This is a genomic window from Bradyrhizobium sp. SZCCHNPS1003 (genome assembly GCF_032381555.1).
Lineage (GTDB): Bacteria > Pseudomonadota > Alphaproteobacteria > Rhizobiales > Xanthobacteraceae > Bradyrhizobium.
This window is the reverse complement of record NZ_JAUHIU010000014.1, coordinates 170,915-228,585: the sequence shown is the minus strand read 5'-3', so window position 1 is coordinate 228,585 and position 57,671 is coordinate 170,915. Positions and strand designations below refer to the sequence as shown.

48 protein-coding genes and 1 pseudogene are annotated in these 57,671 nt (G+C 66.4%); 19 read left to right on the top strand and 30 right to left on the bottom strand.

Translation table 11 applies throughout. From position 1 onward, the window contains the following. Positions 1–230: 230 nt before the first annotated feature. The gene (locus tag QX126_RS23630; protein ID WP_315735045.1) at positions 231–515 is read right to left on the bottom strand and encodes a hypothetical protein; all 285 of its coding nucleotides are present in this window, start codon (positions 513–515) and stop codon (positions 231–233) included. A 146-nt stretch (positions 516–661) separates the two neighbouring features. After that, positions 662–1,153: pseudogene (locus QX126_RS23625) on the bottom strand (creatininase family protein); the annotation flags it as partial. A 518-nt stretch (positions 1,154–1,671) separates the two neighbouring features. On the opposite strand from QX126_RS23625, the gene QX126_RS23620 reads away from it, so the two are divergent. After that, positions 1,672–3,732, top strand: a complete 2,061-nt coding sequence (locus tag QX126_RS23620; protein ID WP_315783978.1) for a carbohydrate porin — start codon at positions 1,672–1,674, stop codon at positions 3,730–3,732. A gap of 176 nt (positions 3,733–3,908) precedes the next feature. Here QX126_RS23620 and QX126_RS23615 read toward each other — a convergent pair whose 3' ends face one another. Continuing rightward, on the bottom strand, positions 3,909–4,184 hold the full coding sequence (locus QX126_RS23615; protein WP_315783977.1) for a hypothetical protein: 276 nt from the start codon (positions 4,182–4,184) through the stop codon (positions 3,909–3,911). Between the two features lie 229 nt (positions 4,185–4,413). Next, complete coding sequence (locus tag QX126_RS23610; RefSeq protein WP_315783975.1) at positions 4,414–5,244, bottom strand: creatininase family protein; 831 nt, start codon at positions 5,242–5,244, stop codon at positions 4,414–4,416. Between the two features lie 99 nt (positions 5,245–5,343). On the opposite strand from QX126_RS23610, the gene QX126_RS23605 reads away from it, so the two are divergent. The 7 genes from QX126_RS23605 (at position 5,344) to QX126_RS23575 (ending at position 11,916) form a co-directional block, all read left to right on the top strand. Then, positions 5,344–6,363 (top strand): ABC transporter substrate-binding protein, encoded by a 1,020-nt coding sequence (locus tag QX126_RS23605; protein WP_409999118.1) that lies wholly within the window; start codon positions 5,344–5,346, stop codon positions 6,361–6,363. Positions 6,364–6,388: 25 nt separating this feature from the next. Next, entirely contained in the window at positions 6,389–7,183 is a 795-nt protein-coding gene (locus tag QX126_RS23600) for an ABC transporter ATP-binding protein (protein WP_315783973.1), read from the top strand. Positions 7,184–7,266: 83 nt separating this feature from the next. After that, positions 7,267–7,995, top strand: coding sequence for an ABC transporter permease (locus tag QX126_RS23595; protein WP_409997693.1), 729 nt, complete (start codon positions 7,267–7,269; stop codon positions 7,993–7,995). Then, positions 7,995–8,978, top strand: a complete 984-nt coding sequence (locus QX126_RS23590; protein ID WP_315783971.1) for a 2-hydroxyacid dehydrogenase — start codon at positions 7,995–7,997, stop codon at positions 8,976–8,978. The genes QX126_RS23595 and QX126_RS23590 overlap by 1 nt, the downstream gene beginning before the upstream one ends. Positions 8,979–9,070: 92 nt before the next feature. Continuing rightward, the gene (locus tag QX126_RS23585) at positions 9,071–9,667 is read left to right on the top strand and encodes an AprI/Inh family metalloprotease inhibitor (RefSeq protein WP_315774075.1); all 597 of its coding nucleotides are present in this window, start codon (positions 9,071–9,073) and stop codon (positions 9,665–9,667) included. 159 nt (positions 9,668–9,826) lie between these two features. Then, positions 9,827–11,479 (top strand): PAS-domain containing protein, encoded by a 1,653-nt coding sequence (locus QX126_RS23580; protein WP_315783969.1) that lies wholly within the window; start codon positions 9,827–9,829, stop codon positions 11,477–11,479. A gap of 107 nt (positions 11,480–11,586) precedes the next feature. Next, positions 11,587–11,916: a hypothetical protein gene (locus QX126_RS23575; RefSeq protein WP_315753882.1), complete on the top strand. Its 330-nt coding sequence runs from the start codon at positions 11,587–11,589 to the stop codon at positions 11,914–11,916. 3 nt (positions 11,917–11,919) lie between these two features. Here the strand turns inward: QX126_RS23575 and QX126_RS23570 are convergent, their stop codons facing one another. Continuing rightward, positions 11,920–13,326: a PLP-dependent aminotransferase family protein gene (locus QX126_RS23570; RefSeq protein ID WP_315783967.1), complete on the bottom strand. Its 1,407-nt coding sequence runs from the start codon at positions 13,324–13,326 to the stop codon at positions 11,920–11,922. A 155-nt stretch (positions 13,327–13,481) separates the two neighbouring features. On the opposite strand from QX126_RS23570, the gene QX126_RS23565 reads away from it, so the two are divergent. Beyond that, positions 13,482–14,342: a DMT family transporter gene (locus QX126_RS23565; RefSeq protein WP_315783965.1), complete on the top strand. Its 861-nt coding sequence runs from the start codon at positions 13,482–13,484 to the stop codon at positions 14,340–14,342. Between the two features lie 11 nt (positions 14,343–14,353). On the opposite strand, the gene QX126_RS23560 is transcribed toward QX126_RS23565, so the two are convergent. The 4 genes from QX126_RS23560 to QX126_RS23545 form a co-directional block, all read right to left on the bottom strand. Beyond that, positions 14,354–15,067, bottom strand: a complete 714-nt coding sequence (locus QX126_RS23560) for a hypothetical protein (protein ID WP_315783963.1) — start codon at positions 15,065–15,067, stop codon at positions 14,354–14,356. 149 nt (positions 15,068–15,216) lie between these two features. Beyond that, on the bottom strand, positions 15,217–15,930 hold the full coding sequence (radC, locus tag QX126_RS23555; protein WP_315775855.1) for a RadC family protein: 714 nt from the start codon (positions 15,928–15,930) through the stop codon (positions 15,217–15,219). A gap of 70 nt (positions 15,931–16,000) precedes the next feature. Beyond that, positions 16,001–16,168, bottom strand: a complete 168-nt coding sequence (locus tag QX126_RS23550) for a hypothetical protein (protein WP_315783961.1) — start codon at positions 16,166–16,168, stop codon at positions 16,001–16,003. Between the two features lie 36 nt (positions 16,169–16,204). After that, a complete protein-coding gene (locus QX126_RS23545) occupies positions 16,205–17,755 on the bottom strand; it encodes an alpha/beta fold hydrolase (RefSeq protein ID WP_315783959.1) in 1,551 nt (516 codons plus the stop codon). 146 nt (positions 17,756–17,901) lie between these two features. Here QX126_RS23545 and mddA point away from each other — a divergent pair, with 146 nt between their 5' ends. Both mddA and QX126_RS23535 read left to right on the top strand, forming a co-directional pair. Continuing rightward, positions 17,902–18,681: a methanethiol S-methyltransferase gene (gene mddA / locus QX126_RS23540; RefSeq protein ID WP_315783957.1), complete on the top strand. Its 780-nt coding sequence runs from the start codon at positions 17,902–17,904 to the stop codon at positions 18,679–18,681. A 185-nt stretch (positions 18,682–18,866) separates the two neighbouring features. Further along, on the top strand, positions 18,867–20,057 hold the full coding sequence (locus QX126_RS23535; RefSeq protein WP_315783955.1) for an MFS transporter: 1,191 nt from the start codon (positions 18,867–18,869) through the stop codon (positions 20,055–20,057). Here QX126_RS23535 and QX126_RS23530 read toward each other — a convergent pair whose 3' ends face one another. The 3 genes from QX126_RS23530 to QX126_RS23520 form a co-directional block, all read right to left on the bottom strand. Next, entirely contained in the window at positions 20,058–20,861 is an 804-nt protein-coding gene (locus tag QX126_RS23530) for an intradiol ring-cleavage dioxygenase (RefSeq protein WP_315783993.1), read from the bottom strand. A 97-nt stretch (positions 20,862–20,958) separates the two neighbouring features. Further along, complete coding sequence (gene map, locus QX126_RS23525) at positions 20,959–21,783, bottom strand: type I methionyl aminopeptidase (protein WP_315773590.1); 825 nt, start codon at positions 21,781–21,783, stop codon at positions 20,959–20,961. Positions 21,784–21,880: 97 nt separating this feature from the next. Beyond that, the gene (locus QX126_RS23520; protein ID WP_315735015.1) at positions 21,881–23,200 is read right to left on the bottom strand and encodes a mechanosensitive ion channel family protein; all 1,320 of its coding nucleotides are present in this window, start codon (positions 23,198–23,200) and stop codon (positions 21,881–21,883) included. Between the two features lie 209 nt (positions 23,201–23,409). Between QX126_RS23520 and QX126_RS23515 the strand changes: the two genes are divergently transcribed. After that, entirely contained in the window at positions 23,410–25,203 is a 1,794-nt protein-coding gene (locus tag QX126_RS23515) for a potassium/proton antiporter (protein ID WP_315783953.1), read from the top strand. 3 nt (positions 25,204–25,206) lie between these two features. Here QX126_RS23515 and QX126_RS23510 read toward each other — a convergent pair whose 3' ends face one another. Next, entirely contained in the window at positions 25,207–25,725 is a 519-nt protein-coding gene (locus QX126_RS23510; RefSeq protein WP_315783951.1) for a hypothetical protein, read from the bottom strand. Positions 25,726–25,900: 175 nt separating this feature from the next. After that, positions 25,901–26,842, bottom strand: a complete 942-nt coding sequence (gene mepA, locus QX126_RS23505; RefSeq protein ID WP_315783949.1) for a penicillin-insensitive murein endopeptidase — start codon at positions 26,840–26,842, stop codon at positions 25,901–25,903. Between the two features lie 393 nt (positions 26,843–27,235). On the opposite strand from mepA, the gene QX126_RS23500 reads away from it, so the two are divergent. Further along, positions 27,236–29,443 carry a putative bifunctional diguanylate cyclase/phosphodiesterase gene (locus QX126_RS23500; RefSeq protein WP_315783947.1) on the top strand — a complete coding sequence of 736 codons (2,208 nt, stop codon included), beginning with the start codon at positions 27,236–27,238 and terminating at the stop codon, positions 29,441–29,443. Here QX126_RS23500 and ftrA read toward each other — a convergent pair. Then, positions 29,417–30,448, bottom strand: coding sequence for a transcriptional regulator FtrA (gene ftrA / locus QX126_RS23495; RefSeq protein ID WP_315735007.1), 1,032 nt, complete (start codon positions 30,446–30,448; stop codon positions 29,417–29,419). The two genes, QX126_RS23500 and ftrA, sit on opposite strands and share 27 nt — an antisense overlap. Before the next feature lie 97 nt (positions 30,449–30,545). On the opposite strand from ftrA, the gene QX126_RS23490 reads away from it, so the two are divergent. After that, a complete protein-coding gene (locus tag QX126_RS23490) occupies positions 30,546–30,944 on the top strand; it encodes a rhodanese-like domain-containing protein (RefSeq protein WP_315775626.1) in 399 nt (132 codons plus the stop codon). Between the two features lie 18 nt (positions 30,945–30,962). On the opposite strand, the gene QX126_RS23485 is transcribed toward QX126_RS23490, so the two are convergent. Continuing rightward, the gene (locus tag QX126_RS23485) at positions 30,963–32,930 is read right to left on the bottom strand and encodes a methyl-accepting chemotaxis protein (RefSeq protein WP_315783945.1); all 1,968 of its coding nucleotides are present in this window, start codon (positions 32,928–32,930) and stop codon (positions 30,963–30,965) included. A gap of 152 nt (positions 32,931–33,082) precedes the next feature. Next, a complete protein-coding gene (lepA, locus tag QX126_RS23480; RefSeq protein WP_315775624.1) occupies positions 33,083–34,894 on the bottom strand; it encodes a translation elongation factor 4 in 1,812 nt (603 codons plus the stop codon). A gap of 116 nt (positions 34,895–35,010) precedes the next feature. Here lepA and QX126_RS23475 point away from each other — a divergent pair, with 116 nt between their 5' ends. Beyond that, a complete protein-coding gene (locus QX126_RS23475) occupies positions 35,011–36,615 on the top strand; it encodes a glycosyltransferase family 39 protein (protein ID WP_315783943.1) in 1,605 nt (534 codons plus the stop codon). A gap of 47 nt (positions 36,616–36,662) precedes the next feature. Here the strand turns inward: QX126_RS23475 and QX126_RS33590 are convergent, their stop codons facing one another. The 6 genes from QX126_RS33590 to QX126_RS23450 all read right to left on the bottom strand — a co-directional run bounded on the left by QX126_RS33590 (position 36,663) and on the right by QX126_RS23450 (position 41,400). Continuing rightward, positions 36,663–37,196: a putative immunity protein gene (locus QX126_RS33590; RefSeq protein ID WP_409997688.1), complete on the bottom strand. Its 534-nt coding sequence runs from the start codon at positions 37,194–37,196 to the stop codon at positions 36,663–36,665. 87 nt (positions 37,197–37,283) lie between these two features. Beyond that, the gene (locus tag QX126_RS23470; RefSeq protein WP_315734997.1) at positions 37,284–37,613 is read right to left on the bottom strand and encodes an HPr family phosphocarrier protein; all 330 of its coding nucleotides are present in this window, start codon (positions 37,611–37,613) and stop codon (positions 37,284–37,286) included. Continuing rightward, positions 37,610–38,011, bottom strand: coding sequence for a PTS sugar transporter subunit IIA (locus QX126_RS23465; protein ID WP_315734995.1), 402 nt, complete (start codon positions 38,009–38,011; stop codon positions 37,610–37,612). The genes QX126_RS23470 and QX126_RS23465 overlap by 4 nt, the downstream gene beginning before the upstream one ends. 195 nt (positions 38,012–38,206) lie before the next feature. After that, the gene (locus QX126_RS23460) at positions 38,207–38,668 is read right to left on the bottom strand and encodes an HPr kinase/phosphatase C-terminal domain-containing protein (protein WP_315783941.1); all 462 of its coding nucleotides are present in this window, start codon (positions 38,666–38,668) and stop codon (positions 38,207–38,209) included. Then, positions 38,665–40,470 (bottom strand): sensor histidine kinase, encoded by a 1,806-nt coding sequence (locus QX126_RS23455; RefSeq protein WP_315734990.1) that lies wholly within the window; start codon positions 40,468–40,470, stop codon positions 38,665–38,667. Before QX126_RS23455 ends, QX126_RS23460 begins: the two co-directional genes overlap by 4 nt. A gap of 228 nt (positions 40,471–40,698) precedes the next feature. After that, the gene (locus QX126_RS23450) at positions 40,699–41,400 is read right to left on the bottom strand and encodes a response regulator transcription factor (protein ID WP_006611449.1); all 702 of its coding nucleotides are present in this window, start codon (positions 41,398–41,400) and stop codon (positions 40,699–40,701) included. Positions 41,401–41,614: 214 nt separating this feature from the next. Between QX126_RS23450 and QX126_RS23445 the strand changes: the two genes are divergently transcribed. Further along, positions 41,615–42,340 (top strand): HugZ family protein, encoded by a 726-nt coding sequence (locus tag QX126_RS23445; RefSeq protein WP_315735716.1) that lies wholly within the window; start codon positions 41,615–41,617, stop codon positions 42,338–42,340. A 608-nt stretch (positions 42,341–42,948) separates the two neighbouring features. Next, positions 42,949–44,562 (top strand): phosphoenolpyruvate carboxykinase, encoded by a 1,614-nt coding sequence (locus tag QX126_RS23440; protein WP_315734988.1) that lies wholly within the window; start codon positions 42,949–42,951, stop codon positions 44,560–44,562. 160 nt (positions 44,563–44,722) lie between these two features. Here QX126_RS23440 and QX126_RS23435 read toward each other — a convergent pair whose 3' ends face one another. Together QX126_RS23435 and QX126_RS23430 are read right to left on the bottom strand one after the other, a co-directional pair. Continuing rightward, a complete protein-coding gene (locus tag QX126_RS23435) occupies positions 44,723–45,541 on the bottom strand; it encodes a thioesterase family protein (RefSeq protein ID WP_315783939.1) in 819 nt (272 codons plus the stop codon). A 106-nt stretch (positions 45,542–45,647) separates the two neighbouring features. Further along, positions 45,648–48,155 carry a glycogen/starch/alpha-glucan phosphorylase gene (locus tag QX126_RS23430; RefSeq protein WP_315783937.1) on the bottom strand — a complete coding sequence of 836 codons (2,508 nt, stop codon included), beginning with the start codon at positions 48,153–48,155 and terminating at the stop codon, positions 45,648–45,650. A gap of 504 nt (positions 48,156–48,659) precedes the next feature. On the opposite strand from QX126_RS23430, the gene QX126_RS23425 reads away from it, so the two are divergent. Then, positions 48,660–49,091, top strand: coding sequence for a hypothetical protein (locus tag QX126_RS23425; RefSeq protein ID WP_315753838.1), 432 nt, complete (start codon positions 48,660–48,662; stop codon positions 49,089–49,091). A gap of 105 nt (positions 49,092–49,196) precedes the next feature. On the opposite strand, the gene QX126_RS23420 is transcribed toward QX126_RS23425, so the two are convergent. After that, positions 49,197–50,015, bottom strand: a complete 819-nt coding sequence (locus QX126_RS23420) for a DUF2865 domain-containing protein (protein WP_315783935.1) — start codon at positions 50,013–50,015, stop codon at positions 49,197–49,199. A gap of 188 nt (positions 50,016–50,203) precedes the next feature. Further along, complete coding sequence (gene pyrE / locus QX126_RS23415; protein ID WP_315734978.1) at positions 50,204–50,761, bottom strand: orotate phosphoribosyltransferase; 558 nt, start codon at positions 50,759–50,761, stop codon at positions 50,204–50,206. Between the two features lie 169 nt (positions 50,762–50,930). On the opposite strand from pyrE, the gene QX126_RS23410 reads away from it, so the two are divergent. Further along, positions 50,931–51,557 carry a glutathione S-transferase family protein gene (locus QX126_RS23410; protein ID WP_315783933.1) on the top strand — a complete coding sequence of 209 codons (627 nt, stop codon included), beginning with the start codon at positions 50,931–50,933 and terminating at the stop codon, positions 51,555–51,557. Between the two features lie 129 nt (positions 51,558–51,686). Here the strand turns inward: QX126_RS23410 and QX126_RS23405 are convergent, their stop codons facing one another. From QX126_RS23405 to polA, 3 genes are all read right to left on the bottom strand, one after another. Beyond that, positions 51,687–52,322, bottom strand: a complete 636-nt coding sequence (locus QX126_RS23405; RefSeq protein WP_315783931.1) for a LysE family translocator — start codon at positions 52,320–52,322, stop codon at positions 51,687–51,689. A gap of 84 nt (positions 52,323–52,406) precedes the next feature. After that, the gene (locus tag QX126_RS23400) at positions 52,407–53,606 is read right to left on the bottom strand and encodes a glycosyltransferase family 87 protein (RefSeq protein ID WP_315783928.1); all 1,200 of its coding nucleotides are present in this window, start codon (positions 53,604–53,606) and stop codon (positions 52,407–52,409) included. A 998-nt stretch (positions 53,607–54,604) separates the two neighbouring features. Continuing rightward, entirely contained in the window at positions 54,605–57,670 is a 3,066-nt protein-coding gene (polA, locus tag QX126_RS23395) for a DNA polymerase I (RefSeq protein WP_315783926.1), read from the bottom strand. Position 57,671: the final 1 nt, after the last annotated feature.

Below are 57,671 nucleotides of genomic sequence, written 5' to 3'. Positions count from 1 at the left end.
GGCAAACGTCACAACTGATTGCCCGCGCACAGTCACGAGAAGATTACGGAGTCGTCGATGTTCGATCGGAAGTGTGGACGGCACGCGGTAATTTGTGGATGATTTATATTGCGATTAATTCGCAACAGCAAGCGTGAGGCGGTCTCATCCGGTTTCCGATTGAGGGTGTGGCGCCCACGCAACAATCAGCCCGCCCGGGCGGCCGGGCGGGACGCGACGAACGCCCGGCATCAATAGCCGCAGGCCCTGACGCGGCCGACATACTGGCCGTAGACGTTGTACTGCGGCACCCAGCGGCAGTACCGATAGCCACCGCCATAGGAGTAGCTGTCGTTGCTGGCGGCGATGGCGCTGCCGACGACGGCGGCTCCGACGAGGCCGGCACCGACGCCCCAGCCCCAATGGTGATGATGATGGAAGCCGTTGGCCGCCGCAGGCGTCGACGTTGCGGCGATGCTGCCGGTCACGGCGAGCGCGGTCAGCGCGAGGGTGGCAATCTTGGTTTTGATCGACATGGTGAAGGCTCCTGTTTGATGTTGCGGCGGCCGGCGTCGGCCGCTTGCCAAATTGGACGGAGCCTTTTCGAAACCGGTTCGAATCGCCTGATGGCGATCGACGCCATCCGGAGATTCATCAGAAGATCCAGAATGTTATCTTTGGCTCAGGAGCCCGGCAGCGGGCCGTGGCCGAGCGTGGTCACGTCGAAGTTATCGACGTCCTCCAGCAGCGCGCAGAACGCCCGCGCGCCGTGGTCCAGCACGCGCTCGCCCTTCTCCGCCGAGGCCTGCGTGGCATCGCCGACCGCGCCGCCCGCATTCAGGTCCTGCGTCTGCCAGGCCATCGGCGCCGGCCGCTGCGTCGAGAGCACCTCGTAGGTCGTTTCCATCTCAGCGCCGCGCGAGGGGAAAGCGGCGATGGCATCGCTGCGCACCAGCGTGGGATGGCGGGCCAGCATGATCGAGGTCTCGACGGCACCGCCATGGATGCCGTGACGCAGCTCGTCGGCGGAGAACAGGCCATCGGGCGCGCCGAAGCGCGACCATGACGTCGTCACCACCAGCATGCAGTGATCTGCGCGCAGATCCTGCGCGACCAGGGTCATCGCGGCGCTGTTGCCGCCATGGCTGGTGACAATCACGAGCTTCGTGATTCCGATCGCGCGTATAGCCGGCGTGGCCGCCGACATAGACACCCGTCCAATCGAACTCCGTCTGTGCGACCGGCGCTTTCAGCGCCAAATCCGCGGCCTGGGCCGCAGCTCCCGAGCCGAGGACGACGACGGCGGCAAGCCCGGTCCAGCTTCGGACGCGCGATCGTCCGGATCGTATTGGCGTAACCGTCGGCAAGCGTATGGACCGCAAGAGCAGGAGTGAACAGAGGCGCTGGTGATGCGGACCCTAGCGAATATTGCAAGTTACTTGCAATGACTTTGAAGTCACACGTCACGGCTCGCGCGCGGAAGCGGTGATTTTCGATGGCCCTATCGGCTGTGGGAACGGGTGTCGGCCCTTCGCGATCGAGCTCGCTTGTGACATGACGTCGCAAGGCAATCGAGCTGACGAGCGATTCGAAGACGGAACTGCCGCATGGTGGGAGACCCGCGTGTTGCAAATCCGTTACGAGATGATGTCAGAACGGCACTGATCGTAATTCTCACGTGAATTGAACAAGATGGACCACCGGCTCCTGGCTCGGGCGACGCTCGGTCTCCTGCTCACTTTGTCCAAAACCGCGACAGCGGCCGATCTCGGGTCGGTAAATTCGCGGCCGCAGTCGTATGACAATTCGGCGGCCCCTGACTGGAACGGATTCTATATCGGCGGGCACCTCGGCTACGCCGCAGGCAAGTCCGGCTGGACCGCCCTCGAGGCCGGCGCCGGCGTCCCGATGCTCTCGGGATCGACCGGCCTGTTTAACTCCTATGATGCCTTCAAGGGGACCGGCAGCTATCTGTTCGGCCTGCAGGCCGGCTACAACCGGATGCTGTCGCCGCGCCTCCTGCTCGGCGTGGAGGGGGACTTCTCGGCTCCGAACACGCTCGCCGGCGTGCGGGCCCCGACCTCCCCGGCAACTGGCCAGGCGGCCTATCGCGATACGGTGCTGGGGACGGGTACGCTGCGCGGGCGTATCGGTTACGACTTCAATCCATGGCTGGTCTACGCGACCGGCGGCCTCGCCTGGAGCTACGACCGTCTGGAGCGGACTCAGCTCGCGGGCACGGCCGGCAATGCGGCGGTGGGCGACGTCGATACGGCGCTGACCTGGCGGCTCGGCTGGGTCGCCGGTCTCGGGGTGGAAGTGCCGATCGCGCCGGCCTGGAGCGCCAAGCTCGAATTCCTGGACTCCGAGTTCGGGCATCATCGGAAACGCTTCACCGCGGCCGGCCAGCTCTACGACTCCGATTTGTCGATCCAAAGGCTGCAACTCGGGCTCAACTACCAGCTGGGCACGGATCCGGCCAAGAAGGACCTGCTCGGCAAGGGCATCGTGCCACCCGAGCTCGACAATTTCGCCGTGCATGGCCAGACCACGATCACGACGCAGTACGACTTTCCGTTCCGTGCCCCCTATGCCGGCCGGAACAGCCTGGATCCCAATATCGGCCGCGAAACCTTTGACCTCGACCTGTACGTCGGTTTCCGCCCCTGGGACGGCGCCGAGATCTGGATCAACCCCGAAATCGACCAGGGCTTTGGCCTGAGCGGCACGTTCGGCGTCGCCGGCTTCCCGAGTGCTGAGGCCTACAAGGTCGGCTCAAGCTATCCCTATGCCCGCATTCCGCGCGCCTTCCTGCGCCAGACCATCGATCTCGGCGGCGAGAGCCAGAAGGTCGAGGCCGGCATCAACCAGTTCGCGGGATCACAGACATCCGATCGTCTCGTCTTCACCGTCGGCAAGTTCGGCGTCGTCGATATCTTCGACCAGAACAAATACGCCCACGACCCGCGTGCCGACTTCCTGAACTGGACCTTGGTCAATACCGGCACGTTCGACTATGCCGCGGATGCCTGGGCGTTCACCTATGGCGCAGCGGCCGAGTGGTACACCGGCCCGTGGACGGTCCGCGCCGGTATCTTCGATGGTCCGGCCGTCCCAAACAGCACCGATCTCGATGCCAAGCTCGGCCAATTCCAGATGGTCGGCGAACTCGAACGCCGCTACGAGCTTTGGGGGCAGCCGGGCAAGATCCTGGTCACCGGCTATCTGACGCGGGCCCGCCTCGGCAATTTCCAGCATGCGGTGACCCTGGCGGCGCAGACTGGAGCCGCTCCGGATCTCGCGGCGGTCCGGACCTACAAGAGCAAGCCCGGCATCTCCGCCAATTGGGAGCAGCAGATCCTGCCGGGGCTCGGCGTGTTCGCGCGCGCCGGCTACACGCCCGGGAAGCTGGAGGCCTACGCGTTCACCGACGTTGACACGACCCTTGCCGCCGGCACCTCGGTGTCAGGCAGATTCTGGGGACGGCCGGACGACACGTTCGGCCTCGCAGGGGTGGTCAATCAGATCTCGCCGGCGCATCAGGCCTATTTGGCCGCGGGCGGCTATACGGCGCTGATTGGTGATGGGCAGCTGCCGCACCCCGGGGCCGAGAAGATCCTCGAAGCGTATTACTCGCTGCCGGTGTTCAATTGGCAGTTGACGTTTGACTATCAGTTCATCGTCAACCCGGCCTACAGCCGCGATCGCGGGCCGGTCTCGATCATCGGGTCGCGGCTGCACGCGCAGTTCTGAGTCGAACGACCTGCCACCCCGACAATCCGCCCGGGGGGGATAGCCGGGCGGGTTGGGACACGGGTCTGAGCTGATGGGGACACCCGTATCAGACGCGGGACCGGTGCTGCAGCGCGTTCACGAGCCGACGTGGCGAGCCCTGGTGGATTCGGTTGGGCAAGGTGACCGTCGCGCCATCAATAGCCGCAGGCTCTGACCCGGCCGACGTAACGTCCGAACGCGTCGTACTGGGCCACCCAGTGGCAGTACCGATAACCGCCGTAGTAATAGCCGTCGTTGCTGGCGGCGATGGCGCTGCCGACGACAGCGGCGCCGACGAGGCCGGCTCCGACGCCCCAGCCCCAGCCGTGATGGAAGCCATGGGCCTCGGCAGGCGTGGAGGTCGCGGCGACGCCGCCGGTCACGGTCAGGGCGGCGAGGGTCAGGGCGGCAAGCTTGGTCTTGATGGACATGGAAGGCTCCTGTTTTCCGTTGGGCGGCCGGTGCTGGCCGTCTGTCAAATTGGACGGAGGCTTCTCGAAAGCGGTTCGAATCGCCCGAACAAGGCCGGGGCGGTTCAGAGATTCGTTTGAAAATCCAGTTAGATCATGATGCGATTCCACGGAATCGCATCATGATCTCATCTCTTTGTTTGAGCATGATCTTTCCGGAAAACCGGTTTCCACTTTTCCGGATCATGCTCTAGTTGGGCCCAATCCAACGGCTCGCCAGCGGGCCGCCGCCGAGCCCGTTCACGTCGAAGTTATCGATATCCTCGAGCAGCGCACAGAACGCCCGCGCGCCGTGGTCGAGCACGCGCTCGCCCTTCTCCGCCGACGCCTGCGTGGCATCGCCGACCGCACCGCTCGCATTCAGGTCCTGCGTCTGCCAGGCCATCGGCGCCGGCCGCTGCGTCGACAGCACGCGATTGTTCTTCTCGATCTCAGCGCCAGATGACGCGAAGGCAGCGATGGCGTCGCCACGCACCAGCTCCGGATGACAGGCCTGCATGATCGAGGTCTCGACGGCGCCGCCATGGATGCCGTGCCGCAGCTCGTCGGAAGAAAACAGGCCGTCGGGCGCGCCGAAGCGCGACCAAGATGTCGTCACCACCAGCATCCGAAAGGCGGCGCGCAGGTCCTGCGCGACCAGGGTCATCGCGGCGCTGTTGCCGCCATGGCTGGTGACGATCACGAGCTTCCTGATTCCCGCGCGCGCCACGCTGTCGCCGAGCGCGCGCCAGCTCCGCAGCGCGGTCTCGGTCGGCAAGGTCAGCGTGCCCGGATAATCGATATGCTCGGTGGAAATGCCGACCGGCTGCACCGGCAGGAAGGTGACCGGCAGTGCCGGCGGCAGCAGCGCGCGCACGCGGGCGAGATAGGCTTCCGCAATGTAAACATCTGTGCCGAGCGGCAGATGCGGTCCGTGCTGCTCGGTGGCCGCGAGCGGCAGCACTGCGATCCAGCGCGCCGCCTCGGACGTTCCGATCAAGGGCCAGTGCAGCTCGGTCCAGTCGTGGGGCGGGGTGGTCATCGTGCTGGCTGTTTCTTTCGTGCCTCGGGCAGGGTACTTATCGCCCGACCATAGCACTTCGAACGGCATCTTGGGCGAGACTAACCGGGGAATCCAATCATGACGCAGGGGCTTCTGTCGCGAACGTTAATGGCGGCTTTGCTCGTCGCGGGTGCGCTGGTCCCGGCGGCCCAGGCCCAGACCCTGGACAAGGTCTCGTTCGGCACCAACTGGGTCGCCGAGGCCGAGCATGGCGGCTTCTTCCAGGCGGTCGCCGACGGCACCTACAAGCGCTACGGTCTGGACGTGACGATCGTGCCGGGCGGTCCGAACGAGAACAACCGCATGCTGCTGATCTCCGGCAAGATCGAGTTCTTCATGGCCGCGAACACGCTGATGTCGTTCGACGCGGTGGCCAACAACGTGCCGGTGGTGTCGATCGCCGCGATGTTCCAGAAGGACCCGCAGGTGTTCCTGACGCATCCGGAGTCCAGGATCACCAAGCTCGAAGAGCTGAAGCCGCTGACCCTGTTCGTCTCCAAGGAAGGCATCTCCAGCTACTATCAGTGGCTGAAGTCCGAATACGGCTTCTCGGAGAAGAACGTGCGTCCCTACACGTTCAATCCGCAGCCGTTCATCGCCACCGCGCAGAGCGCGATGCAGGGCTACGTGACATCAGAGCCGTTCGCGGTCGAGCGCGCCGCCGGCTTCAAGCCCGGCGTGATCCTGCTCGCAGACAACGGCTTCAACACCTATTCGACCCTGATCGAGACGCGGCGCGACCTGATCGAGAGCAAGCCGGACCTGGTGCAGCGTTTCGTCGATGCCTCGATCGTCGGCTGGTACAATTACATCTACGGCGACAATTCCGCCGGCAATGCGCTGATCAAGAAGATGAACCCGGAGATGACCGACGACCTGCTGGCCTATTCGGTCGCCAAGATGAAGGAGTATGGCATCGTCGATTCCGGCGACAGCGTGGACAAGGGCATCGGCGCCATGACGGAGGAGCGCATCGCCAGCTTCTTCGACAAGATGGTGCGAGCCGGCGTGGTCAAGTCGACGATCGACTATCGCAAGTCCTATACGCTGCGTTTCGTCAACAAGGGCGTTGGCATCGATCTCCGGCCGAAGAAGTAGGACGCTTGAGCGGCGCTTTCAGCACATGAGCTCACCTCCCTCGTCCGAGCGCGCCGTTGCGACCGCGGTACGCCTGCGCGGCGTCACCAAGGTGTACGAGTCCGGCGTCGTCGCGCTGGGGCCGATCGACCTGACGATTTCCAAAGGCGAGTTCGTCTCGCTGCTCGGCCCCTCCGGCTGCGGCAAGTCGACGGCGCTGCGGTTGATCGCCGGGCTTGCGAGCCCGAGCGGCGGTACGGTCGACGTCGCGGCGTCCGAGACGCATCCGGGCCATCGCATCGGCTTCGTGTTTCAGGAGCCGACCTTGATGCCCTGGACCAGCGTGCGCGACAATGTCGGCTTGCCGTTGAAGCTTGCGCATGTCCCGGCCACGGAGGCACGGCCGCGGATCGATGCCGCCTTGGCGCAGGTCGGCCTGCCGGATTTTGCCGATGCATTCCCGCGCGAATTGTCCGGCGGCATGAAGATGCGCGCCTCGCTGGCGCGAGCGCTGGTGACACGGCCCGACATCCTGCTGATGGACGAGCCGTTCGCGGCCCTCGACGAGATCACGCGCTTCCGCCTCAACAACGACCTGCTGGCGCTGTGGCGCAGCCTGAACATGACCGTCCTGTTCGTCACCCATTCGGTGTTCGAGTCGGTCTACCTGTCGCAGCGCGTCCTGGTGATGACGGCGCGGCCCGGCCGGCTCAGCGCCGAGATCCGGATCGACGTCGACGCGCGCGATGATGCGTTCCGCGCCTCGCCGGACTACGCCGCATATTGCCGCCGCGTCTCGGACGCGTTGGCGCCGGCCTACACCGGGGTGCATGCGCTGTGAGCGGCGTACGAGAGCAGAGAACGTTTGTCGCGGCAGCGCGGCTGGCGAGCCTCGCCTTTCCGGCCTTGGTTTTCGTCGCAGCGATGACGGCGTGGGAGTTGGTGGTGCGCGTCAACGGCATCCAGCCTTATGTGCTGCCGGGGCCGCTGCTCATCCTGAAGACCTTGGTTGCCGACTGGGACATTCTGGCGCAGTCGCTGCTGACGACACTGATCACGACGCTCGAAGGCTTCATCGCCGCCGCCCTCGGCGGCATCGCGCTGGCGCTGCTGTTCAACCAGTCGAGATGGCTGGAATGGGCGTTGTTTCCCTATGCCGTGGTGCTGCAGGTGACGCCCGTGATCGCGGTCGCGCCGCTGCTCCTGATCTATCTGCCGCAGCAGACCGCGGTGGTCGTGTGCGCCTGGATCGTCGGCTTCTTCCCCGTGCTGTCCAACACCGCGCTCGGGCTCAACTCGGTCGATCGCAATCTCGCTGGCCTGTTCCAGCTCTACGGCGCCTCGCGCTGGCAGACCTTGCGCCATCTGAAATTGCCCGCCGCTCTGCCCTATATTCTCGGCGGTCTGCGCATCGCCGGCGGCCTGTCGCTGATCGGCGCCGTCGTCGCCGAGATCGCCGCCGGCAGCGCCGGCGCGGGATCAGGCCTCGCCTATCGCATCGCAGAATCCGGCTATCGTCTCAACATACCCCGCATGTTCGCCGCGCTGGTGCTGCTGTCGGTCGCCGGGATTGTCATCTATGGCTTGCTGGCGCTAGTTTCGCACCTCGTTTTGCGGCGCTGGCACGAAAGTGCTCTTGGAAAGGACAACTGATGGCGGCCACTTCGTCTGACAAGATCGATGTTCTGATCTATGGGCCGCTGCGGCCGATCCTGGAAAAGGGTTTCCCGGACAGCTTCACTGTGCACCATGCGACGACACAGGCCGATCTCGAAGCGCTGCCAGCGGACGTGAAAGGGCGGATCCGCGGCGTCGCCGTGACCTTCCACACCGTGAAGACCGATGCCGCCGTGATGGCGATGCTGCCGAAGCTGGAGATGATCGCAAGCTTCGGCGTCGGCTATGACCACATCGCGGCCGCCCATGCCGGTCAGCACGGCATCATCGTCACCAACACGCCCGATGTCCTGACCGAGGAGGTCGCCGACGTCGCGATGGGCCTGTTGATCGCCACCTGCCGCGAGTTCATCAAGGCCGACCGCTTCGTGCGCTCCGGCGAGTGGACGTCGAAGCCCTATCCGCTCAGCGTCGGCTCGCTGCGCGACCGCACCGTCGGCATGGTCGGCATGGGCCGCATCGGCCAGGCGATCGCGCGCCGGCTCGAAGCCTCGCTGGTCCCCGTCGTCTATCACTCGCGCAATCCGGCGGCCGGTGTCGCCAACAAGCACTATCCCGACCTGCTCGCGATGGCGAAGGACGTCGACACGCTCATCGTGATCGTGCCCGGCGGCGCCGGCACCAACCGGATCGTCAATGCCGAGGTGCTGAAGGCGCTCGGACCGCGCGGCGTCGTCGTCAACGTCGCCCGCGGCTCGGTCATCGACGAACAGGCTTTGGTCGAGGCGCTGAAATCCGGCACGATTCTCGCGGCTGGCCTCGACGTGTTCGAGAAGGAGCCGGTGGTGCCCGACGCGCTCAAGGCGATGGACAATGTCGTGCTGCTGCCACACATCGGCTCGGCTGCCATCGTAACCCGCAACGCGATGGATCAGCTGGTGGTCGACAATCTCAAGGTCTGGTTTGCCGGCAAGCCGCCGCTGACGCCCGTTCCGGAAACGCCGGTGAAAGGCCGCTGATGAAACGTTCGCTCCCAATGCTGATCGCGCTGCTGTCGTCAGTGGCGGGCGTCCCTGCCGTTGCGCAGGACGCCGCCGGCCTGAAGAAAGCGATGATCGGGCAGTGGGAGCTTGCGACCACCGAGCGCAGCAAGACCTGCGTCGTGACCTTGAAGCCGGACGCTGCGCCGCGCGGGCAGAAGCTCGAGCTGGAGCCGGGCTGCGCCGCCGCGCTGCCCTTCACCAAGGACATCGCCGGCTGGAACGTGAAGGGCCTCGACATCGTCAGTCTCCAGGCCGCCAATGGCGAGGCGGTGATCGACTTCACCGAGGTCGAGGCCGGCATCTTCGAGGGCCTGCGCCAGGGCGAAGGCGTCTACATCCTGCAGAACCTCGCGGCGGCGCGGTCGCTGGCCAAATCGATGGACCAGATGATCGGCGATTGGGCCATGGTCCGCGGCAACGGCGCCACGATCTGCAGCCTGGTGCTGACCAACAACGACGCCGGCCACGACAATTTCCAGGTGTTCGTGAAGCCGAAATGCGACGCCGCCATCGCAGCGTTCGCACCGAGCCAGTGGCGGCTCGAGCACGGCCAGATGATGCTGATGTCGGATCGCGGCGAGACCTGGCGGTTCGAGGCGGACGACAATGCGCAGTGGCGGCTGGTGCCCGACAGCGCCAATCCGCTGATCATGCTCAGGCAGTAGGGCGAGACGCGCGCCGTTGAGCGCCCTTGCCGCGCGTCGGGCAAGCCTCTTCCGGCATCGGATTTGGTTAGCGGTCGGTTACGTGCCTGTTCCACCAATTGGAACTTGTTGTTTACGCATCTTGCGTCTGATGGTTGCATTCCATCGAGGGGGCCCGTCATGCGTGAGTTGTTGCGCCGGTTCAACAGGTCGCTGCCGTCGTTCAGCCTCAACGACAAGATCTCTGCGGCTGCGGCCGCGTTCGCCGTCCTGGTGATGCTGTCGACACTGGGCGCGCTGTCGGCGCTGCGCGAGCAGCGCCTGTTCTACGACCGGCTCGAAGCGCTTTCCATTGCGGCCCGCAACATCGAGCGCACCAACGCGCTGATCTACGCGGTCGTGATGGAATCGCGCGGCATCTACATGTCGTTGGACCGCACCGTCGCGCGGCGCTACGCCGACTCGCAGCTTGCGAAGATTGCGCAGCTGAGCAAGGTGGTCGACGAATGGGAAAGCCGGGTCACCGATGACGACGCCGCGCTGTTCGCCCCGTTCAGGAAGCGGATCGATCAGTTCGTCGCATTCCGCACCGAGATGGCGCGGCAGACGATCTCGGTCGGATCGTCGGCGGCGCGCGAGCTCGGCGACAATGACGAGAATCGCGCGGTGCGCACCGCGCTCAACGAGGACCTCGAGAAATTGTCGCGGCTCTATGCCGACCGCACCCGCGAGCTCGGCGAGGCGGCCGACGCGCGCGGCATGGCCGCGTTCTATCTGGGCGCGCTCGGGGCGGTGATCATCGTGCTGATCGCGGCCGCGGCGCTGGCGCTGCGCTGGGGCGTGCTGATGCCGCTGCTGGACATCGCCCGCGTCACCGACCGCATCGCCGCCGGCCGCATCAAGCTCAAGATTCCCCATGCGCGGCGCCATGACGAGATCGGACGGGTCGCGCATGCGGTGGAGACTTTCCAGAACGGCGCCTTCCGGATTCAGGAGCTCGAGCAGCACGAGGTCGAGATCGAGCGCCAGCACGCCGACATCCTGCGCGAGCACGAGCGGCTGGAGCAGGGCGCGCTCAGCAACCAGCAGCGTCTGGATGCCGCGGTCGCCAACATGGCCCAGGGCCTGATCATGCTCGACAGCTTCGGCTACGTGCTGATGGTCAACGAGCAGTACCGCGAGCTGTACGGCGTTCCTGCCTCGGTTGCGAAGCCCGGTGCGCATGTGCGCGAGATCCTCGCGCACCGCGCCAAGCTCGGCCTGCTGCGTGAGAAGCCGTCGGAGTTCCTCGCCGCGCTACGGGAGCGCATGAAGGAGCGAAGGGCCGAGGTCGTCGAGGTCGAGCTCGCCGACGGCCGCATCATCCGCATCTCGGAGCGTCCGATGGACGGCGGCGGCTGGATCGCGACGCATGAGGATTTCACCGCGCAGCGCCGTGCCGAGCGCAAGCTCGCGCGCGCCGAATATTTCCTCGCCGCATTGCTGGAGAACATCCCGCAGGCGGTGCTGGCCAAGGATGCGCAGTCGCTGCGCTACATGTTCGTCAATCGCGCCGCCGAGCGTCTGTTCGGCGTGCCACGCACCGACATCATCGACCGCACGCCGGGCGAACTGTTCTCCGCGCCGACCGGCGCGATCCTCGAGGAAGCCGCCCGCGAACAGCTCGCAGGGCGCGGCGACGATGAGCCGCGAGCCCATAGCATCCTCACACCCGGAAATGGTCCGCGCGACATCGTCGTGCGCCGGCTGCCGGTCTCGATCGGCGAGGGCGAGCCGAAATATCTGCTCAGCATCATCGAGGACCGCACGCAGGATCAGCGCGTGGCGGCATGATGCGTCACGTGGCAACGCCGGGGATTGCCCTGCCTTGAGGTCGCCTTGATCTGCATCAAGAACGGCCACGCCGGGCGGACTAGCGTGCTCGGAACGGAGGCCTGTTCATGATCCGACGTCTGGGGATTCCCTTTGCTACCCGCCTTGGCGCTGCGGCGCTGCTCACGCTCGCCGTCGTCGCGCCGGTGCATCAGGCTGTCGCGCAGGACGTGCTCGGCGGAGCGATCCTCGGCGGCGCCGGCGGAGCGATCCTGGGCGGCGCGATCGGCGGCGGCCGGGGCGCTGCGATCGGCGCCGTGATCGGGGCCGGCACCGGAGCTGCAATCGCGGCCGATGGCGAGCGCCGTCGTGGCGGTTATTATTCCTATCGCAATGGCTGCTATTTGCAGCGCGGCGACGGGTCATGGGTCCGCGCACACCCGCGCTACTGCTACTAAGCCTTATCCGTCGGCCGAATTGGCCGCCTGGCGGCGCGACGAACGCGCTGCCGGTGGCTTTGTCGCGCGCTCCAGCGCGTGGATGACGCGCGGATCCTCGCAATGCGCGACGTTGAAGCGCATCATCGTCGCGGCGGATTGCGCCGCGCTGAAGACGTCGCCGGGCGCGAGCACCACATGTTCCTCGAGCGCGGCCTGGGCCACCTCGATCGCCGTACAGCCGTCCGGCAACCTGCACCACAGATGAAAGCCGCCGCGTGGCATCAGCCAGGGCGCGATGCCGATGCGCTGCAGCCGTGCTGCCACGCGCGGCCGCGCCCGCGCAAGCCGAGCGCGCAGCTCCTCGATGTGCTTGCGGTAGCTGCCGCTGGTCAGCACCTGGGTCAGTGTCTCCGCGGCGAACTGTCCGGGGCCGCCGAAGCCGGTCGCGATCTGCAGGTCGATCAGCGGCTCGATCCAGTCGGCGCGCGCGGCGATGTAGCCGCAGCGCACCGAGGCCGACAGCGTCTTGGAGAAGCTGCCGACCAGGATCACCCGCGTCAGCCCGTCGAGCGCCGCGAGCCGCGGCGACGGCTCCGGCTCGAAATCGCCGTAGATGTCGTCCTCGACGATGATCGTGTCATGCGCCGCCGCGGCGTTGAGCAGCCGGTGCGCCGTCTGCAGCGACAGCGTCGCGCCGGTCGGATTGTGCAGGCCCGAATTGGTGATGTAGAGCCGCGGGTGCTCGGCTGCGAGCATCGCCTCGAACCGCGCGACGTCGGGTCCGCCCGGCGTCATCGGCACGCTGACGATCCGCGCCTGATGCGCGCGCAGCAACGCCAGGAAATTGAAGTAGCAGGGATCGTCGACGAGCACGGCGTCGCCGGGACGCAGCAGCATGCGGCAGATCAGGTCGATCGCCTGCGTGCCGGACGAGGTCAGCACCAGCTGCTCGCTGAACGCGTCGATGCCGAGGCCGGCAAGGCGGCCCTGCAGCAGCCGTCGTAGCGCCGCCGATCCTCGCGCCGCGCCGTAGTCGCTCAGCACTGGGCCGCCGCCGCGCGCCAGCGTGCGGACCGCGCGCCGCAGCGCGTCCTGCGGCATCCACTCGGCCGGCAGCCAGCCGCAGCCGGGCGTCAGCGTTCCCGGCCCGGCGTCGAGCGACTGCCGCGACACCCAGAACGGATCGACCGCCCGCGGACGGTGCGGCTCGCGATCGGCGAGGGCCAACGGCGGCAGCGCGGTGTCGGCGACATAGAAGCCGGAGCCGCGCCGGGCCCGGATCACACCCTCGGCGGCGAGCCGGTCATAGGCCTCGACGACGGTGGCCGGCGAGACGCCCATCGCCGCGGCGAAGGCGCGGATCGACGGCAGGCGCTGGCCGACGTCGAGCGCGCGCGTCGCCAGACGCTGCCGGATCGCATCGACCACGGCGGTGGTCCGCGTGCCGTCTCGGCGGGACTCGAGCGTCCTTGATTCCAAAGTGTATTGCTTTCGGCATCAGTACAGAATGTCGAAATTGTATCGGTCTGTGACTGCCGCAACAAGCCCGATCCGGCTAAGGGATCTGCGAGGAGGAGCCGTGCATGAAGGGATCGATCGAAGGTTGGGGGAGCGGCATCGTCGGCATGACGATCTTCAGCGGCTCGCTGCCGGCCACGCGGGCGGCGCTGGAGGGTTTTGCGCCGCTGTTCCTGACGGGCGCACGCGCGACGCTCGCGGCCGTGCTGGCTGCGCTTTGTCTTTTGCTGTTGCGGCAGCCGCTGCCCAGCCGGCGTGATCTGGTGTCGCTCGGGATCGTATCGCTCGGTGTGGTCATCGGCTTTCCGCTGCTCACGGCGCTCGCGCTCCAGCACATCACCTCGGCCCATGCGATCGTGTTCGTCGGTCTGCTGCCGTTGTCGACCGCCTTGTTCGGCGTGCTGCGCGGCGGCGAGCGGCCGCGGCCGTTGTTCTGGCTGTTCGCAGTCCTTGGCGCTGCGGCGGTCTCGGGCTTCGCCCTGTCGCAGGACGGCGTCGCGGCGCCGATCGGCGATCTCGCCATGATCGCCGCGATCATCGTCTGCGGCCTGGGCTATGCCGAGGGCGCCATGCTCACGCGCCGGCTCGGCGGCTGGCAGGTGATCTCGTGGGCGCTGCTGTTGTCCGCACCGCTGATGCTGTCGATGGCGGTGCTGACGCTACCCGGCGCGTCACATGACATCACGGCCGCGGCGTGGCTGGGCCTTGCCTATGTCTCCGTCTTCAGCATGTTCATCGGCTTCGCCTTCTGGTACCGCGGGCTCGCGCGCGGCGGCACTGCGACGGTGGGCCAGCTGCAATTGCTGCAGCCCTTCCTCGGCCTCGGTTTTGCGAGCCTGCTGCTGCATGAGCCGGTGTCGGCCACGATGATCGCCGCAGCCGGAATCGTCGTCGTCTGTGTGGCGATGGCGCGTCGCTGGGCGTAAGCCGTCAGCGGCTATTTGCGGTGATAGAGTCCAGTGAAGCTGACGCCGGCACCGCCGCAATCATTGTTGTCCTCGACCAGCAAAAGCGCGCCGATGCGCTGCAGACGCACGCGGCACTCGTCGCCGGCATTCGGCCGATCGAACGGCGTGCTGCCGTCGTCGACGAAGGCGATGAGGCCGCCCTTGGGCTCTGCCGTCGCGCCGAGCGATCCGTTGCGCAACTCGCGACCGGCCGGCAGCACCTGATCGCCTTCGATCCTGAGCCGGTTGCCGGCCGCTTTCCTGATCGTCAGTCCCCCTCCCGGATGCTCCCAGCTTCCGGCCCAGTCGGACATTGCCGGCGCGGCCATCGGCGCGACGGTGGTGAGGGCTGCGCGCGGCAGCCAGCCGGTGGTCCAGATCTGGGCCTTCGCACGCGGCGCCTGGTAGCTGACGCAGACGAAATCGCCGTGGGTCCTGCCGACCAGCACGAGGTCGTCGCCGACGAGGTACGCCTTCTTCCGGCAGGCGTCGGTCGCAGCGGGACAGCCTGCGGCCTTGAAGCCATCGTCATAGGGGCTCTTGACGAAATTCACGCGCGGCTGGCCGCTCACTTTGGCGACGACGAGTGGCCGCGCATCGTCCCAGCCGATGCCATTGCAATTGGCGGGATCGTTGGCGTCGTAGGCAGCCGCCGCGGTGACGGTCAGGCCGCCGAGGATCAGTCCGATGAAGGCCGCGCGCATCCGTCATTCCTCTCCACGCTTCGCCAGCATTAGCCGACGTGGGAAGACGGCCGGTTCAACGCGGCCCGACGTTTCGTCTATCCCGCGGCGATCTTTTGGCAGCTCCGACCGCGGCACGCTGCATGCGTCGTCTCGTCGGCGTCGCGCCTTCACATCACCCCGATGCTCTTCAGGCTGGTGTGGCCGTTCTTGCCGACGATGATGTGATCGTGAACCGTGATGCCGAGCGGCTTGGCGATCTCCACGATCGTCTTGGTCATCCGGATGTCGGCCTGCGACGGCGTCGGATCGCCCGAAGGGTGATTGTGCACCAGGATGATCGCAGTGGCCGACAATTCGAGCGCGCGCTTGATCACCTCGCGCGGATAGACCGGCGTGTGATCGACGGTGCCGGTCTGCTGCACCTCGTCGGCGATCAGCTGGTTGCGCTTGTCGAGAAACAACAGCCTGAACTGCTCCTTGTCGGCGAACGCCATGCTGGTGCGGCAATAGGTGATGACGTCCTGCCATGACGCCAGCGCGTGCTTCTGCCGCACCTCGCCCTTGGCGATGCGGTGCGCGGCGGCGGCGATCAGCTTGAGCTGGGTGATCGAGGCGTCGCCGACGCCGTCGATCTCGCGCAGCCGCGGCTCCGGCGCGTGGATCACCTCGGCGAACGATCCGAACGTCTTCAGCAGCGCCTTCGCCAGCGGCTTGACGTCGCGCCGCGGCAGCGCGGCGAACAGCACCATCTCCAGCAGCTCGTAGTCGTTGAGGGCGTCGGGGCCGGCGCTGTGGAAGCGCTCGCGCAGCCGCTGCCGGTGGCCGTGATAGTGCGGCGTGTCCGGCGGCGTATCGTCGGGGGGAGGGGCTTTCTCGGGCATCGGCGTCAGCATGCCGTGATGCCGCATTTTTGCAACCTCGAAGTGCTCGCGCGCCGCAGGGCGCGCCTTGCTAGGCCGCGCGCCCGGTCAGCACGAGGACGAGGCCGACGATGAGCGGAAACGCTGTGGGGTGGAAGGTGAGAGCAACGCCGAAGGCGCGGCCCGCCGCGCCCCTGGCATAGCCGAGCCAGAACAGCAGCCGCCCGAGGCCGAACAGGATCACGAGCGTGAGCAGCACCGGACGACGTCCTTCTCGTCCGTCGGGCGATCCTGCTTATGGCTGCAGACTGCCGATGAAGGCTTCGATGCTGGCGAGGACCGGCCTCTGGTCGCCGGCGAACATCCAATGGTCGGCGCCGTCGAACTCGACGAAGCGCGCGCGGCGGATATGGCTGGCGAGATGCCGCCCGGCCCCGACGAGCACGGCGCGGTCATGGCGACGGTGCAGCACCAGGGTCGGCGCAGAGACCCGGGCGAGCAGGTGGCGGACGTCCATATCCCTGAAGGCTTCGAGCAGGCCCTTGATGGCGCCGGGGCTGGATGCCGCGCGAAGCAGTCCGGCCCACCAGGCCCGCGCCTGGGGATCGCCGGCCAGGCTCGGTGCGAACGTCTCGATGCCCGCCGGTCCGCCCCATTCGGCCACGAGCTGTCGCAGCCAGATGCTGTACTGGCCGGCCTGCAACGCATGCGGATAGTCTGATGTCGCGCTGCCCTTGGCGAGCGAGGCGAACAGGATCAGCCCGGCGACGCGCTCGGGATGGTCGGCCGCGAAGGTGATGCAGGCCGGCCCGCCCTCGGAGGCGCCGAGCAGCACCGTGCGCCGGCTGCCGGCGGCGTCGAGCACGGTCGCGATGTCGCGCGCCGTCGCCTCCACGCTCGGGCTGAAACCGACCCGGTCGGAGAGCCCGATGCCGCGGCGATCGAACAGGATCAGACGGCCGATTCTGGCGAGCGCGGACAGCAAGGCCCGACAGCGCGGCTCCTCCCAGATCCGCTCGACATGCGAGACGAAGCCGGGCAGCAGCAGAATGTCCAGCGGACCGGTGCCGTAGGTCTGATAGGCCAGATGAACGCCGTCGCCCAGGACATAGCGCGTCGGCGGCGCGCTCTCGCCTTGCGCCGCGACGCCCTGCGTCAGCAGCGCCAGCGTATCCGGTTCGGGGGAGACGCCGAGCTCGTCGCGCAGGCGCTGTGTCAGGGCGTCGAGATGACGCTCGGCGGCGGCGCGGTCGCCGGCCAGCAGCAGGCTGCGAATCAGGGCGCGGCCATAGACCTCGCTGAGCGGATCGAACGCGACGAGGCGCCGGGCGTGGGCCGCCGCCGCGGCATGGTCACCGGCCGCGCTGCGATCCTGCACCACGCGCTCCAGCGCCTGGACCGCCCGGCCGCGCAAGGCTTCGCGCCGGAAGAAGGCCCATTCCTCGAACTGCGGACAATCGCCGGGCGTGAAGCCGTCGAGGAAGTCACCTGCATAGAGGCGGCAGGCCAGCTCGAATTCGCCGCGGTCGCAGGCCGTTTCGAACAGCCCGGATTCGACCTCCAGCTCGGCCGCGGCCGCCCACCGAATCGTCGCGCGATCGATGGTGAGGCAGCCGTCGCCGAGCGTGAGCTGGAGCCGGTGCAGCAGGCGCCGCAGCCGCGCCCGCGCCACCTCCTCGGAACTCTCGGGCCAGAGCATCGTCGCCAGAACGTCCCGCGCGACGCGGCCCTTGGCCTCCGCCAGATAGACCAGCAGAGCGAGGCCCTTGCGCAGCGACAGCGGGCATGGCTGGCCGTCGCGATGCAGCTCGGGAAAGCCGAATGTCCGGACGCGGAACTGAACCATTGTCGTGCGACCTGCATGGCTGCGTCCGGGGGACGCTCGGGGGACGGTCGATTGGTAAGGCTCAGGCTCGCGCGGGACGTGAACGATCCCAGGATCGGGCGTCTCGATCACGGCCATGCCGTCCTCGATGCAACAAGGAAACATTCATGTCCGGACGTCTCCTCATCATGCTCTACGCCATCACGAGCTATGCCGTCTTTCTTGGGTCGTTCGTCTGGGCGGTCGGTTTCGTCGGCAATTACAACTATCTCACGGCCAAGTCGATCGACGTGGGCGAGTCCAGCACCGTGACCGAGGCCGTCGTCGTCGACGTGCTGCTGCTGGCGCTGTTTGCGGCCCAGCACAGCGTGATGGCGCGTCCGGCCTTCAAACGGTGGTTCACGCGCATCATTCCGGCGGCGGCCGAGCGTAGCACCTATGTGCTGCTGTCCAGCGTGATCCTGCTGCTGCTGTTCTGGCAATGGCGTCCGATCCCGATTCCGGTCTGGCGCGTCGAGGGCGTCGCCGCGGCCGTGCTGACCGGCGTCCACTGGCTCGGCTGGCTCATCGCGCTCAGCTCGACCTACATGATCGATCATTTCGATCTGTTCGGCCTGCGGCAGGCCGTCCTCGCCCTCCGCGGCACCGATGCGACGGCGCAGCCGTTCAAGACCCCGCTGCTGTATCGCCTGGTGCGCCACCCGCTGATGCTGGGCTTCCTGCTCGCGTTCTGGGCCACGCCGGAGATGTCGGTCGGTCATTTGCTGTTCGCGGTCCTCGGCACGGCCTACATCCTGATCGGGCTGCAGCTCGAGGAACGGGACCTGGTTGCCGAGTTCGGCGAGAGCTATCGGCGCTACCGCCAGCGGGTGCCGATGCTGCTGCCGCGGCTGATCGGCGGCCGGCGCACCGAAGAGACCGAAACGTCAGCGCGTGGCATGCGCTAGCGGCCTCGATTGCCTGCTCCCTCCGCTCCGGCTTGGGCGATGCAGCGCCCACGTAGACGTGAATTGGTGCGGGGGACCTCAGCACCTATGTCGGGCTTGAATGCTGCGATGCAAAATCACAGCTCGACAGCCTCTGTTCTCATAAGGCCCTATGGCCTGCCGTTTCCGCCCGAGAGAGATCCGCGTTGACCACCATCACGTCCGATTCCGGCGACTCGCTGTCCGCCTGGATCACGCTGCTATTGGCCTTTTCCTGCGGGCTGATCGTCGCCAACATCTATTATGCGCAGCCGTTGATCGGGCCGATCAGCGCCGACCTCGGGCTGCGGCCGCAGCTCGCGGGACTGCTGGTGACGATGAGCCAGATCGGCTACGGCGCAGGTCTCTTGTTCGTGGTGCCGCTCGGCGACCTCATCGAAAACCGCAAGCTCGTCATCACGACCATCATCGTCGGCGCCGCCGCACTCGGCTGTGCGGCCCTGGCGACGAGCCCATCGACATTCCTGCTCTCGGCGCTGCTGATCGGCTTCGGCTCGGTCGCGGTGCAGATCCTGATCCCGTATGCCGGCCATATGGCGCCGGAGGCGATCCGCGGCCGCGCCGTCGGCAATGTCACCACCGGCCTGATGCTCGGCATCATGCTGGCGCGGCCGCTCGCGAGCTTCGTCGCGGCCCATGCCTCCTGGCACGTCATCTATATGGCCTCCGCGCTCGCCATGCTGATCCTTGCCGTCGTGCTGCGCCTGGCCCTGCCGCCGCGTGAGCCGCAGGCGCGGCTGAGCTATGGCCAGCTGCTCGGCTCGATGGTCGAGCTCTATCGCGACACGCCGGCGCTGCGCCGCCGGGCGCTGTACCAGGCCGCGCTGTTCGGCGGCTTCAGCGTGTTCTGGACCACGTCCCCGCTGCTGCTGGCCGGGTCCGATTTCCGGATGTCGCAGACCGGCATCGCCCTGTTCGCGCTGGCTGGCGTCGCCGGCGCGATCATGGCGCCGGTCGCCGGCCGCATCGCCGACCGCGGCTGGACGCGTCCGGCGACGGTCGCATCGATGCTGCTGTGCGCGGTCGGCTTCGCGCTGACGCTGACGGTCCCGCTCGGAACGAATGGGTCGCTGGCCACGCTGGTGATCGCCGCCATCGCGATCGATTGCGGCGCGCAGCTCAGCCTCATTCTCGGCTATCGCGTGCTGTTCGTGCTCGGCGCAGGCCAGCGCAGCCGACTCAACGGGCTCTACATGACCACCTTCTTCGTCGCGGGCGCTGCAGGGTCGGGCCTCGGTGCGTGGGCCTATGTGCATGGCGGCTGGACGGCCGCCGCCGCATTCGGCACGGCGCTGCCGCTCGCCGCGCTGGCCTATCAGTTCACCGAGCCGAATTGATCAGAACGGGCTGCGCTTCAGCCCGGGCACCAGCGCCGCCAGCCGGTCCTTGATCCACGGCGCTGGCGGCAGCTTGCCGGTGGGCATCTCGACCGCGGCGGCCGGGTTGCGGCCCACCGCGAGCGTCAGGGTCGCGAGATAATGGTCGCGCTCCTCCTTCACCGCGCAATGCGCGCGGTGATCGGGATCGGCCTCGGTCGCGACGCGGTCGTTGGCATTGATGACGAGCCGCTGCTTCGGCCGTCCAGTGTAGTCGGGCACGTTGGTGTAGATGAACTCGTTCAGCGCCTCGGGAAAGAAGGTCTGTCCGGTCAACACCGTGGCCTCGTCGACAAACACCCTGAAGTGGATGTGGGTGGCGCGGCCGGCATACCAGCCGGGATAGATCGTCCTGAAGCCGGCCCAGCCGGCGGCATCGGCCATCTGGGTGCCGCGCAGGAACGTCTTGCCGCTCTGGTCGAGCTTGTGATTGTCGCTCTGGCCGGGATAGCCCGAATAGATGCCACGGGCGTCGCAGTGCCAGACGTCGACCCGTGCGCCCGGGATCGGTGCGCAGGAGCCGGCCTCGATGACGCGAAGGCGCAGCCTGAGCGGGACGCCCGGCCGGTCCTCGGCGATCTCGGCGCGCACCAGCTTGGGATCGAGATAATAGGGGCCCGACTCCGACTGCGGCGTCAGGATGCAGGCATCGTCGGCATTCGCCAATGCAGGAACTGTCTCCGACGCGGCGCGCGCCGGCGGCGTCAGCAGCGCTGCGCCCGCGGAGAGAAGGCCGAGAACGCCACGGCGTGTTGCGATGGTCAGAGCTGCCTCCCGCAATCGCATGCGATGGAGGCGGCAGTCGATCAGCCGGACATGGCAACAATCGGACGCCCTGCGACCATTCGTCCAGGGAGCCCGCTCACACCTGCGTCAGCGGCTTCTCGCCATGGCGCTCCGACAGCGTGAAGATCTCGACGCCGTCGGCGGTGACGCCGACCGAATGCTCGAACTGCGCCGACAACGAGCGGTCCCGCGTCACCGCGGTCCAGCCGTCGGACAGGATCTTCACATGCGGCTTGCCGAGATTGATCATCGGCTCGATGGTGAAGAACATGCCGGGCTTGAGCAGCACGCCCTCGCCGGGCCGGCCGACATGGATGATGTTCGGCTCGTCGTGGAACAGCCGGCCGAGGCCATGGCCGCAGAAGTCGCGCACCACGCTCATGCTCTGCGGCTCGACGAAGCTCTGGATCGCATGGCCGATGTCGCCGGTGGTGGCGCCGGGCTTCACCGCGGCGATGCCGCGCATCATCGATTCGTAGGTGACCTCGATCAGCCGCTCGGCCTTGCGCGCGATCGGGCCGATCCCATACATGCGGCTCGAATCGCCGTACCAGCCGTCGACGATGAAGGTGACGTCGACGTTGATGATGTCGCCTTCCTTCAGCGGCCGGTCGTTCGGCATGCCGTGGCAGACCACGTGGTTGATCGACGTGCAGGTCGAATAGCGATAGCCGCGATACATCAGCGTCGCCGGATAGGCGCCGTGGCTGAAGGCGAAGTCGCGGACGAAATCGTCGATCCGCGAGGTCGGCACGCCCGGCTTGACGATGTCGGTGAGCGCATCGAGGCACCTCGACACCAGCGCGCCGGCCTTGCGCATGCCGGCAAAGCCGCTCGGGCCGTGCAGCTTGATCTGGCCGTTCTTGCGCGCAGTGGTGTCGGTCGCTTCGATATAGTTCATGGGCCTGTTTCGTTCTCAGGGGTGTCGCGGGGTGATCGCCTAATTTAATGATCGTGCCGGCCGGTGCAAGCCGGGTGTGCACGGCCGGATCTGCCGCCTAGCCGGTCGGCACCTCCAGCGTGGTCTCCACCGGCAGCGCACCGCCGCGAACGCGAAGCTCTCGCACCGGATACGGCACCCTGATGCCCTCGCGCTTGAAGGCCTCCCACAGCGCCAGCATCACCTCGCTCTTGACGCTGTCCATGTAGCTGGGGTCGGCGATCCATGTGGTCAGCGAGAACTTCATGCCGGCCTCGGTGAACTCGGTCAGCAGGCAGTTCGGCGCCTTCGATTTCAAGGTGCGCGGCGTCTCGGCCGCGATCTCGGTGGCGAGCTTGCAGACGACCCGGGGATCGGCGTCGTAGTTGGTGCCGAAATTGACCTTCACCAGCGTGTTCTTGTCGGTGTAGGTCCAGTTGGTCACCTTCTGGGTGACAAGGTCCTCGTTCGGGATCAGGAACTCGCGGCCGTCGCCGGCGGCGACCGAGATGTAGCGCGTGTTCATCGCGCTGATGCGCCCCGAGCTGTCGCCGATGGTGACGAGATCGCCCGGCTTCACCGATTTGTCGGCCAGCAGGATGATGCCGGCGACGAAATTGGCGACGATGCGCTGCAGGCCGAGGCCGATACCGACACCGGCGGCGCCCGAGAAGATCGCGAGCGCCGACAGGTTGATGCCGACCGCGCTGATCGCAATCGCGACGCCGAGGATCATCAGGCCCATGCGGACCATCTTGATCAAGAGCACCTGGATGGACGGTGTCAGGTCGGTCGAGCGGGTGATGCGGCTCTCGACGAAATTGCTGGCGATGTTGGTCAGCCACAGCACCGCGAGCAGCAGCACGCCGAGCTTGATCACCAGCAGCGGCGTCAGCCTGAGGCCGCCGAGCACGACCGAGATGGAATCGAGCGCGTCGACCACGTTGTCGAGCTGGCCGATGATGCTGAGCGCGGCGACCAGCCAGGCCGAGATCGACACGATCTGCACGATGAAGGTGCTGCGGATCACCGAGGTGATCAGCCGGATCACGAGCCAGGCCAGCGCCAGCTTGAGCGCGACGGCGAGCAGGTAGCTGCGGCTCGGCCAGGTCCACAGCAACATGCCGGTGCGGGCGATCCGCATCAGGATCACGAACACGACCGTGGCGACGCTCTCCAGCAGCACCCGTAGCAGCTGCCGCAGCGGGCCCGGCCAGCCCATCGCCAGCGAGGTCATGTCGATGCGCGCGCGCACGGCGGCGCGTGCCGCAAAGGCAATGCCGGCGCCGCTCAGCACCAGCCCGAGTTGAAGATAGAACCACGGCGAGGTGACCTCGGCGCCGATCGAGCGGCCAACGGTCTGCAGGAATTCGAGAACGTCTTTCAGGTCGAGGTCCATCAGCGGGGTCTCGGAGGGGAACAGTGGCGCGGGTTGGCGGGGTCAGCGGGATTTAGTTCGTTTTCGTCACGGGCGATTGCCGCGAAATATACCCCGAACACGGCCGAGGATGGAAAAATGGGCATATCGCCGCGATAGGAGCAAATCCGGTTGGCGTGCAAGTGTGGCGACGATAAGGATGTAAAACTCGGATTCATCAGCGTTTTTTCATGACATCCCTCGACGCCGTCAGCATTGCCATCCTCCTCGGTGCGGTCCTCGTCATGGCCGGTATCCTGTCGAGCCTGCTGGCGCTGCGCTTCGGCGCACCGCTGCTGCTGGTGTTCCTGGTCATCGGCATGCTGGCGGGCGATTCCGGCCCTGGTCATATCGAATTTCAGGACGTCCGTACCACCTATCTGGTCGGCTCCGTCGCGCTGGCGCTGATCCTGTTCGACGGCGGCCTGCGCACGCGCTTCCAGAGCATCCGCACCGTGCTGGCGCCCTCGATGGTGCTCGCCACCGTGGGCGTGCTGATGACCGCGTTCATCACCGCGCCGGTGGCGAAATATGCCCTCGACCTCGGCTGGACCGAGGCGATGCTGGTCGGCGCCGTCATCGCCTCGACCGATGCCGCGGCCGTGTTCCTGCTGGTGCACGCCCAAGGCCTGCGGCTGCGCCCGCGCGTCGGCGCCACGCTGGAGGCGGAGTCCGGCAGCAACGATCCGTTCGCGGTGTTCCTCACGCTGATGCTGGTCGAGCTGATCTCGGTCGGTCAGGGCTCGTTCGGACATTTCGCATTCGAGCTGGTCCGCGAAGCGGTGCTCGGCACGCTGTTCGGCATCGTCGGCGGCCGCCTCGTCGTCATCGGCCTCAACCGGGTGGCGCTGCCGCAGGGCCTGCACGCGCCGTTCGTGACCACGGCCGCGCTGGTCATCTTCGGCATGGCGCAGATCGCGCACGGCTCCGGCTTCCTCGCCGTCTATCTCGCCGGCCTCATCGTCGGCAACCGGCCGACCCGCGCGCACAACTCTGTCGTCACCTTCCTCGATGCCGCGACCTGGCTCGCCCAGATCGTGATGTTCGTGCTGCTCGGGCTGCTGGTGTCGCCGCAGCGGCTGCTCGACAGCCTGCTGCCGGCGATCGCTGTTGCGCTGATGCTGATGCTGGTGGCGCGACCTGTCGCGGTGTTTCTCTGCCTCTATCCGTTCCGCTTCAACTGGCGGGAGAAGGCGTTCATCGCCTGGACCGGCCTGCGCGGCGCGGTCGCGATCTTCCTCGCCTCGATCCCGCTGCTGGTCGGGCTGTCCAAGGCCTATCTCTATTTCGACGTCGCGTTCGTGGTCGTGATCATCTCGCTGCTCGCGCAGGGCTGGACGCTCGGCGTGGCCGCGCGCAAGCTGCACGTGGCGCTGCCGCGCACCGATCGGGGCCCGCGCCGCATCGAGCTCGATCTGCCCGGCCAGCTCGAGCAGCAGCTGGTCGGCTATTCGATTCGCTCCAAGAGCCTGTACTTCCGCCGCGGCCTGATCCCGTCCTGGTCGAAGCCGACGCTGGTGATCCGCAACGAGCAGATTCTGTCGCCGCCCGAGGCCGAGCCGATCGCGCCGGGCGACTATCTCTATCTGCTGGCACCGCCGGAAAAGGCCGAGTCGCTCGACCGCTTCTTCGTCGACATGCCGCCGTCGGCGGCGCCCGACCCGCATCTGCTCGGCGACTTCATGGTCTCGGCCGAGCATACGCTCGACGAGGTCGCCGGCATCTATGGCGTCAAGCTCGACGAGGGCGAGGACAAGCTGACGCTCGCCGACTATTTCGACATCCATCTCGACAACGCGCCGAAGGAAGGCGCGACCCTGGCGCTCGACACCATCGTGCTGGTCGCCCGCTCGATCTCCGGCGGCCGCGTCAACGTGGTCGGCCTGCGCCTGCCGGAGGACGAGGAGGATGTGCCGGTGCTGACGCGCAAGGAGCGGATGAAGCGCAGGCTGGCCAGTGTCTGGTCGTCGCTCGCGGGCGTCTGAGCTTCAATCCGCCGCCGGCAGCACGGCGATCGAGATCGTATTCTCCGGCGCGCCGCTGACCTGCAGCACGAGGGGCTGCGATCTCAGTTCGTACTTCATGGTCTTGCGGATGCCGTCGCAATCGGTGGCGCCGCTGAAGCCGGCCGGCTTGAGGATCTTGCCGTCCTGCACGACGTCGATCCAGGCCGCGGCTGATAGGCTGATCGTGTAGACGCCGGCCTTCGGCGCCGCGGTGATCCGCGTGAGGCCGGCGAAAGTGCCGTCCTTGGGCGCGCGTTCCGGCGGCATCGCCAGCTTGGCCTCAGCCGTCGGACGCAGCTCCAGCACGATGCCGGTCGCAGGAATGGCGGCGATCTCCACACCCGATGCGAGCTTCTGGCGGTCAGCCGAGGTCAGCGCGGCGCGCTCGCGCGCGATGTCCCATTTGAACTTGTCGCAGCCGCTCGGCTCGGTGGCGAGCGCGACCGTGCTGGCGGCCAGCGTGAGGAGGAGGGCAGTCACGGCGGGACGGATCAGGATCATGACGGACTCGCTACCGTTACGCCGCGCAGCAACCCGCGGCATTTCGATACCGCGATAACAGGAGGTGGAGGGACCGTCATCCCCTTCGATCGTCGCGCTCACGGTGCGAGCGCCGTCATCCGAGAGCGATCCAGCCGCTCCTGCGACTCCTTCGTCGTGTCGGCTTTCGGTCGCATCAATTCTTGGCGTCCGGCGCATGCAGCACCGCCCGGCAGCCAGGCGGCAGTTGCGCCATCGTGATCGGTTGCGGCGGCTTGGGCGGCTCTTTCGGCGGCGGCGGATGCAGCACCGCGTCCGAGAACCAATAGTCGAGGTCGCCGCAGCCGTCGCCGCCCTCCTGGTCGGTCTGGCCATGACAGTCCGGGTTGCCCGGCGGGCACACCATGCGGATGTGGAAATGATAGTCGTGACCCCACCACGGTCGCACCTTGGTGAGCCAGCTGCGGTCCCCCCTAGCGTCACGGCACAGCGCCTTCTTGATCGCAGCGTTGACGAAGATGCGTTGCACCGACCGCTCCTGCGCGGCGGTGCGGATCACGGCGAGGTGGCCCTTCGTGAACACGCGCGGATCGACGTCGAGGCGATCGGGCCGCACCATCATGACCGCCGACATCTCCTCGCGCTCGTTGCGCGACAGCCGATGGTCGGGCATGGGCGTCAGCCAGATGTCGGCGTCGAGCCCGATCTGATGGCTGGCATGGCCGCTCAGCGCCGGCCCGCCGCGCGGCTGGCTGATGTCGCCGACCAGGATGCCGGGCCAGCCGGCATCCTTGTGCGCGCGGGTCGCCAGCCGTTTCAGCAGCGCGATCAGGTTGGGATGACCGAAATTGCGGTTGCGCGACAGCCGCATCACCTGCCAGCCCTCGCCATTGATCGGCATTCGCTCGGCGCCGGCGATGCAGCCGCGATTATAGGTTCCAATCACCTTGGTCGGTTGCGCCGAGGGCAGGATCCTGCGGGCGAACAGCTCCTTGGCCGGTGTATCCGGATCGTCCGGATGCGCCAAGGGCGGCAGGGCCTTCGGCTCGACGCTGCCCTTGTCCTGGGCACGGGCCGGAGCCGTCGCGGCAATGACGGCCGAACTGATGATGACGACCAGAATCAGGCGGACATGCATGGAGCGAGTGTAGCGGCTGCCGACCGGTCGAGATGCCCAATTCTGCGTCAACGTCAGGCATTCGAGCCACTTTAACCTGATTTTAACCCTGCTGCCGGATTGGCGGAACAGGCTGAACACGGCTCAATTGCGTGAGTTCGTTCGGTAAATGAACACCACGTGCGGGGCCATTGCACGGTATGCGGGTCTTTTTTGGTCCGCGGCAACCGACGTCACTTATCTCTGGTTGTACCGCAGCCCTTGGTTGATCCTCCGCGCAAGTCTCAGCTCTCCAAATACGCGAGTGCGTCTGCCTGTTCCCGTAACCAGTGGCTGTCGTGCCCCGCATCAAGATACCATTTTTTCAGAAACGTGGCCGAAAACTGCTCGTCGAGAAGGAGAGTGAGGCACGCAATGCGGCCCGTTCGGCCACCCACGGCAAAAAAGCGCAATCGCGTGCCAAGCGCCCGCGATGCAATTCACCCGGTCAAGCCGAGCCCGAAATTGCGGCGGCACAACCTGCGCAACCTCGGCCCCGTCGATGAGATCGCGGGCAATTGCGCCGAAGTGGCGATGGCGGAGGCGAAGAAGGCGCATGATCGTCTCATCGAAGCGATCGACATTCTTCCCGAGGGTATCGTGTTCCTCGACGCCGACGGCCGCTACATTCTCTGGAACAAGAAATACGCCGAAATCTACAACCGCAGCTCGGACCTGTTCGAAGCCGGCGCGCGGCTGCAGGACACCATCCGGGTCGGCGTGGCGCGGGGCGATTATCCGGAAGCCGCCGGGCGCGAGGAGGAATGGATCGCCGAGCGGCTGGAGAGGCTGTTCCAGCCGAGCGGCCGCCACGAGCAGAAATTGTCCGACGGCCGCACCATCCTGATCGAGGAGCGCCTGACCGGCGATGGCGGGATCGTCGGCCTGCGCGTCGACATCACCGAATTGAAGCAGCGCGAGGAGTCGTTCCGCCTGCTGTTCGACGGCAATCCGGTGCCGATGATCGTCTGCGCGACGGATGATGGGCGCGTGCTCGGCGTCAACGAAGCGGCGGCCCAGCATTACGGCTATAGCCGCGCCGCCTTCGAGCGGCTCGGCATCCGCAACCTGCAGGCCTATGAGAGCGAGCCGCCCTGGGCCGGCGAGGAGCAGGCGGCGCGCACCTGGAAGCATGTCCGCGCCGATGGCGCCCTGATCGATCTCGCGATCTATTCACGCCATCTCGTCCACAACAGCCAGCCCGCCGTGCTGCTGGCGCTTATGGACATCACCGAACGCAAGCGCGCCGAGGCGCGGCTCGCCTTCCTGGCCCAGCACGATGCACTGACCGGCCTGCCGAGCCGCAACCTGCTGCGCCAGAAGATCGATGACAAGCTCGCCCAGATGCGGCGCGGCTCCGAGAAAATCGCCGTGCTGGTGCTCGGCCTCGACAATTTCAAGTCGATCAACGACACGCTGGGCCACGCCGTCGGCGACCGGCTGCTGCGCGGGGTCGGCAAGCGGCTGCGCTCGATCCTGCGCCAGGAGGACATCGTCGCCCGTCTCAACTCCGACGAGTTCGCGGTGGTGCAAGGCGGGCAGGCACGGCCGGAGGATGCGGCCCAGCTCTGCCGCCGGCTGTTGCAGGCGATCGCCGATCCTTATCTCATCGACGGCAGCTCGGTGACGATCGGCGCCACGATCGGCATCGCCATGGCGCCGAACGACGGCGACGATGCCGAGAAGCTGCTCAAGAACGCCGACATGGCGCTGTCGCGCGCCAAGAACGAGACGCGCGGCACCTTCAGCTATTTCGAACCCGGCATGGATGCCCGCGCGCAGAGCCGGCGCAAGATCGAATCCGAGCTGCGCGAGGCCATCCAGCGCGACGTGCTGCAGCCGCATTATCAGCCGCTGATCGACCTCTCGACCGGACGCATCACCGGGTTCGAGGCGCTGGTGCGCTGGCCGCATCCCGAGCGCGGCATGATCCCGCCGTCGGAGTTCATCCCGGTCGCCGAGGACACCGGCCTGATCTCGGCGCTTGGCCGCGCGATGCTGCGCCAGGCCTGCAGCGACGCTGCAAAATGGCCGGACGACGTCCGCGTCGCCGTGAACATGTCGCCGCTGCAGTTTCGCGTCGGCAACGTGCTGTCGCTGGTCATGGACGTGCTGAAGCAGTCGGGCTTGCCGCCGAGCCGGCTCGAGCTCGAGATCACCGAGACCCTGGTGCTTGAAAAGAGCGGCCAGGTGCTGGCGACCCTGCATGCGCTACGCGCGCTCGGCGTCCGCATCTCGATGGATGATTTCGGCACCGGCTATTCCAGCTTGAGCTATCTGCGCAGCTTTCCGTTCGACAAGATCAAGGTCGACCAATCCTTCATCCGCGATCTCGCCGCCAATCGCGAGGCGCAGGCGATCGTCCGCTCGATCGTCAGCCTCGGCAAGGGGCTCGGCGTCATCATCACGGCCGAGGGCGTCGAGACCGAGGCGGAGCTCCGCTGTCTGCGCGCCGAGGGCTGCCATGAAGGGCAGGGTTATCTGTTCAGCCGGCCCCGGCCCAATGTCGACATCGTCCGGCTGTTGCAGGCGCAGCGAGATGCCATGGACGGTGCCTCATCTGGCAACGCGCTGGTGGCTTGAGCGAGCGACGCTGGCTGATGTCGGGCGCGCCTCGAAGCGCCGGCGATACGCCGCGGGCGATGTTCCGACGATGCGACGGAAAGCGACGCGAAACGTTTCGAGTGACCGGTAGCCGCACTGCGCCGAGATGTCCGCCAGGGAGAGCGTCGCAGTCTCCAGCAGCTCCCGCGCCCGCGCCATGCGCTCCTGCTGCAGCCAGGCCGCAGGGCTCGCGCCAGTGCTGTCCTTGAACGACCGCAGCAAGGTGCGCTCGCTCATCCCGGCGCGTTTTGCCATCGCGCTGATCGCAATCGGCTGCGCCAGTCGCGCCCGCGCCCAGTCCATGACCTCGCCGATCGTCCGTCCCGGGCGCGCCTGGACCGGTGCGACGACGTACTGCGCCTGCCCGCCGTCCCGGTGCGGCGGCATCACCAACCGCCGCGCAACGGTGTTCGCAACCTTGCTGCCGAAATCACGCCGGACCAGATGCAGGCAGGCGTCGATGCCCGCCGCGCTGCCGGCCGAGGTGATGACGTTGCCCTCGTCGACATAGAGCGTGTCCTCCTCGACCTGAATGCGGGGGTAGAGCCGCTTCAGGTCGGGGATGTGCCGCCAATGCGTCGTGGCGCGTTTGCCGTCCAGCAGGCCTGCGGCTGCGAGCACGAACACGCCGGAGCAGATCGACAGGCATCGCGCGCCGCGCGCAGCCGCCTGCGAGATGGCGCGCAGCAGGCGCTCGGGCGGCCGCTCGGTGCGATCGCGCCACCCCGGCACGATGATCGTGCGGGCGTCCTTCAGGCGCGCGAGCGGCGCGCCGGCCTCAACGACGATGCCGCCGATCGCGCGTGACCGCCGTCCCTCGGCCGAGACCACCTTGAACCGATACCAGGAGAAATCGAACTCCGGCCGCGGCAGTCCGAACACTTCGACCGCGATGCCGAACTCGAACGTGCACAGCCCGTCATAGGCAATGACGGCGACGAGGCCGGGATCCTGACGATGGCTGCTGGCTGCGGCTGGCGGCATTGGCGGAAACTTACCGGACTTTGTCGGATCCGTCACTTGGGGCGCCGGGCATCTCGGGCGAGATTCGGGTCTGTTTACATCACCGCATGGAGACCCAATGACCACGCATGTCACCGAAGTACCCGCCGCTCCCTCAGCGCTGGCGCTCCAGCATTTCGAGGCGATGCTCGGATTCGAGACCGATTGCTGGGACGTTCACGAGAGCCTCCGCGCGGCCGCTCCGGACTTCATCCTGGTCGACGTCCGCGGCCCGGCCTCGTTCGCGAAGGGCCACATCGCGGGCGCCATCAACATTCCGCACCGGACCATGACCGCGGAGCGGATGGCAGAGTATCCGAAGACCGGGCTTTTCGTCGTCTACTGCGCCGGTCCGCATTGCAACGGCGCCAACCGGGCGGCCATCCGCCTCGCGCAGCTCGGGCTGCCGGTCAAGATGATGATCGGCGGCATTGCCGGCTGGCTCGACGAGGGCTTTGCGCTCACGCCGGGCGGCTGAGCGCAAGCGGCCCGCCAGCTACGCGGCCTTGCGCAGGCCGGCGAGGAAGGTGTCGACGCTCTTGAACAGGTCGTTCGCACGCTTGCCGAGGTCGCGCGTGGCGACCATGACGTGGTCGGCGAGCTGGCGTGACTGCTCGGCGGCGTCACTGGCGCCGACGACGTTCTGCGACACCTCGTTGGTGCCGGACGCCGCCTGCTGGACGCTGCGCGCGATCTCGCGCGTCGCCGAGTCTTGCTGCTCGACGGCGGCGGCGATGGTCGCGGCAATGCCGCTGATCTCCTGGATCGTTGTGCTGATGCCGCCGATGGCGGTCACGCAGTCGGACGTCGCGGCCTGGATCGAGCTGACCTGGCCGGCGATCTCTTCCGTCGCCTTGGCGGTCTGGCCGGCCAGCTCCTTGACCTCGGCGGCCACGACCGCGAAACCGCGGCCCGCCTCGCCGGCACGCGCCGCCTCGATGGTCGCGTTGAGCGCCAGCAGGTTGGTCTGGCTCGCGATCGCGTCGATCAGGCGCAGCACGTCGCCGATCCTCTCGGCGGCTGCGGCGAGGCTGCCGACCATCTCGGTGGTCTGGCGCGCCTTGACGACCGCGGCATCGGCGACCTTGCTGGAATGCGCGACCTGGCGGCCGATCTCGGTCACCGAGGAGGCGAGTTCTTCGGAGGCCGCGGCGACGGTCGACACGCCGCTCGAGGCTTCCTCGGACGCGGCAGCGGCGGCCGCTGCACGCTGCGAGGTGCCGTTGACGCTGACGGTGATCTCGTGGACGACGCGCTCCATGTCCGCCGTGGCCTTGGCAACCGAGGACACCACGCCCTTGACGTCGGCCTCGAACCGGTCGGCCATCTGCCGCTGCAGCGCCTGTTTCTCCTGCTCGGCGCGGTGTTGCGTCGCCTCCTGCGCCTCGCGCAGGCTGGCCGTCTCGATCATGTTGCGGCGGAACACGTCGATCGCCTGAGCCATCGTGCCGAGCTCGTCCTTGCGCTGGCCGCCGGGGATCGCGACCTCGGTGTCGCCGCTCGACAGCCGGTGCATGACGGCGGTGATCGCGACCAGTGGGCGCGAGATGCCGCGGGCGACGAACAGCGCGACGATGACGGCGAGCAGCAGGATCACGACCGTGCCGATGATCAGCTGCTGCTGCGCGCTGCTGGCTGCGGCCTCATAGGCCGTGGTGTCCTTGATCAGCTCGAGCACGGCGATCGGGTCGCCGGCGTAGTTCCTGATCTGGCCGGCATAGACCGCGGCGGGCTTGCCGGCCAGGGTGGCGTCGCGCTGCAGCGACGTGCCCTTGAACACCGCGAGCACCTCGTCCGGCGTGGCGACGACATCGTCGCCGAACGTCGACGACAGCCGCTTCGGCTGCCCGTTGTCGATCCAGTAGACCGCGAGATCGATGCCGAAGCGCTGCTTGGCGCGCTCGACGAATTCCTTGCCGAAGGCGGCGCCGACGTCGACGGTCGCGATCACCTTGCCGTCGCGCACGATCGGCGTCATCCCGAAGATGCCGAGCGACAGCCGGCTCTGCTCGACGCCGGCGATCAGGCGGCCGGTCTGGTTGGCCTGCACCACGGTGATGCGGCGCTTGGAGGTGTCGTCGCCGAACACCTTGGGCTCGTGCACGCGATAGAAATTGGTGGCCGGCGGCGCCCATACGTTCACCAGCGGAATGCCTTGCGCCTTCAGCGATGTCATGGCGCCGCCGAGCAGGGCGCCCAGCGCGTCGCGGTCGCCCTTGAGGTAGGCATCGGCGATCGGCGGCAGCGCCGCCAGGGTGGAGCTGACCGCCAGCGCGGCGCGGCCTTCATAGTCGATGCCGGCCGACACGCTGTCGAACTGCAGCTTGAGTTGCTGCTCCAGCGCCAGCCGGGTCAGGGCGCGCTGCTGGATGACGGAGAAGGTGCCGAGCACGGCACAGGCGATGGCGACGGTGAGCGAGAGCGCGACGATGAGGCGGGCGGAGATGGACCGGAGGCGGGACATTCGGGGCATTCCTTGCTTTGCAGCAAGGGTCCCAGAATACCATTAAGGAACGTATACCGTAGTTGCACGGGAGCGCTGGTTCCGCTTTGGAATCCGGATTTTCTTCAGCCTATCGTGCTGATGAAACCAGGAGAAGGGAGCGGACCCGCGCCTCAGCTATCCACCTTGAGGGCGGCGATGAAGGCTTCCTGCGGGATGTCGACCTTGCCGAACTGCCGCATCTTCTTCTTGCCTTCCTTCTGCTTCTCCAGAAGTTTTCTTTTGCGCGTGATGTCGCCGCCGTAGCACTTGGCGGTGACGTCCTTGCGCAGCGCGCGCACGGTCTCGCGCGCGATCACCTTGCCGCCGATCGCCGCCTGGATCGGGATCTGGAACATGTGCGGCGGGATCAGGTCCTTCATCTTCTCGACCATGGCGCGTCCCCGGCCTTCGGCGCGGGTCCGGTGCACCAGCATCGACAGCGCATCGACCGGCTCGTTGTTGACGAGGATCTGCATCTTGACGAGGTCGGCCGGCTTGTAGTCGGTCAGGTGATAGTCGAACGAGGCGTAGCCCTTGGAGACCGATTTCAGCCGGTCGTAGAAGTCGAACACCACCTCGTTGAGCGGCAGGTCGTATTTGACCATGGCGCGGCTGCCCACGTAAGTGAGCTCCTTCTGATTGCCGCGGCGGTCCTGGCAGAGCTTGAGCACGCTGCCGAGATATTCGTCAGGCGTCAGGATGGTGGCCTCGATCCACGGCTCCTGGATCTCGGCGATCTTGACCACGTCGGGCATGTCGACCGGGTTGTGGATCTCGATCTCCTCGCCGTCGGTCAGCTTCATCTTGTAGATGACGCTTGGCGCGGTCGCGATCAGGTTGAGATCGAACTCGCGGGAGAGGCGCTCCTGGATGATCTCGAGGTGCAACAGGCCGAGGAAGCCGCAGCGGAAGCCGAAGCCGAGCGCGGCCGACGTTTCCATCTCGAAGGAGAAGCTGGCGTCGTTGAGGCGGAGCTTGCCCATCGCGGCGCGCAGGGTCTCGAAATCATCGGCATCGACCGGGAACAGGCCGCAGAACACCACAGGGATCGCCGGCTTGAAGCCCGGCAACATCTCCGTCACCGGCTTGCGGTCGTCGGTGATGGTGTCGCCGACGCGGGTGTCCGCCACTTCCTTGATCGCGGCGGTGATGAAGCCGACCTCGCCGGGGCCGAGTTCGTCGACCTGGGTCATCTTCGGCGTGAAGAAGCCGACGCGCTCGACGTCATAGGCCGCACCCGTGCCCATCATGCGGATGCGCTGGCCTTTCTTCATCACGCCGTCGACGATGCGCACCAGCACGACGACGCCGAGATAGACGTCGTACCAGCTGTCGACCAGCAGCGCCTTCAGGGTGGCGTCGCGATCGCCCTTCGGCGGCGGCAGCCGGGTGACGATCGCCTCCAGCACGTCGGGAATGCCGAGGCCGGTCTTGGCCGAGATCATCACGGCATCGGAGGCATCGATGCCGATGACGTCCTCGATCTGCTGCTTGATCTTCTCGGGCTCCGCCGCCGGCAGGTCGATCTTGTTGAGGACCGGGACAATCTCGTGGTTGTTGTCGAGCGCCTGGTAGACGTTGGCGAGCGTCTGCGCCTCGACGCCCTGGCTGGCGTCGACCACCAGCAGCGAGCCCTCGCACGCCGCCAGCGACCGGGAGACTTCGTAGGCGAAGTCGACGTGGCCGGGCGTGTCCATCAGGTTGAAGATGTAGTCCTTGCCGTCCTTGGCGCGGTAGCGCAGGCGCACGGTCTGCGCCTTGATGGTGATGCCGCGCTCGCGCTCGATGTCCATCGAATCGAGCACCTGCTCCTTGCCCGCCATCTCGCGGTCCGACAGCCCGCCCGTCATCTGGATCAGGCGGTCGGCGAGCGTGGACTTTCCATGGTCGATATGGGCGACGATGGAGAAGTTGCGGATGTTGGGAATGGGGACGGTCGTCATGGGTCGCGCAGATAGCACCCCGAGCCCCCAACCAGCAACCATATTGCTGAATTTCCAGGGCCTTTCTTCACGGCAAGCTGATTCCCCGGGCGCTGAAAACAGGCTACCGAGGGCGGATGTCGAGTACCTCTCTCCCGCCTCTCGCGGCGCGCATGCGCGGCCGTCTCGGACCGCGGCGAATCTCCGCCTGGCTGGTGGCGCGCGCCACGGCGCCGGCAACGTCGATCTGGGTCGTCATCGGCTTCGCGGTGGTCCACGCGGTGCTATGGACCGCGATCCTCACCAATCTGAAGGCAGCGCAGGACGTCCACATGGACGTCGCCGAGGCCTATGCCTGGGGCAGCCGCTTCCTGCTCGGCTACGGCAAGCATCCGCCGCTGTCGGGCTGGATCGCCGGGCTGTGGTTCGCAGTGTTTCCGGTCAAGGACTGGGCGACCTATGCGCTGGCGATGGCCGTGAATGGCAGCGGCCTCGTGATCGTCTGGCTCGCGAGCCTCAAGGTGGTCGACCGCCGCCGCGCCTTCTTCGTCGTGGTGATGGTCGCGCTGTACCCGATCTTCAATTTCAAGGGCTTCAAGTACAACGCCGACCTGGTTCAGCTGCTGACCCTGCCGCTGTTGGTGCTGGCCTATCTCAACGCGTTCGAAAAGCGCAGCGCCGCCTCCGGCCTGTGGCTCGGCCTCGCCGGCGCGGCGGCGCTGATGACCAAATACTGGGTGCTGACCATGATCGGCGCCATCGGCCTTGCGGCGCTGCTGCACCCGGAACGGTTGCGCTTCCTGGCGTCGCCCGCGCCGTGGGTCGCGATCGTCACCATGCTGGTGGCGATGATCCCGCATCTGGTCTGGCTGTGGCGGGTCGATTTCGTCGCCATCACCTATGCCGGGGATGTCTATACGCTGTCGGACCGCGGCCGGGCTGCCGAGCTCGTGCTCGGCTATGTCGGCCACAATCTGGCGCTGCTGGCTTTGCCGGTGGCGCTGGCGGCGCTGGTGATGGCCTGGCCGCCGCGATTCGCCTTCCGCAACTGGCGCGGCGGTCCCAATCCCGGCGTGAATGTAAGCCAGGCGATCAATGTCTGGCTGGTGCAGGCGATCGTCGCCGTCGGGCCGCCGCTCGGCGGGCTCGCTTTCACGATCTACATGAAGACCGATTGGGGCATCTCGCTGTTCTTCCTGGTGCCGCTGGCGCTGGTCGCGATCCCCGCGCTGCGGCTGCGGCGGGTCATGGTGCCGCGGCTCGCCGCCGTCTGGCTCGTCCTGTCGCTGCTCACGCTGATCGCCTCGCCCTGGATTGCCCGGCGCGAGATGGCCGCCAATCCGAACGGCGCCACCGGCTATGGCGCCCGTTCGGAGCTGGCGCGGGAGCTGACCAAGGCCTGGCACGCCCGGTTCGGCTCGCCCTGGCCCCTCGTGGCCGGCTTTTCCGAGATGAACACGCCGATGACCTTCTATAGCCCGGACCACCCGCGGCCGTTCACGGTGCCCACCACGGCGGAGGAGACCTGGAGTTCCGGCCTGAGCACGCTGGAGGACCTCAAGCGCGAGGGATTCATCGGCATCTGCGACACCACCGACAACCGGATCGCGGCCTGCGAGGCCTGGATGGCCAAGGAGGCGCCGAAGGCCGAGCCGCTGGTGATGACCACCCAGCGCTTCTTCCACGGCCAGGCGGGCCCTGCAATCGTTTGGAAGGTGTATATTCAGGGACCGGAGAGATAGCTCCGCTGCCGTACCGGCCAAGCGCTCCTGCGCGCGAGGCCTCCCGATCACCGGAGCAGGGTATCGAGCTGGCGGATCAGCTCTCCGACCCGGCCTCCCCCGGGCGGTGCACCAGGATAACGTCTGAGGACGTCCACGACCTCTTGAGAAGCGAGAAGCCGTGATCGCGCGAGGTAGTCAGCGCCGACGGCGGGAACGTCTCCGGCTGAGATTTCGAAAGCTCGCGCCGCGTGGCCGGCAGCTCCGAGGATGTGCTTGACCTGGGAAGGGTTCGGGAGGGGATGAAGAAAGCCCGCGCCCGCCGCGGCGAGGGCAGCGCGAGCGGCCTCATAGGCCGCGCGCAACCCCTCATCGCGGGCCTCGATTGCCGCCCGCTGCGCCGCCCACGCGCTATCCCGTAGGGATTTGCTCCGATTCCCACCGCTCGCAAAGCTTCGGGCGGCCTGTATTGCGGCTCGTGCGCGAAGATCATCCGGTCGGTCGCGTTCGAAGATCGCCAGCGCCGGAAGTGCAGAGAGGGCTGCGTATTCAGCCACGGCTCGCAGGTCTGCCTCGCTCAGCCGAATAGCGCTATTGGACATGCCATCCTTACCGCGTCGCTATGCGAGGATAGGCGCACATCGGGTAGAATGCCCATTGCGGCAGGCAAAGCGAGGTTCGGGAGTCCCTCACACGCCTTCTTCGTGGAACTTGTCGTTCACCAGGTCGGTGATCGCCTGCAGCGCGGCCTCCGCCTCGGGCCCGGTGGCGGACACCAGGATCTTGGTTCCCGGCGCCGCCGCCAGCATCATCAGGCCCATGATCGAGCGGCCGCCGACGGTCTCGCCGCCGCGCGTCACCCAGACCTCGGCCTGGAACTTTTCGACCATCTGCACGAATTTCGCCGAGGCCCGCGCGTGCAGGCCGCGCTTGTTGGTGATCAGCAGCTCTCGCGAGAGGGCTCCGGCAGGGACCGCCGGGCCGGCGACGTTGTCCTGCGGGGCGTCCTCGTCGCTCATTTGCCGGCGAGCACGCGGCTGGCGATGGTGACGTATTTGCGTCCCGCCTCCTGCGCCATGGCGATGGCGTCGGGCAGCGAGCGCTCCTCGCGCACCTTGGCGAGCTTGACCAGCATGGGCAGGTTGATGCCCGCGAGCACCTCGACCTTGGGCCGGCTCATGCAGGAGATGGCGAGGTTCGAAGGCGTGCCGCCGAACATGTCGGTGAGAATGGCGACACCGTCGCCGGTGTCGACGCGGTTCACGGCTTCGATGATGTCGCTGCGACAGAGATCGGAATCATCGTCGGCGCCAATCGTGACCGCTTCGATTTGTTTTTGAGGGCCCATGACGTGTTCCAGCGCCGCCTTGAACTCGTCGGCGAGGCGCCCATGGGTCACCAGTACCAGGCCAATCATCGGATACTCCTCGCGGGCGCCTTGGGTGCACCGCACGAACGCGCCACTTTGACCATCCGGAGCCCCCGCGCAAGAGGGCATATTCGCGAGCCTCCCGGATTCTGGCATACAGAATGGGAGCTGGCGGCGGTCTAATCGGTCGCGATAGTGGGGCTGATATGGTTACCAATTTGCTCCACACAATCGGCCGAAAGATTACCGGAACATGAAAGTCGGAGTGGTAATAAGCGCCGCTACAACCAACGGGAGGGGTGGAAAACCCGGCCCAACCGGTATGCGTGGCAATTTGATACCGTTGAGATGAATGCGAAGCGATTCGGCGTTCGGCAGGCGGGCGGCATCCTCGGCCATCAGGTCGACCACCAGCCCCAGTTTCGCCTCCGACACATGGTCGCAGGCGCGGATTCCAAGGCCGCGGATCTCGATCAGTCCGGCCAGAGCGGGTGCGGGACTTACCCACATTTCCCCGCCGCGTGTGGCGAGATGAACACGGTCATCGCCCACCAGAACCGTCGGCGGCAGCTGTCCCGCGCGTCCGGCGAGCATCAGATCGAAGGCGAGACGGGATTTGCCGGACCCGGAGGGACCCCGGATCAGGACGGCCAGTTCCCCCACCTGGACGGCAGACGCATGGATGCTCGCCGCTTCGTTCGTCACGACGCCGGCAGCCGGACGATGAAGCGGGCCCCGGCTGAGGTCGGATGTCCGTCGGCGTCGACCGGGCCGGGCCGGTTCTCGGCCCAGATCCGCCCGCCATGGGCGTCGATGATCTGCTTGGAGATCGATAGGCCCAGGCCGGAATTCTGGCCGAAGCCTTGGTGCGGCCGGTCGGTATAGAACCGCTCGAAGATGCGCTGCAGGGCGTCCTCGCGAATGCCTGGACCGTCATCATCGACCGTGATCTCGATCTCCGAGCGCACGCGCCGGCAGGTGATGCGCACCTTGCCGCCGGCGGCGGAGAACGACTGCGCGTTCGACAGCAGGTTGGAGATCACCTGGCCGAGCCGCGAATCATGACCGGGCACCGAGAACGTGTCGTTGGCGCCGCGGCCCTCGAACCGGACCTCGACGGCGACGTCGGTGCCGAGCTTGGTCTCGTTGGCGACCGAGGTCAGCGTGTTCAGGAGGCGGCGCAGATCGACCAGGGTCATGTCCTGGCGCTGCAGCTCGGCATCGAGCCGGCTGGCGTCGGAAATGTCGGAGATCAGCCGGTCGAGCCGCTTCACGTCGTGCTCGATCACGGCGAGCAGGCGGGCGCGGCTGTTGTCGTTGCGCGCCAGCGGCAGGGTCTCGACCGCCGAGCGCAGCGAGGTCAGCGGGTTCTTGAGCTCGTGGGCGACGTCGGCGGCGAACATCTCGATCGCCTCGATGCGGTTGTAGAGCGCGTCCGTCATGTCGCGCAGCGCGCCGGAGAGATGGCCGATCTCGTCGCGGCGGCGGGTGAAATCGGGAATCTCGACGCGGGTCTTGATGCGGCGGCGGACCCGCTCGGCACTGTCGGCGAGCCGGCGCACCGGCCCGGCGATGGTGCTGGCGAGCAAGAGCGACAGCACGATCATGACCGCGGAGGCAACACCGCCGACCTTCAGAATGGCGAGACGCTCGGCGGTGACCATCTGATCGATGTCGTCGCCCTGCGTCGACAGCATCAAGGCGCCGTGGATGGTGCGCGAGCGCTGCACCGACACCGCGACCGAGACGATGACTTCGCCGCGCGAATTGACCCGGACCATGCTGCGCTTCTGGCCCTTCAGCGCGTCGGCGACTTCCTCGTAGCCGTTGCCGTTCTCGGGGCCATATTCGCGGTACAGCGGCAGGTCGCCGCGATTGAGCCAGGTGCGTACCGAGATCAGCGCGCGCTCGACGAAGCCGGGCTTCTCGCTCGACGGCGGTGGCAGGTCGAAGCGCAGCACGTTCTCGAGATTGCGGCTATCGAGCAACAGGCCGCCATTCGGGTCATAGATGCGTGCGCGGGTCTTGGTCGGCGAGATCAGCGTGCGCAGCACCGGCGCGACGCGTTCCGGATTGATCGGGAAGTCGAGCGGCGAATATTCGTCCGGCGCGCCGTAGCTCTCGCCGGGCTTGAGATCGAGCAGGCGCTCGGGATCGATGGTGATGGTGTTGGTCTGCACGGTGGCCGAGGCGGCGATGGCGCCGGCGATGATCTCGGCCTGCACCAGAAGGCTCTGCGCGCGCGCATCGATCAGTCCGGCGCGGAACTGCGACAGGTACAGAATGCTTGCAACCAGTGCGAGCAGGCCGGCGATGTTCAGCGAGACGATGCGGCGGGTGAGGCTCGAGAACGACAGCGCGAACAGGAACTGTCCGGCGCGGCGCAGCCAGCTCAGCGGACGCTGCCAGCCGGAGACCTGCGGGGTCTCGTCCGCCGCCTCGGACGCGATCGTCGCCGCGGCGTCGTGGGCATTCACGGCTGGGTCAAGCTGCGTGCGATCGAGCAATGTGAGTGCTCCGATTCCGAATTTCGTAGGGGTCGTGCGGCGAATTCCCGTGAGAACTCGACTTGCCGCACCCGAATTCGCCGCAACAATGGCCCCGTTCCGGCATCTGCGCTCGGACAAACGCGCAGGAGGCGTAGCCTATCCAATCGAGACCGCGACGTCAGCGCGCAATTTCGCATGACGTCGCGCAAGGCAATGCTTCAGGTCCCTTGCTTCAGAGCTATCGTTTCAGGTTTCCTTGAAGCGATAGCCGACGCCGTAGAGGGTCTCGATCATCTCGAACTCCTCATCGACCATCTTGAACTTCTTGCGCAGCCGCTTGATGTGGCTGTCGATGGTGCGGTCGTCGACATAGACCTGGTCGTCATAGGCCGCGTCCATGAGCGCATTGCGGCTCTTGACCACGCCCGGACGCTGCGCCAGCGCCTGCAGGATCAGGAACTCGGTGACGGTCAGCGTGACCGGCTCGTTCTTCCAGGTGCAGGTGTGACGCTCCGGATCCATGCGCAGCAGGCCGCGATCGAGCGCCTTGGCGTCGTTCTCCTTCGGCAGCGCCGTCGGATCCTTCGGCTGCGAGCGACGGAGCACGGCCTTGACGCGCTCGACCAGCAGGCGCTGCGAGAACGGTTTGCGGATGAAGTCATCCGCACCCATCTTCAGGCCGAACAGCTCGTCGATCTCCTCGTCCTTGGAGGTGAGGAAGATCACGGGCAGGTCGGACTTCTGCCGCAGCCGCCGCAACGTCTCCATGCCGTCCATGCGCGGCATCTTGATGTCGAGGATGGCAAGGTCGGGTTGGCTGGTCCGGAATCCGTCGAGCGCCGATGCACCATCGGTATAGGTCATGATGCGATAGCCTTCGGCCTCGAGCGCGATCGAGACGGATGTCAGAATGTTACGGTCGTCATCGACCAAGGCGATTGTGGGCATGAGCCTGCTTTCAGAGTCTGGTTAGCCGAGACACGAGAATCGAGCTAAGGGCCGCATAACTGGGCTTCGAACATGGTCAACGAGCAATGCAAGCTGGGCTGAAGTGTGACCGAGTTCCACAAATAGCATGGCAAAGTTTGTGCCCCGCCCAAGTTTGTGGTCCGTTTAGCCGAAAAAAGGCCTTCATTGCAACTGCTTGGACGAGGGAAAGATGATGTCTGCGAGCTTTAACCCTAACCGCGTGACGCATTCCCTGCTGCGCCGGAGCCGGCAGGGCGCACTTGCAACCTTGATGGTTGGCTCGGGCGATCCCTACTGCTCGCTGGTCAATGTCGCTACTGCGTCCGATGGTGCTCCGATCATCCTGATCTCGCGATTAGCCGTGCACACCAGGAATGTACTTGCCGATTCGCGCGTGTCGCTGATGCTCGATGAACGCGCGCCCGGCGATCCGCTCGAAGGTTCGCGCATCATGCTGTCGGGAAAAGCCGAGCAGGCCAGCGACGACAATCGCGAGATGCTGCGCCGTCGGTATCTCAATGCGCATCCGTCTGCTGCGGACTACGCGGATTTCGCCGACTTCTCGTTCTTCGTGATTCGCCCGTCAGGCACGCATCTCGTCGCCGGATTCGGCCGCATCGTCGATCTCAAGCCCGAGCAGTTTCTCACGGATATATCCGATGCTGACGAACTGATTCTGGCAGAGCAGGGCGCCGTCGATCACATGAACGAAGATCATCGCGAGGCGCTCGCCCTCTACGCGACGACGCTGCTCGGCGCCGAAGCCGCGGAGTGGCGGTGTAGCGGCTGTGACCCGGAGGGATTGGATCTGATGGCCGACGGCAGGACGCTGCGGCTGGAGTTTCCCGAGCGCGTGACCACGCCCGGGGCATTGCGCAAGATGCTGGTGAGGCTTGCTGACGAGGCACGCGCGAAGTGAGGTGTAGTTCGAGCGGGCTTTGATGGCTGTGCTCATCGTCTCGTGACGAAAGACCGTGAAGTTCACCCATGAACGCAGTTTGTGGTGAAGCTCGATGTGCACGCTCCCTGCCCAGCAGAAGGTGAGCGCCGCGCAAACCCATGGCGTGGGCGCGAGTGAGCTCGTTGACGTCGCGGCCGGGAGAATCGGATTAAGTGATCCCGCAAGCGCGAGACAATCGTGAATGGAAGCTGGCTGATCGGGTGGGCGACGATACGGCTAATCACCGACGCATTTCGTCGCTCGGTCTTCGCTTGCCCACGCGAATTCGTCGATTTGAGCGTCGTTCGTCGTTCTCGTGAAACCCAACCGCGCTGATATATCTGTTGCGTTGCAGCATCTCGGCGGAGCGCAGGCGGCTGCCGCTGGAATGTGCATGACGCGGCAAAACATGAGCTACGTGCATCACGGCTTGCCAATAACCAATTGGGCCGGATCGTCTTGGCAAGACCAGCGTTGATCAGTATTAGGTCGGCGACCGCGCTTCGATAAGGCGATGTAACGGCAACGGTCACCGCGCAACGCGCGCGACTGCGCGCAACAGATGCGGGCTCTCAGGAGGGATCTTCGTGCAAGAGACGGGTATTCGCAACGGCGCCTTCGGTGCCGACAAGTTCGGCTTAAAGAACCTCAAGCAGGTGCACTGGAATCTCGGCGCTCCTCAGCTCTATCAGTATTCGCTGGCGGCGGGCGAGGCTGTGCTGTCGGCCGACGGAGCGCTGTGCGCGGATACTGGCGAGTTCACCGGTCGCAGCCCGAAGGACAAGTTCACGGTGCGCGACGCCTCCACCGAAAAGATGTGGTGGGCGGGCAACCAGGCGATCACGCCCGAGCAGTTCGAGGCGCTGCATCAGGACTTCATCAAGCACGCCGAAGGCAAGACCCTGTACGCGCAGGACCTCTATGGCGGCGCCGATCCCACGTTCCGGATCAAGACGCGCGTCTTCACCGAGCTCGCCTGGCACTCGCTGTTCATCCGCACCCTTCTGATCCGCCCCGAGACCATCGAACTCGACACCTTCGTGCCGGAGCTCACCATCATCGACATGCCGAGCTTCCGTGCCGATCCGAAACGTCATGGCGTGCGCTCGCAGAACGTCGTCGCGATCGATTTCACCCGCAAGATCGTCCTGATCGGCGGGTCTTATTATGCCGGCGAGATGAAGAAGAGCGTGTTCACGACGCTCAACTACTATCTGCCCGAGCGCGGCGTGATGCCGATGCACTGCTCGGCCAATGTCGGGCCGAAGGGCGACACCGCGGTCTTCTTCGGCCTGTCCGGCACCGGCAAGACCACGCTGTCGGCCGATCCGAACCGCACCCTGATCGGCGACGACGAGCATGGCTGGGGTCCGTCCGGCGTGTTCAATTTCGAGGGTGGCTGCTACGCCAAGTGCATCAAGCTGTCGAAGGAAGCCGAGCCGCAGATCTTCGCGGCGTCGACCCGCTTCGGCGCCGTGCTCGAGAACGTCGTGCTCGATGAGGATACGCGCGTTCCCGATTTCGACGACGGCTCCAAGACCGAGAACACCCGCTCGGCCTATCCGCTCGACTACATCCCGAACGCCTCGCGCACCGGCCGCGCGCCGCATCCGAAGAACGTCGTGATGCTCGCCGCCGACGCCTTCGGCGTGCTGCCGCCGATCGCAAAGCTCTCGCCGGCGCAGGCGATGTACCACTTCCTGTCCGGCTATACCGCCAAGGTCGCGGGCACCGAGCGCGGCTTGGGCTCCGAGCCGCAGCCGGAATTCTCGACCTGCTTCGGCTCGCCGTTCCTGCCGCTCGATCCGTCCGTCTACGGCAACATGCTGCGGCAGCTGATCGCCGACCACAATGTCGACTGCTGGCTGGTCAACACCGGCTGGACCGGCGGCAAGTACGGCACGGGCTCGCGCATGCCGATCAAGGTGACGCGTGCGCTGCTGACGGCGGCGCTCGACGGCAGCTTGCGCAACGTCGAGTTCCGCACCGACAAATATTTCGGCTTCGCGGTGCCGACCGCGCTACCGGGCGTGCCGACCGAGATCCTCGACCCGGTCAATACCTGGAAGGACAAGGCCGAGTTCGACAAGACTGCGCGCGCGCTGGTCGGCATGTTCCAGAAGAATTTTGCCAAGTTCGAAGCCCAGGTCGATGCCGAGGTCCGTAACGCCGCGCCGGATCTGAAGCTGGCGGCGGAGTAGGGCTGCAAACGACAAGGGGGCGGTCGCGTTGCGGCTGACCCCACATTTTCCCGCTCCGCCCCGTTCAATGCACGAGAGGCGCGAGCTCAAGCCATACCCACAGCTGTCGTCCCGGCTCAAGGCCGGGACGACGCCGTTTTCTTGGCTTGCGTCCCGGCTTTCACGCCTTGAAATACGCGATCTGCGTTGTCGTCGCGAGCAGGCGGCCGGAGGGTGACCATAGCTCGCCATGCTGGTCCTGGTAGCTGCGGTTGAAGATCTTGGCATCGGCCGTTGCGAGCACGTGCGTGATGTCCTCGGCCGCGAGCTCGTCCCGGCTGACGTGGAAATAGGTCGTCAGCGACACCGTGCCGAACGGCACCAGCTCGCCGCGGGCGTGGAAGACGCGGCCGAAGAAAGCGTCCGACATCGACAGCAGCGAGAGGCAGTCGAGCTTGCGCGGCTTGCGGTCGGAGATCCAGAGCCGGGAATAGCTGCTGTGCGGCTCACCCGTCGCTGACGCGCCGAACGCGGGGCGCCCCTCGATGAAGCGGAAATCGTACTGCTTGGTCCAGGACATGTTCGTGTCGGGATGACGCTTGACCTGGTCGAACGGCGGCGCCTCGGGCTTTGTGGCCGGCTGATGCGACCAGGACGGCCGGCGCTCGGCGAACACGACGGTGGCGAGCGTCGCCGCGTCTGCATCACCCTGGCTCAGCTCGACGCACCAATGTTGCGAGGAGCGGTTGGCCTTCACCAGCCGCACGTCGAGATCGAACGGCCCTTCCGCGATCGGCGCGCAATAGTTCACCGTCACCGCCAGCGGATCGCCCTGGATTTGCGGGTGCTGGATCAACGCGCGCAGTACGGTCGCCGCCGTGACGCCGCCAAACGGGCCGACGAAAGCCCAGTAATCCGGGCTGGTCCGCCCCTGCCAGCGGCTGTCGCCGGCAGTGACCCGGGTCGCCTCGTCGAACAAGTGAACTGGCGCTTCGGTCATGCATTCCTCCCGACGGTCATCGTATGATGGCCGTCAGGTGAAAAGCAATCGAAGGCCTTTGCAATGACGTCATGGGTCATTGATGAAGGCGGGAGGGAAGGGCCCTTCACGCCCGCTGCACTTGCACCGGCGCCATCACCGGGCCGACCGGCACGTTCCAGATGTCGTCGGCATATTCGCGGATGGTGCGGTCGGAGGAGAACCACGCCATGCGCGCGACGTTCAGGATCGAGGCGCGGGTCCAGGCCGGCACGGTCTGCCAGCGTGCATCGATGCCGCGCTGGGCCTCGTAGTAGGAATCGAAATCGGCCGAGACCATATAGTGGTCGAGATGGCGCAGCGCATGCGCGATCGGCTCGAACCGGCCGGGCTCGTCCGGCGAGAACGCGCCGGTCGCGATCGCATCGATCGCGCGCGCCAGCCGCGGTGACCGGTGGATCACGTCGGACGCGTCCAGCCCCTGCTTGCGGCGGAGCATGACCTCGTCGGCCTCCATGCCGAAGATCGCGATGTTGTCGGCGCCGACATTGTCGCGGATCTCGATATTGGCGCCGTCCAGCGTGCCGATGGTAAGGGCGCCGTTCAGCGCCAGCTTCATGTTGCCGGTGCCGGAAGCCTCCATGCCGGCGGTCGAGATCTGCTCAGACAGGTCGGCCGCGGGAATGATCGTTTCCGCCAGGCTGACATTGTAGTCGGCCATGAACACGACCTTCAGCTTGCCGCCGATCGCGGGATCGTTGTTGACGGTGTCGGCGACGTCGTTGATCAGCTTGATGATCAGCTTGGCGTAGCGGTAGCTCGCCGCCGCCTTGCCGGCAAAGATTTTCACCCGCGGCACCCAGTCGCGTTGCGGGTCGTCCTTCATGTCCTGATATAGCGCGACGGCTTCGAGGATGTTCAAGAGCTGGCGCTTGTATTCGTGAATGCGCTTGATCTGCACGTCGAACAGCGCGCCCGGATCGAGACGCACGTTCATGCGCTCGACGATCAGACGCGTCAGCAGCACCTTGTTGTGATGCTTCACCGCGCGGAACTTCTGGTGGAAGCTGGCGTCGGCAACGTAGCTCTCGAGGCTCGACAGCAGCGTCGGATCGTCGACGACGGCGTCGCCGCAGGCCTCGCGCAAGAGGTTCGTCAGCTTGGGATTGGCCAGGGTCAGCCAGCGGCGGAAGGTGATGCCGTTGGTCTTGTTGGTGATGCGGCCGGGATAGAGATGGTTGAGATCATGGAACACGGTCTCCTTCATCAGGTCGGAATGCATCGCCGAGACGCCGTTGATGCGGTGCGAGCCGACGAAGGCGAGCTGGCCCATGCGCACGCGACGGCCGCTCTTCTCGTCGATCAGGGACACCGAGGCGCGGTAGTCGATGTCACCCGGTGCGCGCTGCTCGGCGAGCGCGAGATGCTGCGCATTGATGTGGTAGATGATCTCGAGATGCCGCGGCAGCAGCCGCTCGAACAGCTCGACCGGCCAGGTCTCTAGCGCCTCCGGCAGCAGCGTGTGGTTGGTGTAGGACAAGGTCGCGATGGTGATCTTCCAGGCCTCGTCCCAGCGGAAATTGTGCAGGTCGACCAGGATCCGCATCAGCTCGGCCACGGCGAGCGAAGGATGCGTGTCGTTGAGCTGCACCGCGGCCTTCTGCGCCAGGCTGCGCAGCTGGCCGTCGGAGCCGAGATGGCGCTTGACGAGATCCTGCAGCGAGGCCGAGACGAAGAAATATTCCTGGCGCAGCCGCAGCTCGCGTCCTGCCGGGCTCTCGTCGTTCGGATAGAGGAACTTGCAGATCGCCTCGGCGCGCGCTTCTTCTGCCGAGGCGCCGAGATAGTCGCCGGAGTTGAAGACGTCGAGCTTCAGCGGGTCGGGCGAGCGGGCCGACCACAGCCTGAGCGCATTCACATGCTGGCCGCGCCAGCCGACGATCGGGGTGTCATAGGCGACCGCCTGCACGGTCTCGCCGGGGTGCCAGATCGCGCGGTCGCGGCCCTTGTCGTCGACATGCTCGACGCCGCCGCCGAAATGGACGTGATAGACCACCTCTGGGCGCTGGAATTCCCAGGGATTGCCGAACGACAGCCAGACGTCGGGATATTCGTGCTGCCAGCCGTCGACGATCACCTGGCGGAACAGGCCGAAATCATAGCGGATACCGTAGCCGATCGCCGGGATCTGCAAGGTCGCCATGCTCTCCATGAAGCAGGCCGCGAGGCGGCCGAGGCCGCCATTGCCGAGCGCGGCGTCCGGCTCGCATTTGCGCAGGTCCGTCAGGCCGACGCCGAGATCGCCGAGCGCGGTCTCGAACACCTTCATCAGGCCCATGTTGTTGAGCGCGTCGGTGAACAGGCGGCCGATCAGGAATTCGAGGCTGAGATAATAGACGCGCTTGCGCCCGGCGTCGTAGCTCTCCTTGTCGGCGGTCAGCCAGCGATGCACGATGCGGTCGCGCAAGGTTAGCGCCGCGGCGTGGTACCAGTCCTGCTGCGTCGCCTGGCTCGCTTCCTTGCCGATGGCGAGGCGAAGCTTGGCCAGGATGTCGCTCTTGATCTCCGCGACCGCCAATTCGTCGACGGGCTGGCCGATGCTTACGAAGCTGCGCTGGGACGGCTGATCTGTCACCTTGGAAACCTGTGATGCTACGAGGAACCGGTAAAAGCATACGATGGTTGCGCGCGGTCCGAAACCCGGGGAAAGGCTGGTCCGCACAGCAAGGTGATGGAAAATGATGCAAAGTTCAGGCCGAGTTCCGGCATCGGAACGCGTCGAACATGCTGCATGTGCGCAGCGAACAAGCGCGCGGTGAATAGGTCTTAGATTGTGGGTCTGGACGTGGATCCCGACCCCTGGGGGTGGAAGCGGACGACGAACAGGTCCTCGATCCGCCGACGCCAGGCCGGCGCCAATTCCATGCTCATTCCCTCGACGCGAAGCACAGCCTCGGCAAATTCTTGGGCACGAGTGCTCTTCCTCCGGAAAGGACTGCAAGCGCCCCAGCGTCCGTCGAAGGGGATGGACAATCGGCGAAGAACAAATTAAGAACAATTTAGCGAGCCATCTCTAATCCATCTCTGTTGCTATTCGATCCGCCAGCCCCCGGCATCAGTGCATCCCGCGAGGACACCCATGTCCCATATCGCCTTCGATCCCCTGGCCCTGACCCGCATTGCCGATTTCGCGCGCAGCCTGACGCGGCTGCACAAGACGGCGCGGCGGCGGGCCGTCGACGACGACCAGATCGACCGCGCTTTCAACGCGGTGTGCATGTCGGTCTGGGGCTACACCACCGACGACATTTCCGACGACCTGTTCTCGGCCACCGACCACACCTTCCTCGATGGCCTCGACGAGGCGCGAGCGCGCATCTTCGCCGCGGAGCAGGGCTATGACCTGGTCGACGACGAGGGCATGCTGACCGATTGGTGGGGCTTCTGCTGGATGATCCTGGCCGAGAAGCGCGGCCTGCTGACGCCGGACAACCGCGCCGCCGCCCGCGCGGCGATCGAGGAGAAATATCTGGAAGCGCCGAACGTCATCGGCGTGATCGTCGCGCGCTAGCCCTGGCCGTCAGTCCCGGCGGACAGTGCGCGCTCAAGCTCCAGAGGTCGCTGTGCCGAGCCGGCCTGCACCGACGCCGGCGCTGCGCCTTGGCGCAGCGCGTGTTCAATTCACATCCGCCTGCTTCAGCCGGCTTGCGGCGGGCTTTGGCGCGATGCTCAGGGGCGGCGGTGCGGCGCTGACATTGACGTCCGCCGGCAGAGCCATGGCCTGCGCGTCTGCGCCGACCATGTCGGCGCGCACCGGCGCGACCTTCATCTCGCTCAGCTTGGCCCGCATGTCCGAGTTGAGCCCGGGATAGGACGCGACCGGCTTGAAGTCGGCCGGCTGGCCGCCGCTGCCGCGCGCGCCGGAATAGGCCACCAGCCCGTCGGCCGTGGCGACGACGTCCCCCTGGCGCAGCGAGGTGTCGAGCGACAGATCGACCGGCGCCAGCCCGGCCGGATCGCGGCCGTTGCAGGTGCAGTCGGCGCGCAGCGCCTGGCGATAGGCGAATGCGTTCTCGCTGTCGGCATAGCGTTCCCCGTTCGCCGCCGTGGCGTAGTCGATGTTGGAGCCGAAATAGATCTTGGTCGCACTGGCCGGGCAGAACGCCTGGCACATCTGCGCCGGCGAGGCGAGGCCGCGCGCCAGCGGAAAATAGCGGCCGTCGCAGGTGCGCACGCAGAACGCTGCGCCCGATCCGCCGCTCGCGGCGCGCGGCTGGGCGGGGGCCTGCGGGTTGGTGCCGAACGGATCGGCGAAGAGGCCGCCTTGCGCCGCCGGCCGCTGCGATTGCGGCTTGTTGAAGCCGCCGAACAGGAAGTCGAACAGGCCCTCGGCCGACGCCATCCGCGGCGCCAGCGCGCCGGCCGCGACGAGGCCGACCGTCGCCGCGACAGCGACGTGGCGGGACCTCCGCCGAAACGACAACACGCTACGCAACGCCCGCTCCATCGCCAGGATCTTCACCGCAAAGCCACGCCGTGACGCGGCAACCCGCGTCGCTCGATCATGTGCGATCGAACGCGCCTTGCCCAAGGCATGGCGCCATCAGCTTTGCGGTAACCTTAACGGGCGTTGGTAAATGAGCGGTATGCGCGGGCGGCGAATTGCGCCGCGCGCCAAGCGCCTCAGAGGAATTCGTGCGCCTTGAAGAGCGCCTGGAACGGCAGGCCGGCCTGGGCGAAGGTCTCGGCGGCGCCTTCCTCGCGGTCGACCATCGTGAACACCAGCGTCACCTCGGCGCCGGCCTCGCGCAGGGTTTCCACGGCCTTCATCGCCGAGCCGCCGGTGGTGGTGACGTCCTCGACCACGACGATGCGCTTGCCGGCCAGGGTCTCGTCGCGGGTTAGGCCCTCGATCGCGAGCCTGGCGCCATGCTCCTTCGGCTTCTTGCGGACGAAGAAGGCCGCGATCGGATGGCCCTTGATCCAGGAGATCTGGGCGATCGCGCCGGCGAGCGGCACCGCGCCCATCTCCAGGCCGCCGATATAATCGAAGCCCTCGTCCTTCAGCGCCTCATAGGTGAGCTCGGCGAGCAAGGTGGCGCCCTCCGGGTCCATCATGGTCGGCTTCAGGTTGAAATAGAAATCGCTCTTGCGGCCGGAGGCCAGCGTGACCTCGCCACGGCCGAACGAGCGCCTGCGGATGATCTCGAGGAGGCGGGCGCGGGAGGCGGATTTGGACACGGCGTTTTCCCCTGAGGGTGGATTCTTGGGTGGCGCAATCTATCGGGGGCGGGCGGCGGAGACCAGCCGCCACGATGTCCCATCAACAACGGTACGTTTGAAGCCGGATGCAGTTTCGAGCTAATGGGAGCCCGCGACCAAGCAAGGACGATTGGGAAGGATGCCCCGCATGACGATCGAGCTGTACACCTGGAACACCCCGAACGGGCGCAAAATCTCGGTCGCGCTGGAGGAGATGGGGCTGCGATACCGCGTCGTTCCGGTCGACATCACCAAGGGCGCCCAGATGGCGCCGGAGTTCCTGGCGATCAGCCCCAACAACAAGATTCCCGCCATCGTGGATCCGGACGGCCCCGACGGCAAGCCGGTCAGCGTGTTCGAATCCGGCGCCATCCTGCTCTATCTGGCTGAGAAGACCGGGCAGTTCCTGCCGAGATCCCTCGCCGAGCGGATTCCGGTCTATGAATGGCTGATGTGGCAGATGGGCGGCTTCGGCCCGATGCCCGGCCAGGTGCACCATTTCATCGCGCTGACCAACGAGCAGGACCGCGCCTACGGCCTCAAGCGCTACATGGCCGAGACGGTCCGGCTCTATGGCGTGCTCGACCGCCGGCTGGCGCAGCACGAGTTCGTCGCCGGCGCGCTCTCGATCGCCGACTTCGCCATCCTCGGCTGGGCCTGGCGCCACCCCCGCCACAAGGTCGATCTGGCCGACTTTCCCCACGTCGAGCGCTGGTACGATACCCTGATGGCCCGCCCCGCCGTGAAGCGCGGCATGGAGGCGAAGCTGGACTGAGAAGCTCATCGGCCGTTCTTTGCCGACGATGACTTCCGAGATCTTTCCGCACGCGCGGTGCCCCCTCTCCCGCTCTTGTCCGCCTTTGCCGGGAGGCTTCGGCGGACAAGGTGGGGGAGCCGATGGAAATCACCCCCGCCGCGCCTCCAGCGCCATGCGCACCGCAAGTCCCGCGAGCACCGTGCCCATCAGATAGCGCTGCACCAGCGCCCAACTCGGCCGTGTCGCCAGGAACAGGGCAATCGATCCCGCCGCCATGGCGATCATGGCGTTGACGCTGACGCTGATCACGATCTGGATCGCGCCGAGCACCACCGACTGCGTCAGCACGCCGCCAACAGCGGGATCGATGAACTGCGGCAGCAGCGCCAGATACAGCATCGCGATCTTCGGGTTCAGCAGGTTGGTGACGAGCCCCATCAGGAACAGCCGGCGCGGGCTGTCGATGGCGAGCGTCCTCACCTGGAAGGGCGAGCGTCCGCCCGGCTTCACCGCCTGCCACGCCAGATAGAGCAGGTAGGCCGCGCCGGCGAGGCGCAGCGCGTCATAGGCGAACGGCACGGCAAATAGCAGCGCGGTGATGCCGAACGCCGCCGCCAGCATGTAGACCAGAAAGCCGACGGCAACGCCGCCGAGCGAGACCAGGCCGGCGGCGTGGCCCTGCGTGATCGAGCGCGAGATCAGATAGATCATGTTCGGCCCTGGTGTCAGCACCATGCCGAGCGAGACGAGGGCGAAAGCGAGCAGGGAGGATGTGTGCGGCATGACTGGTTCGATGATCGGGATCTCTGCCGCTGCTTTAGCGCGGACGATCACGCATCGTCATCCGGTCAATTGCACCGAGAGCAATCAGCCCGCCGCCGGCGGCGTCATGTTCAATGCAGGGGCGCGCCGGCTGGAGCGGTCGAACACACCGGCGATGCTCAACGCCAGCAGGACCAGCAGAATGGCCGCCGCGAGCGGCACGGAGTGCACGATCATGGCGAGCAGGCAGGCTCCCAGCGCGATCACGAGGCCGATCTCCAGCGGCGGGATCGGCTCGCCGGCGTCGCTCCGCGCCTTCCAGTGGATCGCAATCCCCGTCGCCACCATCGGCATGTCATAGATCATCGCATAGGGCGTGGCGATGATGCTGCCGACCGCGACCAGCGCGATCGCCTGCTCCGTCATGCCGCGTCGCCAGGCATCCCAGACCATCACGACGATGGAGCAGGACAACAGGAGCTGAACCAGGTAGCCGATCGGCGGCGGCGCGCCGAGCGCGTGCAAGCCAGCGATGACCGTCGGCATCATGTGATCGAGGCTGGCCTGGTTGGCCTGCAATTGCGCCTGATAGCTCGGAAACTTCACGACCCATTCGAGCCAGATCCACGGATCGAGCGCAGCGCCGCTGACGACGGCGACGATCACGGTCGTGGCGATGGCCGAGAGGATGGCGCGCCAGTTGCGTGACGCCAGCAGCACGACCGGCATCAGCAGCACGAATTGTGGCTTGTAGGCGAGCAGGCCAAGCAGCGTGCCGGCAACGATCGGGTGGCGCGCGAGCAGGCGCAGTCCGCCGATCAGCAAGGCCGCCGAGAGAAAGCCGTTCTGGCCGGTGATCGCGTTGATCAGCGTCGTCGGCGCCGCGAGCAGCGCCAGAGAGGTTAACGAGCGCCAATCGCGCCCCAGTGTCGCCAGGCCATAAAGCGCGAAGGTGACCGAGATCCAGCAGACATAGGCCACCGGCAGCGCCAGCATGCCCAGGGGTATCAGCACCAGCAGGAAGGTCGGCGGATAGGGATAGGGAAAGCCGCCGCCGCCCAGCGTCGGATCCAGCGACTGCTGATAGCGCGCGAGCGCAACCGGATCGTAGATGCTGGCGCCGGACAGCGCGGCAAATCTGCCGAACGACCATAGCCCGAAGAAGTCGCCAAACGCCGGCTGCGGCGACGACAGCGCCCAGCCGACGAGATAGGCGCCGTTGTAGAGCGCCATCGCGACCAGCAGGATCAGCACCGCGCGCCGGTCGCGCGTCTTGGGGTGAGCTGCGGATGAGATCGCGGTCATGGAGCTCTTCGTTCGCGCCCTCGGCGCAGTCGTGGCATGGGGATGATCGGAGCTGTCAGCGATCGCTCGCGTGCGGTGCCTCTCCAACCTTGCCAGGGTGCGCTGCACGCCGTGTTACCGTCCGTCCATCCGGCCAGGCGCGATCTCATCGTGCCTAACGAGGGGTAAAATCGCCGCGTTCCGAGTGACCGTGGACAGGGTCGTCGCTCCGCATCGGGCAACGCGCTCGTCAAGATTTATATTGCTATTTTTCCGAAGTCGTGCTCTATTCAGCGCATCCCGTCCTCATGCAGAGGGGCGTACGCGTCGTCACGATACGTTGAGGCGGGGAGCGGTGGCCGTGGGCCTGTCAGGTGCTGATGCACTGGACGATTGGCAGCTCGTGGACGTTCAAGCCGTGTGGTCCTGGCGCCCCGAAGCTGGCGCCAAGCCTGCGTGACATCACGTGTCGCGCTGGTGACGGGGGCAAACAAGCCGGTCCCCGGGGAGAGCTCGGAGCAGACGTTAAGCCCATCGCGCAGGGAGGGCCGGGTCTGTCCGGCTGAACCTGTGGTACCTGCCGCCTGCATTCTTTTGAGCAGGCGGGCCACGGGCCTCAGCCGAGGCCCGGCCTTCCCTGCGCCCTCTGCAAAATTCAGAGGGCGAACGACATGCATCCCTCGAGCAAATCATGCTGCGAGAAGGCTGAGGCACGTCTACGCCTCGCGTTGTAGCCAATGATCATCGTATCGGGGAGCATCAAACGGATGCGTATGAGGGCTGCGTTGCGAGGCACACTGCCCACCCTCCCCTGGAGGGGGAGGGTCGCCTCTCACGAGCGTAGCGAATGGGAGGCGGGGTGGGGTGATCTCTCCGCAGGCGCCGGCGCCCGCGGCTCACCCCACCCCGCTCGCCCGCTTCGCGTGCGATCGATCCTCCCCCTCCAGGGGAGGGTGGCATCTCGCTCGTGGACGGATTTCGGCGCTCGCGATGACGAAGCAGAGATCACCGCGATCAGCTCAATGCGCCTCGTCCCAATTGTCGGCGGCCCGCGCATCGACGTGCAGCGGCACCGAGAGCAGCACGGCGGGGAAGGGGGCGTCCTGCATGACGTGCTGCACCACCGGCAAGGTCGCGGCGACCTCGTCGTCCGGCACCTCGAAGATCAGTTCGTCATGCACCTGCAGCAGCATCTGAGCCGACAGCTTCTTTTGCGCCAGGGCCTCCTCGACGCGGGTCATGGCGCGCCGGATGATGTCGGCTGCGGTGCCCTGCAGCCGCGCGTTGATCGCGGCGCGCTCGTTGAAGGCGCGCACCGAGGCGTTCGATGCCTTGATCTCCGGGTAATGGCACTTGCGGCCGAACAGCGTGACGACATAGCCGTGCTTGCGGCAGAACTCTTTGGTCGCGTCCATGTAGTCGCGAATGCCGGGGAAGCGCTCGAAATAGCGCTTGATGTAGGCCGAGGCCTCCTCGCGGGCGATGCCGAGCTGGTTGGCGAGGCCGAACGCGGAGATGCCGTAGATGATGCCGAAATTGATCGCCTTGGCGCGGCGGCGGACTTCGCTCGGCATGTCCTTGATCGGCACGCCGAACATTTCGGACGCCGTCATCGCGTGAATGTCGAGCCCGTCCTTGAACGCCTGCTTCAGCACCGGGATGTCCGCGATCTCCGCCAACAGCCGCAACTCGATCTGCGAGTAGTCGGCCGACACCAGCTTGTGGCCGGGAGTCGCGATGAAGGCGCGGCGGATCTTGCGGCCATCTTCGGTCCGGACTGGGATGTTCTGCAGGTTCGGCTCGTTCGACGACAGCCGGCCGGTGGTGGTCGCCGCCAGCGCGTAGGTGGTGTGCACGCGATGCGTCTGCGGGTTGACATAGGTCGGCAGCGCATCGGTATAGGTCGATTTCAGCTTCGAGACCTGGCGCCATTCCAGGATCTTGCGCGCGAACTCGTTGCCTTGCTCGGCGAGGTCGTCGAGAATCGATGCGGACGTCGACCAGGCGCCGGTCTTGGTCTTGGTGCCACCCGAAAGGCCCATCTTGCCGAACAGGATGTCGCCGATCTGCTTGGGGCTGCCGACATTGATCGGCTCGCCGGCCAGCTCCTGCAGCTCGGCCTCGACCCTAGCGGCAGTCTGGGCGAAATCGCCGGACAGACGCGACAGCACCTGGCGGTCGATCGAGATGCCGCGCCGCTCCATGCGCGCGAGCACCGGCACCAGCGGCCGCTCCAAGGTCTCGTAGACGGCGGTCATGCGCTCGGCCGTGAGGCGCGGCTTCAGCACGCGCCAGACGCGATGAATGACATCGGCCGCTTCGGCGGAATGCGCCGTGGCCCGGTCGATCGCGACCTGCTCGAACGTCAGCTTGTTCTTGCCGCTGCCGATCAGCTCGCTTTCGCCGAGCACGGCGTGGCCGAGCACGTGCTCGGCCAGAGACTCGAGCTTGTGCGAGCCGCGCCCGGCATCGAGCGCGTAGCTCATCAGCTGGATGTCGTCGACATTCGCCAGCGTGATGCCGTGCTGCGCCAGCAGCACGGCGATGAACTTGATGTTGTAGCCGATCTTGAGCAGCCCTGTGGATTCGAGGACCGGCTTCAGCGCGGCGAGCGCATCGCTCTCCTTGATTTGGTCCGGCGCGAGCCCGGCGTCGAACAGGCCGCCGCCATCGCCGGCCTGGCGATGCGCCAGCGGGATGTAGCAGGCCTCATTCGGCGCAAGTGCCAGGGCGATGCCGCACAAGCTAGCCTGCATCGGATCGATCGAGCTGGCCTTGGCCTCGAGAGTGACGCGGCCGAAGTCATGGATGCGCGCGAGCCAGGTGTTCAACTCTGGGAGGCTACGCAGCGTCTGGTACTTGTCGCGATCGATCCGCCCGCTCTTCGCCGCCTCCGCCCTGGATTCCGCGAGGCTCGCCGGCGTGCCCTTGCTCATCGCCGACTTGTCGGTACGCGGATCACCGGTGCGAGGGCTCCCTCCCCCCTTGTGGGGGAGGGCTGGGGAGAGGGGTGCTGCGGAGGCACCGTTGGTGGGGTGCCCCCCTCCCTGACCCTCCCCCACAAGGGGGGAGGGAACGGAGGCAGCAGTGCCCGCACCACTCTTCAACTGCTCATCCGCCGACACGTCGGCGGGATCGATGTGCGAATACTCTGCGACGCGGCGCGTCAGCGTCGTGAACTCCATCGCCTTCAGGAACGCGATCAGCTTGCGCGGATCCGGCTCGTGCACCGCGAGGTCGTCGAGCGGCACCTCGAGCGCGACCTTGTCGTCGAGCAGCACCAGTTGGCGCGAGATCCGCGCCTTCTCGGCGTTCTCGATCAGCGCCTCGCGCCGCTTCGGCTGCTTGATCTCGCCCGCGCGCGTCAGCAGCCCTTCGAGATCGCCATAGTCGGTGATCAGCTGCGCGGCGGTCTTGATGCCGATGCCGGGCACGCCCGGTACGTTGTCGGTGGAATCGCCGGCCAGCGCCTGCACCTCGACCACCTTCTCCGGCGGCACGCCGAACTTCTCGATGACTTCGGCGATGCCGATGCGTCGGTCCTTCATCGTGTCGTACATCGTGACGCAGTCGTTGACGAGCTGCATCAAATCCTTGTCGGAGGACACGATGGTGGTGGTGGCGCCGCGCTCGCAGGCAAGCCGCGCATAGGTCGCGATCAAATCGTCGGCCTCGTAGCCGGCCTGCTCCAGGCAGGGCAGCTCGAAGGCGCGGACCGCCTCGCGGATCAGCGCGAATTGGGGGATCAGATCGTCGGGCGCCGGCGGCCGGTGCGCCTTGTAGTCGGCATAGATCTTGTTGCGGAACGTGACCTCGGACTTGTCGAACACGATGGCCAGATGCGTGGGACGGTCGGTCTCGGGCATGTCGCGCAGCAGCTTCCACAGCATGTTGCAGAAGCCGAGCACGGCATTGACCTGCAGCCCGTCGGACTTGCGGTTGAGTGGCGGCAGCGCGTGATAGGCGCGGAAGATGTAGGACGAGCCGTCGACCAGGAACACATGGTCGCCCTTGGCCGCGCCCTTGGCGGCGGCAGGCGCGGGAGCGGCGGGCGTGGCGGCGGCTTTCTGGGGAGCTTTGGGCATG

Bases quoted from the DNA above. Each gene is read 5' to 3' on its own strand.
- QX126_RS23630 (WP_315735045.1), bottom strand. From the start codon at position 515: ATGTCGATCAAAACCAAGATTGCCACCCTCGCGCTGACCGCGCTCGCC.
- QX126_RS23620 (WP_315783978.1), top strand. From the start codon at position 1,672: ATGGACCACCGGCTCCTGGCTCGGGCGACGCTCGGTCTCCTGCTCACT.
- QX126_RS23615 (WP_315783977.1), bottom strand. From the start codon at position 4,184: ATGTCCATCAAGACCAAGCTTGCCGCCCTGACCCTCGCCGCCCTGACC.
- QX126_RS23610 (WP_315783975.1), bottom strand. From the start codon at position 5,244: ATGACCACCCCGCCCCACGACTGGACCGAGCTGCACTGGCCCTTGATC.
- QX126_RS23605 (WP_409999118.1), top strand. From the start codon at position 5,344: ATGACGCAGGGGCTTCTGTCGCGAACGTTAATGGCGGCTTTGCTCGTC.
- QX126_RS23600 (WP_315783973.1), top strand. From the start codon at position 6,389: ATGAGCTCACCTCCCTCGTCCGAGCGCGCCGTTGCGACCGCGGTACGC.
- QX126_RS23595 (WP_409997693.1), top strand. From the start codon at position 7,267: ATGACGGCGTGGGAGTTGGTGGTGCGCGTCAACGGCATCCAGCCTTAT.
- QX126_RS23590 (WP_315783971.1), top strand. From the start codon at position 7,995: ATGGCGGCCACTTCGTCTGACAAGATCGATGTTCTGATCTATGGGCCG.
- QX126_RS23585 (WP_315774075.1), top strand. From the start codon at position 9,071: ATGATCGGGCAGTGGGAGCTTGCGACCACCGAGCGCAGCAAGACCTGC.
- QX126_RS23580 (WP_315783969.1), top strand. From the start codon at position 9,827: ATGCGTGAGTTGTTGCGCCGGTTCAACAGGTCGCTGCCGTCGTTCAGC.
- QX126_RS23575 (WP_315753882.1), top strand. From the start codon at position 11,587: ATGATCCGACGTCTGGGGATTCCCTTTGCTACCCGCCTTGGCGCTGCG.
- QX126_RS23565 (WP_315783965.1), top strand. From the start codon at position 13,482: ATGAAGGGATCGATCGAAGGTTGGGGGAGCGGCATCGTCGGCATGACG.
- QX126_RS23560 (WP_315783963.1), bottom strand. From the start codon at position 15,067: ATGCGCGCGGCCTTCATCGGACTGATCCTCGGCGGCCTGACCGTCACC.
- radC (WP_315775855.1), bottom strand. From the start codon at position 15,930: ATGCCCGAGAAAGCCCCTCCCCCCGACGATACGCCGCCGGACACGCCG.
- QX126_RS23545 (WP_315783959.1), bottom strand. From the start codon at position 17,755: ATGGTTCAGTTCCGCGTCCGGACATTCGGCTTTCCCGAGCTGCATCGC.
- mddA (WP_315783957.1), top strand. From the start codon at position 17,902: ATGTCCGGACGTCTCCTCATCATGCTCTACGCCATCACGAGCTATGCC.
- map (WP_315773590.1), bottom strand. From the start codon at position 21,783: ATGAACTATATCGAAGCGACCGACACCACTGCGCGCAAGAACGGCCAG.
- QX126_RS23520 (WP_315735015.1), bottom strand. From the start codon at position 23,200: ATGGACCTCGACCTGAAAGACGTTCTCGAATTCCTGCAGACCGTTGGC.
- QX126_RS23515 (WP_315783953.1), top strand. From the start codon at position 23,410: ATGACATCCCTCGACGCCGTCAGCATTGCCATCCTCCTCGGTGCGGTC.
- QX126_RS23510 (WP_315783951.1), bottom strand. From the start codon at position 25,725: ATGATCCTGATCCGTCCCGCCGTGACTGCCCTCCTCCTCACGCTGGCC.
- mepA (WP_315783949.1), bottom strand. From the start codon at position 26,842: ATGCATGTCCGCCTGATTCTGGTCGTCATCATCAGTTCGGCCGTCATT.
- QX126_RS23500 (WP_315783947.1), top strand. From the start codon at position 27,236: ATGCGGCCCGTTCGGCCACCCACGGCAAAAAAGCGCAATCGCGTGCCA.
- ftrA (WP_315735007.1), bottom strand. From the start codon at position 30,448: ATGCCGCCAGCCGCAGCCAGCAGCCATCGTCAGGATCCCGGCCTCGTC.
- QX126_RS23490 (WP_315775626.1), top strand. From the start codon at position 30,546: ATGACCACGCATGTCACCGAAGTACCCGCCGCTCCCTCAGCGCTGGCG.
- QX126_RS23485 (WP_315783945.1), bottom strand. From the start codon at position 32,930: ATGTCCCGCCTCCGGTCCATCTCCGCCCGCCTCATCGTCGCGCTCTCG.
- lepA (WP_315775624.1), bottom strand. From the start codon at position 34,894: ATGACGACCGTCCCCATTCCCAACATCCGCAACTTCTCCATCGTCGCC.
- QX126_RS23475 (WP_315783943.1), top strand. From the start codon at position 35,011: ATGTCGAGTACCTCTCTCCCGCCTCTCGCGGCGCGCATGCGCGGCCGT.
- QX126_RS33590 (WP_409997688.1), bottom strand. From the start codon at position 37,196: ATGTCCAATAGCGCTATTCGGCTGAGCGAGGCAGACCTGCGAGCCGTG.
- QX126_RS23470 (WP_315734997.1), bottom strand. From the start codon at position 37,613: ATGAGCGACGAGGACGCCCCGCAGGACAACGTCGCCGGCCCGGCGGTC.
- QX126_RS23465 (WP_315734995.1), bottom strand. From the start codon at position 38,011: ATGATTGGCCTGGTACTGGTGACCCATGGGCGCCTCGCCGACGAGTTC.
- QX126_RS23450 (WP_006611449.1), bottom strand. From the start codon at position 41,400: ATGCCCACAATCGCCTTGGTCGATGACGACCGTAACATTCTGACATCC.
- QX126_RS23445 (WP_315735716.1), top strand. From the start codon at position 41,615: ATGTCTGCGAGCTTTAACCCTAACCGCGTGACGCATTCCCTGCTGCGC.
- QX126_RS23435 (WP_315783939.1), bottom strand. From the start codon at position 45,541: ATGACCGAAGCGCCAGTTCACTTGTTCGACGAGGCGACCCGGGTCACT.
- QX126_RS23425 (WP_315753838.1), top strand. From the start codon at position 48,660: ATGTCCCATATCGCCTTCGATCCCCTGGCCCTGACCCGCATTGCCGAT.
- QX126_RS23410 (WP_315783933.1), top strand. From the start codon at position 50,931: ATGACGATCGAGCTGTACACCTGGAACACCCCGAACGGGCGCAAAATC.
- QX126_RS23405 (WP_315783931.1), bottom strand. From the start codon at position 52,322: ATGCCGCACACATCCTCCCTGCTCGCTTTCGCCCTCGTCTCGCTCGGC.
- QX126_RS23400 (WP_315783928.1), bottom strand. From the start codon at position 53,606: ATGACCGCGATCTCATCCGCAGCTCACCCCAAGACGCGCGACCGGCGC.
- polA (WP_315783926.1), bottom strand. From the start codon at position 57,670: ATGCCCAAAGCTCCCCAGAAAGCCGCCGCCACGCCCGCCGCTCCCGCG.